The 57,671-nt window shown below is 41.5% G+C and carries 53 protein-coding genes (1 of these 53 running past the window's edge); 17 read left to right on the top strand and 36 right to left on the bottom strand.

Going from position 1 to position 57,671, the window contains the following annotated elements; genetic code table 11:
- A protein-coding gene (gene lgt, locus F957_RS06350) for a prolipoprotein diacylglyceryl transferase (RefSeq protein ID WP_016541531.1) crosses the window boundary here: on the bottom strand, window positions 1–305 show its beginning. Its footprint begins 508 nt before the window's first position; the window shows 305 of its 813 coding nt (coding positions 1–305); the start codon lies at window positions 303–305; the stop codon falls past the left edge of the window.
- A 110-nt stretch (window positions 306–415) separates the two neighbouring features.
- Between lgt and F957_RS06355 the strand changes: the two genes are divergently transcribed.
- The 4 genes from F957_RS06355 to F957_RS06370 all read left to right on the top strand — a co-directional run bounded on the left by F957_RS06355 (window position 416) and on the right by F957_RS06370 (window position 5,280).
- Window positions 416–1,198: an NRDE family protein gene (locus F957_RS06355; RefSeq protein ID WP_016541530.1), complete on the top strand. Its 783-nt coding sequence runs from the start codon at window positions 416–418 to the stop codon at window positions 1,196–1,198.
- Between the two features lie 142 nt (window positions 1,199–1,340).
- Entirely contained in the window at window positions 1,341–2,933 is a 1,593-nt protein-coding gene (locus F957_RS06360; RefSeq protein ID WP_016541529.1) for an alkaline phosphatase, read from the top strand.
- Between the two features lie 20 nt (window positions 2,934–2,953).
- Entirely contained in the window at window positions 2,954–4,489 is a 1,536-nt protein-coding gene (locus tag F957_RS06365; RefSeq protein WP_016541528.1) for an alkaline phosphatase, read from the top strand.
- A gap of 140 nt (window positions 4,490–4,629) precedes the next feature.
- Window positions 4,630–5,280, top strand: coding sequence for a hypothetical protein (locus F957_RS06370; RefSeq protein ID WP_016541527.1), 651 nt, complete (start codon window positions 4,630–4,632; stop codon window positions 5,278–5,280).
- Between the two features lie 233 nt (window positions 5,281–5,513).
- Here F957_RS06370 and F957_RS06375 read toward each other — a convergent pair whose 3' ends face one another.
- The 4 genes from F957_RS06375 to tatA all read right to left on the bottom strand — a co-directional run bounded on the left by F957_RS06375 (window position 5,514) and on the right by tatA (window position 9,112).
- Window positions 5,514–7,499, bottom strand: coding sequence for a PhoX family protein (locus F957_RS06375; RefSeq protein WP_016541526.1), 1,986 nt, complete (start codon window positions 7,497–7,499; stop codon window positions 5,514–5,516).
- A gap of 183 nt (window positions 7,500–7,682) precedes the next feature.
- Window positions 7,683–8,447 carry a twin-arginine translocase subunit TatC gene (tatC, locus tag F957_RS06380; protein WP_016541525.1) on the bottom strand — a complete coding sequence of 255 codons (765 nt, stop codon included), beginning with the start codon at window positions 8,445–8,447 and terminating at the stop codon, window positions 7,683–7,685.
- Window positions 8,444–8,884 (bottom strand): Sec-independent protein translocase protein TatB, encoded by a 441-nt coding sequence (tatB, locus tag F957_RS06385; protein ID WP_016541524.1) that lies wholly within the window; start codon window positions 8,882–8,884, stop codon window positions 8,444–8,446. The genes tatC and tatB overlap by 4 nt, the downstream gene beginning before the upstream one ends.
- Window positions 8,885–8,896: 12 nt before the next feature.
- A complete protein-coding gene (gene tatA / locus F957_RS06390) occupies window positions 8,897–9,112 on the bottom strand; it encodes a Sec-independent protein translocase subunit TatA (RefSeq protein WP_004678519.1) in 216 nt (71 codons plus the stop codon).
- A 152-nt stretch (window positions 9,113–9,264) separates the two neighbouring features.
- Here tatA and F957_RS06395 point away from each other — a divergent pair, with 152 nt between their 5' ends.
- Window positions 9,265–10,152, top strand: coding sequence for an AEC family transporter (locus F957_RS06395; RefSeq protein ID WP_016541523.1), 888 nt, complete (start codon window positions 9,265–9,267; stop codon window positions 10,150–10,152).
- 17 nt (window positions 10,153–10,169) lie between these two features.
- Here F957_RS06395 and rdgB read toward each other — a convergent pair whose 3' ends face one another.
- From rdgB to F957_RS06440, 9 genes are all read right to left on the bottom strand, one after another.
- Entirely contained in the window at window positions 10,170–10,793 is a 624-nt protein-coding gene (gene rdgB / locus F957_RS06400; protein ID WP_016541522.1) for an RdgB/HAM1 family non-canonical purine NTP pyrophosphatase, read from the bottom strand.
- 113 nt (window positions 10,794–10,906) lie between these two features.
- Window positions 10,907–11,374 (bottom strand): hypothetical protein, encoded by a 468-nt coding sequence (locus F957_RS06405; RefSeq protein ID WP_016660474.1) that lies wholly within the window; start codon window positions 11,372–11,374, stop codon window positions 10,907–10,909.
- A gap of 95 nt (window positions 11,375–11,469) precedes the next feature.
- Window positions 11,470–12,057, bottom strand: coding sequence for a tetratricopeptide repeat protein (locus F957_RS06410; RefSeq protein WP_004657807.1), 588 nt, complete (start codon window positions 12,055–12,057; stop codon window positions 11,470–11,472).
- Window positions 12,054–12,647 carry a methionine biosynthesis protein MetW gene (gene metW / locus F957_RS06415; RefSeq protein ID WP_004657809.1) on the bottom strand — a complete coding sequence of 198 codons (594 nt, stop codon included), beginning with the start codon at window positions 12,645–12,647 and terminating at the stop codon, window positions 12,054–12,056. Before metW ends, F957_RS06410 begins: the two co-directional genes overlap by 4 nt.
- Window positions 12,647–13,807: a homoserine O-succinyltransferase MetX gene (metX, locus tag F957_RS06420; RefSeq protein ID WP_016541521.1), complete on the bottom strand. Its 1,161-nt coding sequence runs from the start codon at window positions 13,805–13,807 to the stop codon at window positions 12,647–12,649. The genes metW and metX overlap by 1 nt, the downstream gene beginning before the upstream one ends.
- A 126-nt stretch (window positions 13,808–13,933) precedes the next feature.
- Window positions 13,934–15,631 (bottom strand): 2-isopropylmalate synthase, encoded by a 1,698-nt coding sequence (gene leuA / locus F957_RS06425; RefSeq protein ID WP_016541520.1) that lies wholly within the window; start codon window positions 15,629–15,631, stop codon window positions 13,934–13,936.
- A 459-nt stretch (window positions 15,632–16,090) separates the two neighbouring features.
- Window positions 16,091–16,774, bottom strand: a complete 684-nt coding sequence (locus tag F957_RS06430; RefSeq protein ID WP_016541519.1) for a Fe2+-dependent dioxygenase — start codon at window positions 16,772–16,774, stop codon at window positions 16,091–16,093.
- A 105-nt stretch (window positions 16,775–16,879) separates the two neighbouring features.
- Window positions 16,880–19,174 carry a TonB-dependent receptor gene (locus F957_RS06435; RefSeq protein WP_016541518.1) on the bottom strand — a complete coding sequence of 765 codons (2,295 nt, stop codon included), beginning with the start codon at window positions 19,172–19,174 and terminating at the stop codon, window positions 16,880–16,882.
- 488 nt (window positions 19,175–19,662) lie between these two features.
- Window positions 19,663–21,843 carry a TonB-dependent receptor domain-containing protein gene (locus F957_RS06440; protein ID WP_016541516.1) on the bottom strand — a complete coding sequence of 727 codons (2,181 nt, stop codon included), beginning with the start codon at window positions 21,841–21,843 and terminating at the stop codon, window positions 19,663–19,665.
- A gap of 247 nt (window positions 21,844–22,090) precedes the next feature.
- On the opposite strand from F957_RS06440, the gene tig reads away from it, so the two are divergent.
- From tig to F957_RS06460, 4 genes are all read left to right on the top strand, one after another.
- A complete protein-coding gene (gene tig, locus F957_RS06445) occupies window positions 22,091–23,422 on the top strand; it encodes a trigger factor (RefSeq protein ID WP_004657817.1) in 1,332 nt (443 codons plus the stop codon).
- Window positions 23,423–23,693: 271 nt separating this feature from the next.
- A complete protein-coding gene (gene clpP, locus F957_RS06450; protein ID WP_004775790.1) occupies window positions 23,694–24,299 on the top strand; it encodes an ATP-dependent Clp endopeptidase proteolytic subunit ClpP in 606 nt (201 codons plus the stop codon).
- Between the two features lie 42 nt (window positions 24,300–24,341).
- Complete coding sequence (clpX, locus tag F957_RS06455; protein WP_016541515.1) at window positions 24,342–25,652, top strand: ATP-dependent Clp protease ATP-binding subunit ClpX; 1,311 nt, start codon at window positions 24,342–24,344, stop codon at window positions 25,650–25,652.
- Between the two features lie 153 nt (window positions 25,653–25,805).
- Entirely contained in the window at window positions 25,806–26,519 is a 714-nt protein-coding gene (locus F957_RS06460; RefSeq protein ID WP_016541513.1) for a DUF2846 domain-containing protein, read from the top strand.
- An 18-nt stretch (window positions 26,520–26,537) separates the two neighbouring features.
- Here F957_RS06460 and F957_RS06465 read toward each other — a convergent pair whose 3' ends face one another.
- The 6 genes from F957_RS06465 to F957_RS06490 form a co-directional block, all read right to left on the bottom strand.
- Window positions 26,538–27,080 carry a DUF2059 domain-containing protein gene (locus F957_RS06465; protein WP_016541512.1) on the bottom strand — a complete coding sequence of 181 codons (543 nt, stop codon included), beginning with the start codon at window positions 27,078–27,080 and terminating at the stop codon, window positions 26,538–26,540.
- Window positions 27,081–27,259: 179 nt separating this feature from the next.
- Window positions 27,260–27,829 (bottom strand): DUF2059 domain-containing protein, encoded by a 570-nt coding sequence (locus tag F957_RS06470; RefSeq protein ID WP_016660473.1) that lies wholly within the window; start codon window positions 27,827–27,829, stop codon window positions 27,260–27,262.
- 210 nt (window positions 27,830–28,039) lie between these two features.
- A complete protein-coding gene (locus F957_RS06475; RefSeq protein WP_016541510.1) occupies window positions 28,040–28,558 on the bottom strand; it encodes a hypothetical protein in 519 nt (172 codons plus the stop codon).
- Window positions 28,558–29,115: a hypothetical protein gene (locus F957_RS06480; RefSeq protein WP_016541509.1), complete on the bottom strand. Its 558-nt coding sequence runs from the start codon at window positions 29,113–29,115 to the stop codon at window positions 28,558–28,560. Before F957_RS06480 ends, F957_RS06475 begins: the two co-directional genes overlap by 1 nt.
- 81 nt (window positions 29,116–29,196) lie before the next feature.
- Window positions 29,197–30,723 carry a fumarate hydratase gene (locus F957_RS06485; RefSeq protein ID WP_016541508.1) on the bottom strand — a complete coding sequence of 509 codons (1,527 nt, stop codon included), beginning with the start codon at window positions 30,721–30,723 and terminating at the stop codon, window positions 29,197–29,199.
- Window positions 30,724–30,871: 148 nt separating this feature from the next.
- Complete coding sequence (locus F957_RS06490) at window positions 30,872–31,732, bottom strand: AraC family transcriptional regulator (protein ID WP_016541507.1); 861 nt, start codon at window positions 31,730–31,732, stop codon at window positions 30,872–30,874.
- A gap of 183 nt (window positions 31,733–31,915) precedes the next feature.
- Between F957_RS06490 and F957_RS06495 the strand changes: the two genes are divergently transcribed.
- A complete protein-coding gene (locus F957_RS06495) occupies window positions 31,916–32,830 on the top strand; it encodes a DMT family transporter (protein WP_016541506.1) in 915 nt (304 codons plus the stop codon).
- A 50-nt stretch (window positions 32,831–32,880) separates the two neighbouring features.
- The gene (locus F957_RS06500; protein WP_016541505.1) at window positions 32,881–33,492 is read left to right on the top strand and encodes a class I SAM-dependent methyltransferase; all 612 of its coding nucleotides are present in this window, start codon (window positions 32,881–32,883) and stop codon (window positions 33,490–33,492) included.
- A 50-nt stretch (window positions 33,493–33,542) separates the two neighbouring features.
- Here the strand turns inward: F957_RS06500 and pta are convergent, their stop codons facing one another.
- The 3 genes from pta to F957_RS06515 form a co-directional block, all read right to left on the bottom strand.
- On the bottom strand, window positions 33,543–35,678 hold the full coding sequence (gene pta, locus F957_RS06505; RefSeq protein ID WP_016541504.1) for a phosphate acetyltransferase: 2,136 nt from the start codon (window positions 35,676–35,678) through the stop codon (window positions 33,543–33,545).
- A 29-nt stretch (window positions 35,679–35,707) separates the two neighbouring features.
- The gene (locus tag F957_RS06510) at window positions 35,708–36,883 is read right to left on the bottom strand and encodes an acetate/propionate family kinase (RefSeq protein ID WP_016541503.1); all 1,176 of its coding nucleotides are present in this window, start codon (window positions 36,881–36,883) and stop codon (window positions 35,708–35,710) included.
- A 296-nt stretch (window positions 36,884–37,179) separates the two neighbouring features.
- Window positions 37,180–38,445, bottom strand: a complete 1,266-nt coding sequence (locus F957_RS06515; protein WP_016541501.1) for a glutamate-5-semialdehyde dehydrogenase — start codon at window positions 38,443–38,445, stop codon at window positions 37,180–37,182.
- 354 nt (window positions 38,446–38,799) lie between these two features.
- On the opposite strand from F957_RS06515, the gene F957_RS06520 reads away from it, so the two are divergent.
- Window positions 38,800–40,113 carry an alpha/beta fold hydrolase gene (locus F957_RS06520; protein ID WP_016541500.1) on the top strand — a complete coding sequence of 438 codons (1,314 nt, stop codon included), beginning with the start codon at window positions 38,800–38,802 and terminating at the stop codon, window positions 40,111–40,113.
- Between the two features lie 51 nt (window positions 40,114–40,164).
- Here F957_RS06520 and F957_RS06525 read toward each other — a convergent pair whose 3' ends face one another.
- Together F957_RS06525 and nagZ are read right to left on the bottom strand one after the other, a co-directional pair.
- Window positions 40,165–41,007 carry a class I SAM-dependent methyltransferase gene (locus tag F957_RS06525; RefSeq protein ID WP_016541499.1) on the bottom strand — a complete coding sequence of 281 codons (843 nt, stop codon included), beginning with the start codon at window positions 41,005–41,007 and terminating at the stop codon, window positions 40,165–40,167.
- Between the two features lie 291 nt (window positions 41,008–41,298).
- A complete protein-coding gene (gene nagZ / locus F957_RS06530; RefSeq protein WP_016541498.1) occupies window positions 41,299–42,321 on the bottom strand; it encodes a beta-N-acetylhexosaminidase in 1,023 nt (340 codons plus the stop codon).
- Between the two features lie 249 nt (window positions 42,322–42,570).
- Between nagZ and F957_RS06535 the strand changes: the two genes are divergently transcribed.
- Window positions 42,571–44,754 carry a carboxy terminal-processing peptidase gene (locus tag F957_RS06535; protein WP_016660472.1) on the top strand — a complete coding sequence of 728 codons (2,184 nt, stop codon included), beginning with the start codon at window positions 42,571–42,573 and terminating at the stop codon, window positions 44,752–44,754.
- Window positions 44,755–44,825: 71 nt separating this feature from the next.
- Here F957_RS06535 and F957_RS06540 read toward each other — a convergent pair whose 3' ends face one another.
- Together F957_RS06540 and F957_RS06545 are read right to left on the bottom strand one after the other, a co-directional pair.
- Window positions 44,826–45,275 carry a DUF2147 domain-containing protein gene (locus F957_RS06540; RefSeq protein WP_016541496.1) on the bottom strand — a complete coding sequence of 150 codons (450 nt, stop codon included), beginning with the start codon at window positions 45,273–45,275 and terminating at the stop codon, window positions 44,826–44,828.
- A 262-nt stretch (window positions 45,276–45,537) separates the two neighbouring features.
- Window positions 45,538–46,440 carry a LysR family transcriptional regulator gene (locus tag F957_RS06545; protein WP_016541495.1) on the bottom strand — a complete coding sequence of 301 codons (903 nt, stop codon included), beginning with the start codon at window positions 46,438–46,440 and terminating at the stop codon, window positions 45,538–45,540.
- A 134-nt stretch (window positions 46,441–46,574) separates the two neighbouring features.
- On the opposite strand from F957_RS06545, the gene F957_RS06550 reads away from it, so the two are divergent.
- Window positions 46,575–47,399: an MBL fold metallo-hydrolase gene (locus F957_RS06550; protein WP_016541494.1), complete on the top strand. Its 825-nt coding sequence runs from the start codon at window positions 46,575–46,577 to the stop codon at window positions 47,397–47,399.
- Window positions 47,390–48,085, top strand: a complete 696-nt coding sequence (locus F957_RS06555; protein WP_016541493.1) for a DsbA family protein — start codon at window positions 47,390–47,392, stop codon at window positions 48,083–48,085. The genes F957_RS06550 and F957_RS06555 overlap by 10 nt, the downstream gene beginning before the upstream one ends.
- Window positions 48,086–48,219: 134 nt before the next feature.
- Here the strand turns inward: F957_RS06555 and F957_RS06560 are convergent, their stop codons facing one another.
- From F957_RS06560 to F957_RS21665, 5 genes are all read right to left on the bottom strand, one after another.
- On the bottom strand, window positions 48,220–48,663 hold the full coding sequence (locus tag F957_RS06560) for a DUF2147 domain-containing protein (protein WP_016541492.1): 444 nt from the start codon (window positions 48,661–48,663) through the stop codon (window positions 48,220–48,222).
- 87 nt (window positions 48,664–48,750) lie between these two features.
- Window positions 48,751–49,419, bottom strand: coding sequence for an LrgB family protein (locus F957_RS06565; protein WP_016541491.1), 669 nt, complete (start codon window positions 49,417–49,419; stop codon window positions 48,751–48,753).
- An 11-nt stretch (window positions 49,420–49,430) separates the two neighbouring features.
- A complete protein-coding gene (locus F957_RS06570; RefSeq protein ID WP_171068310.1) occupies window positions 49,431–49,802 on the bottom strand; it encodes a hypothetical protein in 372 nt (123 codons plus the stop codon).
- Window positions 49,803–49,836: 34 nt separating this feature from the next.
- Window positions 49,837–51,180 carry a ribosome rescue GTPase HflX gene (gene hflX, locus F957_RS06575; RefSeq protein ID WP_016541489.1) on the bottom strand — a complete coding sequence of 448 codons (1,344 nt, stop codon included), beginning with the start codon at window positions 51,178–51,180 and terminating at the stop codon, window positions 49,837–49,839.
- 74 nt (window positions 51,181–51,254) lie between these two features.
- Complete coding sequence (locus F957_RS21665; RefSeq protein WP_016660471.1) at window positions 51,255–51,395, bottom strand: hypothetical protein; 141 nt, start codon at window positions 51,393–51,395, stop codon at window positions 51,255–51,257.
- A 190-nt stretch (window positions 51,396–51,585) separates the two neighbouring features.
- Here F957_RS21665 and F957_RS06580 point away from each other — a divergent pair, with 190 nt between their 5' ends.
- Complete coding sequence (locus F957_RS06580) at window positions 51,586–52,416, top strand: lysophospholipid acyltransferase family protein (protein WP_016541488.1); 831 nt, start codon at window positions 51,586–51,588, stop codon at window positions 52,414–52,416.
- On the opposite strand, the gene F957_RS06585 is transcribed toward F957_RS06580, so the two are convergent.
- Window positions 52,409–53,971: a phospholipase D family protein gene (locus tag F957_RS06585; protein WP_016541487.1), complete on the bottom strand. Its 1,563-nt coding sequence runs from the start codon at window positions 53,969–53,971 to the stop codon at window positions 52,409–52,411. The genes F957_RS06580 and F957_RS06585 overlap by 8 nt on opposite strands.
- Before the next feature lie 169 nt (window positions 53,972–54,140).
- On the opposite strand from F957_RS06585, the gene F957_RS06590 reads away from it, so the two are divergent.
- Entirely contained in the window at window positions 54,141–55,151 is a 1,011-nt protein-coding gene (locus tag F957_RS06590; RefSeq protein WP_016541486.1) for a metallophosphoesterase, read from the top strand.
- A gap of 49 nt (window positions 55,152–55,200) precedes the next feature.
- Here the strand turns inward: F957_RS06590 and F957_RS06595 are convergent, their stop codons facing one another.
- The 3 genes from F957_RS06595 to F957_RS06605 are packed head-to-tail and all read right to left on the bottom strand — an operon-like array spanning window position 55,201 to window position 57,390.
- A complete protein-coding gene (locus F957_RS06595) occupies window positions 55,201–55,680 on the bottom strand; it encodes an OmpA family protein (RefSeq protein WP_016541485.1) in 480 nt (159 codons plus the stop codon).
- An 8-nt stretch (window positions 55,681–55,688) separates the two neighbouring features.
- The gene (locus F957_RS06600) at window positions 55,689–56,912 is read right to left on the bottom strand and encodes a diguanylate cyclase domain-containing protein (RefSeq protein ID WP_016541484.1); all 1,224 of its coding nucleotides are present in this window, start codon (window positions 56,910–56,912) and stop codon (window positions 55,689–55,691) included.
- Window positions 56,913–56,916: 4 nt separating this feature from the next.
- Complete coding sequence (locus tag F957_RS06605; protein WP_016541483.1) at window positions 56,917–57,390, bottom strand: YfiR family protein; 474 nt, start codon at window positions 57,388–57,390, stop codon at window positions 56,917–56,919.
- Window positions 57,391–57,671 lie beyond the last annotated feature (281 nt).

The following is a 57,671-nucleotide window of genomic DNA, read 5'->3' as shown; positions in this document are numbered from 1 at the left end:
AGGAAGCCGCCATGGAAGCTCATGCCGCCAGTCCAGACTTGGAACAGCCATAATGGATTTTCTAAAAATTTACCAAATTCATAGAACAACACATAGCCGACGCGGCCACCGAGTACCACACCCAATGCGCCGTAGAAGACCAGATCTGACACCATGTCGCCTGTCCAGCCATCACGTTGTTTAGCGCGATACGATGCTAAACCCCATGCACATAGAAAAGCCAGAAGATACATCAGCCCGTACCAGTGCACTTTGACTGGTCCTAAGCTCAGCGCAACTGGATCAATATTTGGATAGGTCAGCATCGCTGCTCCTCAATTTTATATTTTGAGCAGATTGTAGCGGAATGATGTGAAAAATGTTGTACATTCAATGTGAAAGATCAATGTCCCAAAACGTGGGAGAAAAAGGACTTATGTGTATTGTCGCTTTTGCATGGCAGGTGTTGGATAAAATGCCGCTATGTTTAATTTCAAATCGGGATGAGTTTTATCATCGACCCACTGCTGCCTTGCATATATGGCAAAACAGCAGCATTGTGGCAGGGCAGGACTTACAGTCTGGCGGGACGTGGATGGGAGTAACGGCATCAGGCCGTTGGGCGATTGTCACCAATTTTCGCAATGGTCGAGATCAAAAAAATTATACGACTTCTCGCGGGCACTTGATTCAATCTTTCTTGGAAAGTGACTTAGCACCCATCCGTTTTGCCCAGCAACTGGAACAACAGCAACAGGATTATGCAGGCTTTAATTTATTTATCGGAGATCAAACACAAGCAGTATATATGAGTAACCGTGGCGAAGCTCCCCAAGTGCTCGCCAATGGGGTCTACGTGGTGTCCAATGGTCTGATGTCGGAAGATTGGGAGAAAACCAAACATTTGCGTCAGCGCTTTACCCAAGAGTTGTTACCGATGTTGCAGCAAGTACAAATGACTGAATCAGTAATTGATGCTGCCGCTTGGGATATTTTGGAAGATGAGCGTAAAGTCATTGCTAATCTGTTACCTGATACGGGAATTAATCCTGAGATGGAAGCCCTATTGTCATCCACCTTTATTCAAAGCCCAGTTTATGGAACACGATGCTCTAATTTTTTAAGATTAACTGATACCAAATGGCAATGGCTAGAAAAATCTCAACAGGGTGAACAGCAGGGACAAGTGGTTGATTTGCACGTTGATCTGAAGCGTTAGGTTGATATGTTATAACATAATTATGTATATAAAACAACAAGATGAAATAATACTGTCATCACGATGACATAAAAGGGTCACCCAGCATTGTTATGGTGTAGCCAATCAAGTTACGTCCAAACAATACATCTGGGGATATTCTATGTTCTTATCAAAGACGGGCTTTTCCAAAAAGCTATTGGCGGTCAGTTTAATGGCAGTTTTGTCAGCGGGACTGACTGCTTGTAACGATAGTGATAACAATGAAAAAACAGAAGTACCAAAAACACCCACCGCAAAAAATGTAATTTTCTTCTTGGGCGATGGTATGGGGATTACCACCTTAACCGCATCGCGTATTTATTCTGTTGGGGAAGATGGCGATTTGACCATTGATACGCTGCCAGAAACTGCATTTGTTCGTACCTTTTCAGAAGATGGTCAAGTGACAGACAGTGCACCGTCTATGGCTGCCTATATGACGGGCGTGAAAATGAACAATGAAGTCATTTCCATGCAGACAGGCACCATCGCATCTCCACCGAAAGCAGACGGCACCAGTACCTGTGACGATGTTGCATCCAATAAAGGCAAGAAACCAGCAGAAACATTGCTTGAACTTGCTAAAGCGCAAGGCATGGGCACTGGGCTAGTTACCACAACCCGTATTACCCATGCAACACCTGCCACGACCTATGCGCATGTGTGCCATCGTGATGCCGAGAACGATATTGCGGCACAGCTTGTTCCTGCAGGTAAAGGTACAGGATGGGGCGCGTATAATACTAAATTAAACGATGGTGTAGATGTGGTCTTGGGTGGTGGCTTACGCCAGTTTAAACCAACGACGGTATCGGGCGGTAAACGGGCTGATGGTCGTGATCTGGTCAAAGAAATGCAAGATCAAGGCTATAACTTTGTTTCAAGCGGAAGTGATTTAGCCAAAATTGATCCAAGCAAGACCAAAAAATTATTGGGCTTATTTAATGCCAGCCATATGAACTATGACTTGGATCGTACCAATAAGAAAATTGATGAGCCAAGCCTTGCCGATATGACCACCAAGGCGATTGATGTCCTCCAAGCGAAAAATAAAAGTTTCTTCTTGATGGTTGAGGGTGGACGTATTGACCATGCACTGCATGACACCAATGCCAAGCGCGCCTTACAAGACACCGTTGCCTTTGATAATGCAATTAAAGCTGCGATTGATAAAGTCAAACAAACCGATCCTGAGCTCAAGAATACTTTGATCGTGGTCACGGCTGACCATGACCACACCATGGTCTTGAATGGCTATGCAAAACGTACCGGTAAATATGTAAAAGGTGGTGAGACCAGTGTCCTCGGTTTAGTCAAAAACTATAATAAGGCAGGTTTCTCAACCGATGTGAATGGCAACCCATATCCAATTATCGGCTTTGGTACAGGTAAAAAGCGTTTAGACAATGATCGTATCGAAGCACGTGGTGGCTTAGTTGATAACGATAGCTGTAATCCAGTCACGGGCCCAGCGGGTAAATTTACCGATAGTCGTGGTACGGATATTGATAAAGAAGGGTGGTGTACGGGTACCGCTGCAGATGACTTCCAGCAAGAAGCTGTGGTGCAAACTGGTTTTGCTGATAGTGAAACGCATGGCGGTACTGATGTGTTCCTTGGTGCAATTGGTGTAGGGTCAGACAACTTCCATGGCAGCCTCGAAAATATCGAAGTCTTTAACCTAGTTCGCAAAGCCATTGGCCTAGATAAATAACAACAGACTGGAGAACGATGATGTTAAAACAATTTAAATTAGGTCAGTTCGGTATGAAAGCATCTGTTTTAACGGTTGCATTAGTTGCTGCAAGCACTGGTGCACAAGCTGCGGGCGAAGCCAAGAATATCATTTTCTTCTTGGGTGATGGTATGGGGCCAACCACAGTCACGGCAAGCCGTATTTATGGCTACGGTGAATCTGGCAAATTAACCATGGACACCTTGCGCCGTACGGCAAGAATTAAGACATATTCAGAAGATGGTCAAACCACCGACAGTGCTCCTTCAATGGCGGCTTATATGACGGGCAAGAAAACCCGTAATGAAGTGATTGGAATGACGCCTGGGACGATCGCGGTTGAACCAAGTGCGGGTACAGCACCAGATGGTACCAAAGTATCTAATGCCATCAATAATTGTCCAACCCCAGGTTCAAGTGTGGCTGCGGGCAGCCCTGCGGAAACGATTCTTGAACTTGCTAAAGCCAATGGCAAAAAAGTCGGCGCGATTACCACCACAGAATTGACCCATGCAACGCCAGCTGCAACATTTGCTCATGTGTGTAATCGTAATGCACAGTTTGAGATTGCACGTCAGGTGATTCCAGGTGGAGCAGGTTACAATACTAAATTGCTAGATGGTGTGGATGTACTCATGGGAGGCGGGCGCAATCATTTCACCCCTTATAATGCGGCGGATAACAAGAAGGGGCGTATTGATGGACGTAACCTACTCAATGAATTAAAAGCTAAAAACTACACGGTTGGTGCGACCAAAGCAGAGATGGATGCAGCACCATTGAATAAAAAGTATATTGGTCTTTATTCTGCAACTTCACATCTAGAATATGATTTGGATCGTGCGAAAACTGCACCAAACCAGCCAACTCTAGCTGAAATGACTGCGAAATCGATTGATTTACTACAGGCACAAGATACTGCGGGCAAAGGCTTTTTCTTGATGGTGGAAGGCGGACGTATTGACCATGCTTTACATGGCACCAATGCCAAACGTGCATTGCAAGACACCATTGCTTTTGATAATGCGATTAAGACGGCATTGGATAAAATCAAGAAAACCGACCCTGAGTTAAAGAATACTTTAATCGTTGTTACGGCCGACCATGACCATACCATGACCTTTAATGGCTATACCGCGCGTACGGGAAAAACTACAACTACTAACCCAGGTATTTTGGGTTTGAGCTATAGCTATCAAGAAGCCAAAGCGACAGATACTCGCACACGGGTGCTGGCGGATGGTAAAAAGCATGCGCCGAATCTGGATGTGAATGGTAAAACCTCAACCACTTTGGTATTTGGTAATGGTGGTGGGCCACGTCCAACCTCACGCATCGACATTACCGACAATGACGCAGCTGCCGATGATTATTTACAAGAGGTTGGGATAAAGTTGGGCAATCCTGGTTCTGAAACACATGGTGGTGGTGATGTGCTGTTATTTGCTGAAGGTGCGGGTTCACAAGTATTTAAAGGTACACGTGAAAATGCATGGGTATTCAGTAAATTAAAAGAAGCGTTTGGTTTTAAATAGGGGCTGCTAACATTTCACAGATACTTGCGACAGAGCATGGTTGAAATGTTAACAGACCCTCAACACTTTATTGAAGATTTTCATCATATTGCAAACAACCTCAGTCACTATGACTGAGGTTTTTTTATGTAGGAAATAACATGCGTCTAGTGATGAGTGCAGTATTACTGAGCGTGGGAATGACGTCATTGCATGCAGCGCCGTTATTAAGTGCCAGCATTACCCGTGAGACCCAAAGTATTGGCAATGATGGTGTGACCCGTACCAGTGTGTTTCAGGAGCGTATGTATCGTAATACTCAGAATATTTGGATTGAACGTGTACTACCTAAACATCACCAACATGGACATGAAAAGGGCGGGCATAAACATTTGGATTTAGCAGAAGCGGCCCAGCATTATTTTATTGATCAGAAAAAACAGCCCAAACTCAATTTGGTGCTGATGGAAGATAAAACCGTTGTACATTTGCAAGATGCCGATGTCGATATGTTAGGGCTTAGTAGCTGTTGGAGCTGTGTGTATTCATTGATTGATCCTAAAAGCTTAAAGGGAATGACCGTCAAGAAAAAAGACAGCAACAGCACTTGGTATGAAAGCCAGAATAAGAAAAATAAAATGAATATTGAATGGGATAATCGCAATAACATTGCCAAACGGGTTGAAGTGCGCAGTCTAGATGGTTTGCGCTATGACATTCTGAAAGCCAATATCCAACTGGTCAATATTGCAGAACCTTGGAAAAGCTACAGTAAATTTACCAGCAAAGATTATTCAGACTTTGGTGATTAATTGCATAAAGTTGGATTGGCTGAATTGAGCTCCTTTTTTTAAAGGGGCTTTTTTTATCATAGAAATTGATCTGTTCGGTGACCGCTATCATTTCAATCTTTAAATGAAATGAACTTACTGTTCGATTCGTTTCATATAAGCATGAGTACGAGCTGAATGATTGGATTGTGATGGATTGAGATAAGCAAATGCCGACATGATGTCGGCATTTCTTTTTGAGTGGATTGCTTAAATTAAGCTTTTTTCTCAATTGATGGCGCAACTGGATCAGCGGTGATATAGCCAACACTTGCACTATAACCACCATTGTAGTTAGCCAAAACTTTTGCTTTTAAATCAGCAGGAAGACTTGAGCTATCACCTGCATGTTGGAAGTTGCTCATGATATAGGTCCAGCCATTGACTGAGTCAACCGCATGTAGACCTGTTGACTCTGCACCTGCTGGTGTTGAAAGAATTCGATCTAAAGATTTAGTCTCAACGTTATAAGCCCAAAGGAAGTTATTGGTATGGTTACCACTATCTTCACCAATGAACAAAGTACGTAATGTTTCAGAGAATTTTAAGTTGTCTGGGCTGGCAATGTTATTTGGATCAGCGGTATTGCCCAAGCTGTCTGCTGGAATATCTTTGCCCATGAGAATCATATGGCTTTGATAAGGTGTCCATTCACTATTGATCACATTATTTAGGTGGTCAACTTGGCTGCCTTTCAGGTCATGGGCAAGTACACCACCAGCTTTTAATGTGCTCTTGAATTTAACATTGTGTGCAGCAACCCAGCTCGATTTACCTTCGATCATCGAGTCTTGAATATTGGCAAGTGCAGAATAAGCCACTTTATCTTTGATATTCACGGTGGTTCCTTCCATCTTGGTGAAGGCCATACTACCGCCTTTGAGGGCTGCATAACGGTGCGTTTCGAGGAAGGCAGCCGCTAATTCGATTTCTGCTTTGCTGAAACCGTTATTGGCTTCTTTTAACTTGATCCAGAGTGTTTTCTTATCCAATACAATCTGCGTATAACCGCTTAAGTCAGCAGGTGCAGTGGTTAAGCTCTCCATAATATTGTCAGCTTTAATGCCGCGAACATTGACCAAATCTTCAATAGTTTTACTGTCGGTATGACCCAGTTTGATCCATTTGATCGGTGCTGTAGAGGTTTCATTCAGCTCAGCCGTGTACTTGGCAACGTAGAGCGTCCCAGCAGATAAATCTTTTTCTTTATCTGCAATAAACATAAAGAAACCGCCGTTGGTATAGTCATCGCCCATGATCACGGTACGGTTGTCTGGCATCACTTGAATCAGCTCATGTGAAATACGGCCTAAGCAGTAGTGCTTAACTGCAGTACCACGACCTTTACCATCCAGAATGATTTCTGGTAAATGACCATAGTTATAGGCATTGGCTGTATTTTCATTGCCATACAGATTTTTACTATAGGCTCTTAATGTGGCTAAGGTACTACCAATTTGATCAAAAGCATCTGGCTCATATTCTTCACTTGAAAGGTGTGTATTCCAAGGTGAAAGGCTAGCTCCACAAGTAATCCATAGACCATGCACTTTAGACATATCGACATTGAAGTATTTTTTCAATGCAAGATGTCCTGTTTTTTGATCTTGGTCTAAGGTCAATACGGCAATTGGAGACGGTAACTGACCATACATACTTTGTTTGGCCAAGTTTTGTGTGGTGTATTCGAACTGAACCACATGGAACACAGGGTTGTTGACGCCGTCAACTTTTGCATCTTTGAGATGGATCATTGAAGAGCCATCTGGACAGTCAGAGAAGAATTGACGTTCTTGACCTGGAACCGATGTATCTTTGATCGCTTTGTTGTTAATGTCGTAATAGCTACCTGCGATAATTTTGCCGCCATTGATATTATCAACTTCCATACCCGTGCGGAAAAATTCTTGATAACCTAATTTATATTCGGTTGTAGTATTGTCTTCCCAAGTCACTGTTAAACTTGATTTAACAGAAGTTGTTGCCATTTCTGCAGTGGTGGTTGGAGCCGCCATTGGCGTAAATTTGGCATTTTTAAATTTAACCAGTTTTGCTGGTGGTGTAACAACGTTATTATCGTTGTCATCATTGCAACCTGTTAAAGCTGCTGCTGTGCCCATTGCCCCTAGTGGTAAAAACGGAACACCCGCGAACCATTTTAAAATATCACGACGACTTGGCTGATTAGTATTGGCTGTCATAGTAAATCCGTATCTGTAATATATGGTAAATAAATCCTGATCGATTCTATGAAGCGGAGATGACAGTTTTCTGACAGTTTTAAGGCAGTTTGAAGACAATTTTTATTTTATAAATAATTAATAAATATTAAATTATAAAAAATAATCCCCGAAATGTTTTCGAGGATTTTTCACATATTTGAATTAAGCTGATGCTTTTCTTTTTTCCAGTATTTTCCCGAGGAATAACCCGAGTTCGAATAACATCCACATTGGCACGGCCAGCATGATCATGGATAAGGCATCGGGTGGCGTCACAAACATTGCGACAAAAAAACACCCGACTACGATGAAGCGACGCTTTTCAATGAGCGTTTGGGTACTGACCACGCCAATTAAAATCAGTACTAAAGTAATAATTGGGATTTCAAAGGTAAAACCAAACACCAAGAATAATTTTAGACAGAAGCTGAGATAGCTGTTGATGTCTGTCATTGGTGCAACGGTTTCTGGGGAAACACTAATAAAGAAATGTAAAATCGCTGGTAAGGTAATGAAATAAGCAAATGCCACACCTAAATAGAACAGCACAATACTGCCTAATAAGAGGGGAATAGCCAAATGACGTTCTTTTTCATACAGTGCTGGTTTGATGAATGACCAGATCTGATAAATGATATACGGCATGGCCAACATGAAGGCGACAAATAGATTCAGCTTAAACGGTGCCATAAATGTTGCAGTGACATCGGTTGCAATCATGGTGGAAGTTGCAGGCAGTTGTTGTCTTAATGGCTCAGACAACCATTGATAGGTGGTATTTCTAAAGGGCAATAAGCAGAAGAAAAGAAAAATCGTTACCCCAACAATCTTAAATAGATATTGTCGCAGCACAATCAAATGCTGCATCACCGGCATTTGTTGTAAGGATTCCTCAGGAGTGACTGAAGTCGATGGTAATTGGCTCATACGGCAATCTTTAATTCTGTATCAAACGGTTGAATCGGTCGCTTCGACTCGAGTTTGAAAGGTAACTGCTTTTGATATTCAAGACTGAAAGGGATGATCGCTTGCTGAGAAAAAAGCGTATAGATGATCGGGGCTTTCGTCTCAGTTTTTACTTCTTCAGCTTCAGAAGGCGTTTGTGTATTTTTAAGCGCGTCTAGCTGTTGTTGCATCCGGCGTTCAAGTTCAGTGATTTTATCAATTTCTTTTTGCATTTCTTCGCGGAACTCAGAAAGGCGTAATTCTCGATCAATTTCGTTCTGAATGTTGTTGATAAACTTTTTAATTTTTCCATACCATTTCGCTACGAACCGTGCAGCTTCTGGCAATTTATCAGGACCGAGCACCAGCAATGCAATCACGGCAAAGCAAAAGATTTCGGTCATTCCCAAATTCAGCATAATCGTGCTCGCTTAGCTTTTTACTGAGCTTTCAGTATTTTTTACTTGAGCATCAATGGTGCGAGGTTCATTTAAAGGTGTAGCCGCTTCTTCTTCTTTCATTGATTTTTTGAAGTCTTTGACTGCACCGCCAACGTCTTTACCGAGGTTTTTTAGCTTTGATGTACCGAACAGTAGAATCACTACAATTGCAAAAATCAGTACATGCCAAATTGATAAACCAGCCATCATTCTATTCCTATAAAACTTTGGATATATCTCAACAGCTTGGCATGACAAAGATGTGACACTTATATTGCAGTTTTAAGACAACGCATTTACCCAATGCTAAATAGTGCTAGCATAAGCAGCATATCAAGACATGATAAAAACAGATCGACATGACCTTTATTCTCCCCATTAGTGCCTTTATTTTCGGGCTGTTGCTTGCTCAATTCAAAGTTGCGGAACAGGCGAAGAAAATTTTATCTTCTTTATTGGCACGCTTATTTATTCCTGTGGTGATCATCTACAACATGGTGTTTTATCAGGCGGGTAGCTTTGCACTGATGGGATTTAGTTTTATTACATCGATTCTTTTATTTTATGGTTTTTTCCATTTTTCAAAGAATCGCTTACAAGCGCTCTGTATGAGTTATAGCAATATTGGTTGGTTAGGTTTTCCATTTGCCATCGCCTTATTTGGAGAGCAGGTCAGTGGTGCCATGATCGCGCTGTATATTGGGGGTTCATTGTTTGGCAATATTTGGGCAGTTGCTGCGGTTTCAGAAGGGCCCACTGATTACCTTGCAACACTACAAAAAGTTCTTAAGTCACCACCGGTATTGGCCTTGTTTGCAGCCTTAATTCTATGGCTCTTGGGGATTCATCGTTTACAGGGTAATTTTGTTCTAGAGGGACTGTATGATATTGCCAAATTTGGGATGAGCTTTTCGGGCATGTGTATTTTAGGCATGTGGCTGAGACATACCCGCGTACATATGGCTGATTTGTGGCTGAGTACTCGAACCTTAATGTTTAAGCTATTGTCTGGCGTCGTGATCTGTACGTTGACCTATTATTTTATTGCGATTCCGCAGATTGAATCATTGCTCCCTGTGTTGTTTTTCTTATTTTGTTTGCCGCCTGCTGCCAATATCGTTGCTTTGGAAACCCATTATCAAGGTACGGGCATCTCAGCCCGCTATATTGCTGCGGGAACCATCGTAAGCTGTGTGGTGATTGTGATCTATGGTCTATTGTTGCATATAAAAAGTGCCCTCATATAGGAGAGCACTTTAGGGTTTTAAACCAAACTGGCTTTAAACAGCTGCATGGCTTGGCCACGATGGCTGATCTTATTTTTCTCAGCTTTGCTCAGTTCAGCACTCGAAACATTGAGCTCTGGCACCCAAAATAGAGGGTCATAACCAAAACCGTTTTCACCACGCGCTGCTGCTAAAATCTCACCTTTCCAGATACCTTGGAAAATTTGTGGCAATGGGTCTTCTGCATGAGTGACCAGTGCCAATACGCAGACAAACATCCCTTCAATGGCTTCGCCGTCTTTACGCAAAGGCGCAAGATCCGCCAGTAATTTTTGGTTATTGGCTGCATCATTACCATGTTCGCCCGCATAGCGTGCCGAGTAAATCCCAGGCGCACCGCCTAAAATAGGCACACAAAGTCCTGAGTCATCTGCAAGCGCAGGTTTACCTGAAAGCTTAGACGCATGACGTGCTTTGATAATGGCATTTTCAACAAAGCTGAGACCGTCTTCTATCGCATCTTCTATATCGAGTTTGCCTTGAGGAATAATCTCGACAGGAAGATTCAGTTGTTGAAAGAGATGTTCAAATTCGACTACTTTGCCTTTGTTATTACTTGCAAGGACAAGGCTGCCTTGGTTGAGCCATGGTTGGGTAGACATATCAGTTTCAGATTAGTTTAGATTGAGTGGAATTTTAGGAGGTTTTTATTGAATTAGGTAGTGCTGAATTATCGTATTCTAAAAGTTAAGAGGAATTGCTTTTTTCCATATCTTTAACTCTGTGTAGATAAGAAATCTTTTAAATCGTTTATGAAATCTTTAAATACAGTATCTGGTTCAGAAGGCGCATATCCTTCAAAACTTAAGTAGAACTGGTCATCATAGTAATTTAATAACTCAAAAAGATCTTCATTCTCTACAGCCTTAGATAAAGCCAGGATCTTCTGAAGAAAAGGAAATAGAAGCTCTTGACTTTTGACTAACTCTAGATGTTTTTCAATATAATCTTTTAAGAGGTTATTGACTGATTCCTTTGTTAAATCTGTATTAAATAGACTTCGGGATAATTGATTAAAATAGGTTCTAACTTGTTCTGGTGTTGATAGAAAGCATATTTCTAAAGCTAAATCATTCGATGAATCTTTTTCTAATGTCTCAATTGCCCACCTTTGGATTTCTTCTAGTGTTATTGTTTCCAATTCTAGTTTTGCTTTGAATATCGCCTTTTCTATATCGCTCATTGAATAAACTTAATTAAATATGAATGCTATCAATATAATAAAAAACCGACTCTTACAAGTCGGTTTTTAAAATCACTCAATAGCTCTAAGCAAGATTATTGCGCTTGAATCCATTTATCAGCACGGTCACGTGCAGTACGAATCTGATCTTGAGTCAAGTTTGCAGCCAACGCGGTTTTCTTACCTTCAGAAAGACTGATTACTTTAGTGTCCAACATACCATCGCGGGTTGAAAGCTCATACCATTGATAAGCACCGACAAAGTTCTTTTTCTGCTCTTCCATCATAGCAAGATTGAAGCTGGCACGGTTGTCACCATTGCTTGCTGCTTTCTCGAAATATTTACGTGCTAAAGCTTCGTCTTTCTTTACACCAATGCCATCTGCATACATGCGGCCAACATTCAATTGTGCTGCAGATAAACCTTGATCTGCTGCTGCCTTGAATAAAGTGAAAGCTTGTTTTTCATCTTTAGCTACTTCTTTACCAAACTGGTAACGGGTTGCTAAGTAAAACTGTGCCCCAGCTTGACCAGATTTTGCTGCGCTTTGCAATTCATTGATACCCATCACTGAATATCGCGCTGCCTGTGTTGCAACCGATTGAGGTTGAGCAACATAGTCAGCGTGCGCTTGTATACTGATCAGACCAAATAAAAATGTGCTGATTAATGTCTTTTTCATAGAGCGCTCACTCGATAAATTGCGACTTCACCAAATAGGTTCGGCATATGCTTACTGAGCATACTACCTTGTTGGTCACCATTAACGGCAAGTCGATTAATAATTTTAATCCGATTCTCAGCACATAAGGCTTCAAAGTCACGGAAAGTACATAAATGAATATTCGGGGTGTTATACCACATATAGGGTAAAGCTTCCGAAACAGGCATTTTCCCTTTCAAGGCAAGAAAAGAACGTGTCTTCCAATGCGCAAAGTTTGGAAAAGTAATAATGGCCTGTTTGCCGACACGCACCATATCACGAAGTAATACATCGGGTGCATCTACAGCTTGCAAAGCTTGTGCCATGACCACAGAGTCAAAAGACTGGTCGGCAAAACGGCTTAAACCAAGGTTTAAGTCCTGTTGGATAATATTTAACCCCCGACTGATGGCAATTGCAATCTTTTCTTGATCAATTTCTAGCCCATAGGCACGAATATTGTGCTGTTTGCTCATATGAGCCAGCAATTCACCATCACCACAACCTAAGTCTAACACGCTAGAGTTCGGGTTAATCCATCTTTCGGCGAGTTGTTGATCTATACGCATTAGTACTGCTCCTGCGATGTCGATTGCAACTGTTGTTCTCCACCTAAAAATGCGCGTAGCGTTTTCACATACAGTGGAATAGGGAATAAGAACGAGTCATGGCCTTGTTCAGCATCAATATCTAAGTAGCTGACAGGCTTATGATTATCAATCAAAGCATCCACGAGTTCCTGAGAACGACTTGGACTAAAACGCCAGTCTGTGGTAAATGAAATCACCAAAAATTGGCACTTCGGTTGACTCATTGCCTTCGTCAAAGAATGTTCATATTCACGCGAAGGGTCAAAATAATCCAAGGCCTTGGTCATAATCAAGTAAGTATTTGCATCGAAATTGCGACTAAATTGTTCACCTTGATAACGTAAATAGCTTTCCACTTGGAATTCGACATCAAAACCATACATAAATTTGCCTGATTTTAAATCGCGACCAAATTTCTGTTTCATGGCTTCTTCAGACAAGTAGGTGATATGGCCGACCATGCGTGCCAAAATCAAGCCGCGTTTTGGATAACTGTCATTTTCCAGATAGCGACCATGATGGAAATCAGGATCAGATAGAATCGATTGGCGTGCAACTTCGTTGAAGGCAATATTCTGTGCCGATAATTTTGGTGCACTGGCGATAATGGCACATTTTTTTAAGCGGTCGGGATAATCCAGTGACCATTGCAGGGCTTGCATACCGCCCAGTGAGCCGCCTATCACCGAGTACCAGACCTTGACTCCAAGACGATCAGATAGCATGGCTTGGGTTTTGACCCAGTCACGCACTGTGACTAATGGAAAGTCAGGACCATAGGGGCGATTTTCATTTTCTGGATTCGGTGAAGTAGGGCCAGTTGAACCACTGCATCCACCGATATTATTTAAGGAAACGACAAAGAAGTGATTGGTATCAATGGCTTTCCCAGGGCCAATACAGCTGTCCCACCAGCCTGCTTTTTTGTCATCTTCATGATGGTAGCCTGCCGCATGGTGATGTCCTGACAGCGCATGGCAAATCAGAATGGCATTGGATTGATCTGCATTGAGGGTTCCATAGGTTTCAACCATTAAATCGAAACGCGGCAATACTCGGCCACATTCAAGTTCTAAAGGTTGTTCAAACTGAAACTTTTGTGGTGTGACTACGCCCACTGAATCCGATGGAAAAGACACTGGAATGATTCGCCCTATAATAAATCATTAATAATAAAAGGATACCAATTCAGGTATCCTTTCAAAAGTCATTTTTTCTGATATTACAACTCAGCTTTACTGACGATTATGTGATATTTCACCTATCTAAACGGCTGCAGCAGCCACTTGATCGGTGGTTAATACCCCTTGTTCAATTAAACGATTGGTACAGGCAATAATGGCTTCGATTGATGAAGTCACGATGTTGTCATGTACACCCGCACCAAATGCACTCTTACCTGTGCCTTTCACTTGAAGCTCAATCAAAGCAAGTGCTTTGGCATTGGCACCTGAACTGATACTGCGCTCTTCATAGTTCACTACATCAATTGGTAACTGTAAGGCATTCAACATGGCAGAGATCGGGCCATTACCTTCACCACGGAGACGTTGAATTTCACCGTCAATTTCAATATCTAATTCAATGATTTGTGTACCATTGATATCCGACAATTGATAATGTTTGGTTTGATAATGGCTATTCTTCACATCCACATAGGTATTTTCAAATAATGTCCAGATTTCATGCGCACTGATTTCCGTACCATTTTCATCGGTATGTTGCTGTACGATCTGACTGAATTCGATTTGAACACGACGTGGTAAGGCAACGTTGTAGTTCGATTCTAATAAGTATGCGATACCGCCTTTACCTGATTGGCTATTGACACGAATCACTGCATCATAGTCACGGCCCAAGTCTTTTGGATCAATTGGCAAGTATGGCATATCCCAGATTTCTTCGTTTTTCTGGAATTCGAAGCCTTTTTTAATCGCATCTTGGTGTGAACCAGAGAACGCGGTAAAGACCAAATCGCCTGCATATGGATGACGAGGGTGAACTGGTAAACCTGTACATTCTTCAACTGTTGCAATGATTTCATTGATATTTGAGAAGTCTAAGTTTGGTGCAACACCTTGGGTATACATGTTTAAAGCAATTGCGGCAACGTCCACATTACCAGTACGTTCACCATTACCAAATACACAACCTTCAACACGGTCAGCACCCGCCATAATCGCCAATTCAGAGGCAGCGATACCACAACCACGGTCATTATGACAGTGAACAGAGATAATCACGCCATCACGACGCGCCAAGTTACGGTGCATCCATTCGATTTGATCGGCATAGACATTTGGTGTAGACACTTCAACTGTTGCAGGCAAATTCAAAATGACTTTATTGGTTGGTGACGCTTCCCAGATTTCAGTCACCGCATCACAGACCTCTTTGGCAACTTCTAATTCAGTTGCAGAGAAGCATTCGGGGCTGTACTGGAAAATCCAGTCTGTAGAAGGGTATTGCGCTGCATATTCTTTGACTTTCGTCGCCGCATTAATGGCAAGTTGTTTTGAGCCATTGGCATCCACATTTAATACTTTCTGGCGGAAAGTCGGCGAGTTTGAATTATAGATATGCACAATGGCACGTTCTGCACCGACTAAGGCTTCAAAAGTACGTTCAATCAAGTGATCACGTGCTTGAACCAACACCTCGATGTAAACATCTTCAGGAATCAAATCTTCTTCGATCAATTTACGGGTAAAGTCGAAGTCAATTTGAGATGCTGAAGGGAAACCAATTTCAATATGTTTGAAGCCGATTTTAACCAACATGTGGAACATTTTTAATTTTTGATCCATATCCATCGGTTCAAAAATCGCTTGGTTACCGTCACGAAGGTCGGTACTCATCCAAATCGGCGCTTGATTGATTTCATTATTTGGCCATTGGCGATCGGGTAAATCCACTCGCTGGTACATACGGCGGTATTTTTTGCTTGGGTCAGCCAACATCATGAGATAACTCCTTGTCGTAGCATGGTTGCTGAGTCAAATTAAAAGCAACGTGCTACAGATATATATGGTGTCTATAAGAATTAATTTAAAGCGAATTCGGGGATCGAGTGCCTAAAAAAGTAGGCGAAAAAATTTATACGCGCGCGAGGCGCAGCATCAGGAGAAGAGCAGCGAGATGTGTTGTATGAGACGGATGGGTAAAGCCGCGATTTGTTTTCATCATCTACCATTCATATGGGGTATTTAATTTTGCAGTTATATTAATCATCTAACGATATTCAGTCTAGGCGAAAATACAGACGACTGCAAAGGTCTATAAAACATTTTAATTTGAATGAATGGAAAATATTTTCCTAATTTTTGCGCTATTTTGTGTTTGGTGAGAAAAAATTCCCATAATCTTGTCAATTAGAGATAAAAAAAATTAATTTTATCTCTTTGATATGAAAAGTGTGTGATTTAGAGTTCAGACCACATGCGAATCAAGTTATGGTAAATGTTGGTGAGTTTCATCACTTCTGGATAAGCATCGCCATGAGCTGTACGTAATGCACGGATACTTTCATCTAAAGTGAACAGCAGATGACGTTTACTATCATCCCGAATCAGACTTTGTACCCAAAAAAATGAGGCAAAACGGCTTCCCATACTAATACTGCTGACTTCATGCAAACTGGTTGATGGGTAAAGCACCACATCTCCAGCGGGAAGTTTAATCTCATGGTAACCATAAGTGTCTTCAATGACCAGTTCACCGCCCTCATATTCTTCGGGTTCGCTTAAGAACAAGGTACAGGAGAGATCGGTACGAATTTGCTCAGAAGTTCCCCGAATCAGGCGAATTGAATTATCTACATGGAAGCCAAAGCTTTCAGATTCATCATAACGATTAAATAGGGGCGGGATGATTTTATGAGGAAGCGCAGCGGCTTGGAATAATGGATTTTGCCAAATCGCTTTGATCACGATATCACTGAGTGCATGAGTGAGTGGGTCTTGCTCTGAGAGTTGCTGATTTTTTTTCACGGAAGCAGAAAGTGTACCTGCGGTGACTTTCCCACCCACCCAATCTGCATCTGTCATCAAGCGACGGAATTCTGCAACTTGTTCTTTCGTTAATACATTGGGAATATGATGAATCACTGTGAACACCTTTTGAGTATTTGCTTCATATGTAAAAATAGCCTCATGTCGAGGCTATTTTATACGAACTGAGTTTAATTCCATAAATATTTTATGGATTTTGGCTTAGTATTTAAAGTTAATCGCTAAGACTGCATTACGTCCATTACCTTCAAAGGCATAATGTGCTGCATGTGCGCTGGTGAAGTAACGTTTATCACCAATGTTATTTACATTCAGCTGAACATTCACGTTCTTATTTACATCATATTTTGCCATCGCATTATAGATGGTATAAGTTGGTAAATATTTTGGTGCAGTGGTGTTTACAAAAACTTGATCACGATATTCTGCGCCAGCACCTAGAGTCAAGTTCGGTAATACGCGATAAGTTGACCATAATGTTGCGCTGTTTTTGGCGACAAATGGTAATGGTTTACCTTCTTGAGCAACTGCATTATAAGCCGCTTTGGTAATTTCACTGTCTAAGTAGCTATAACCTGCAGAGATATCCCATTTGTTGGTAACTTTGCCGTTTAAGCTGACTTCAAAGCCATCCACTTTACTTTCACCAGCATTGGTTGTAGTCGTAGGATCAATTTGAATACGTGTATTTTGCTTTTCAGTACGGAAAATTGCAGCCGTTAAATTTGCACGGTCATTAAACAAATCCCATTTGGTTCCGATTTCAAAAGTACGTGCTTCTTCAGGTTTAAGGTTATTTACAATTTCTGTAGTACCTAGAGCGTTATCGCTGCTATCGCCTTCAGCTAAAACACCCACTGGGTTTGCTGAGGTTGCATAACTTGCATAGATGCTACCTGATTCAGTTGGCTTAAATACTAAACCAGCTTGGTAAGTGAAGAAGTCTGAATCACTTTCGTATTTCGTTCCTTTCGGAATGGTAATGGTTGAGTTATAAGCTCCACCAGTTGCACCGTAGACGTCTTTATTGTATTTCTTCTCGGTTTCAAATTTATCCCAACGCACACCTACATTAAGTAACCACTGTGGATTAAATTCAATACTATCCAAGGCGTAAACAGAAGCTGTACGGCTACGCGTAGTTGATTGTCCTTTAATACTGCCCATTGTGTCGGTAAACACACCATTACCTGGGTTATTTAAACTGGTACACCAACCGTTTGCCATTGCAGCAGTTGAATTACAACCACTGATATTGGATGCTAAAATAGTTGATGTGGTTTGCCCCGCGGCATTGGTAAACGTGTGCATACCTTGATCAGTATTTTGATAGCTCCACTCAGTGCCCACATTAAATGAATGTTTGAATGCACCAGTGTTGAACTTACCTCTTAAAGAAAGCTGGTCGCTATAAGCATCGGTATCTAAGATACGGCTTAAAGCACGGCGAGCAACCGTACCACGGTAAATATTCCCATTCGAGTCATCCGCATTGGTATATACATAGTCAGATTTCGACTTGTTGTAAGTTGCCACGTTTGACACAGTTAGATTTTCATTAAAATCATGTTCTAACTTAAATGTACCAATATGATTTTCACGTTTATCAAAATCACGATCTTTCCAACCATAGTAAGTCCCAGCTTTAACACTCACTGGACGGCCATCACCAGGGGTAAGTGTCACGCCAGCGGGGGCGCGAGTTGGATTGTTGAATGGAATTCCAGCATCTGGTTCGTCATTGCTACGTAGGTAGTAATAACTGAAAGTACCACGTGTTGCTGTATCTAAACCAAAAGCAAGGCTTGATGCGAGACCTGCACGGGCAAACTCTGCACCATTGTGTTGGCCTGGTTTTTCATTTTCATGTCCCATTACCACGACACGGCCTGCAACACCATTACCAAAATCTTTATTGGCATCAAGTTGGATATGGCGATAGTTATCGGTACCGCCTTGGATACTGCCCTGATAGACATCACCTTGATGTGCCACTTTAGGCACGAGGTTGATACTACCACCCACACTACCGCCACCACCAAGGGTAGAAGAAGAACCTTTAATGACTTCAACTTGTTCAATTGCAAACATATCGCGGCTTTGAGAGGTGGTATTCCGCACGCCGTCTACATAAATAGAAGATTGGCCACTATAACCGCGAATATAAGGCATATCTGTAAATGGTGTACCACCTTCACCAGCACCTAAAGTAATACCTGGTTCATAACGAAGTGCTTCAAGTAAGGTATTTGAGTTTGTATCTTTAATTAATTTTTGCGACAGAATTGAAACTGACTTCGGCGTGTCTTTCAGTGGTGCTACAAATTTTGCATTTGCAGACTGATCTACTTTTAAAGATTCTTCTTGAGCAGCATGCGCATGAATGGTTGGGAGTTGAACTGTCTGATCCTGAGCAATCGCGGGTACTGCAATTACTGAAAGTGATGACGCAATTGCAGAAGAAACGAGCTTCTTCCTTGATTTAATAAAAGACATTTGGCACGCCTAACAGTGTAAAAATTTATGCAAAGGATAATCATTGTCATTTCTATATTCATTTGTTTTGGGTTGTTTTTTTCAATTGTTTCTAATTATTACAATGGAAACTTAAATAATTTTTCATCCTTAATTGTTCAATAATGTTGTTAATTTGTTGATTTTTTTATTTAATCTAAAAAAACGATTGTTTTTTAAGATTTGACTTTTAATTTAGATGTTGCAGTTTTTTCATTTAAATGTTGAAAACTTTTGAATATCAGTTCGTTATTTTGAATAGGCAAAGAGAAAAAAGTACTGCTAGAAAAAAATAGGGGAATATTACCCAAAATTTCTATCCTTGACGCTCGGATGCTTTGGAGACCTAGATTAAATTTTTAAGGTACTAGATAGTTATCAAAGTGTTTACTGCTAAGAATAGCGTGATTGGGGTGAATAAAAAACCTGCATTAAGGCAGGTTTTTTATACTTGTTAGGTTGGTTAACACTTAGAAGTCATATGACACAGATAACCAGAAGTTACGACCAGCAAGGTAAGTGCCTGACATTCCAGAGCCAATCACCATATAGTCATAATAAGAAGCTGGGTTTCCATTGGCATCAATATAAGAACCATTGCTGGTGAAATCTTTGTCAAGCAGGTTATTTACTGCACCATTGAAGCGCAATTGATCATTGACACTATAGCTTGCACCTAGGTTGAATAAGTTATAACCCTTTAATTTGTTGTTGGTCGCATTATAAATCAGCGCGGCATCACCTGTGGTTTGTTCTGTATCGTAGCGTTTACGCTCTGATTTATATTCATGTTGCAACCATAGATCAAAGGCATCATTGATATGCCAAGTTGAGGTCATATTAAAGGCATTTTTAGGGACATTACTTAGATATGAACCTTTATTCTTACCTTTGGTAATTTCGGTTTCCATATAAGTATATGCAGCTTTGATATCCCATTCAGGAAGAATGCTATATTTCAAACTGAGTTCAACACCTTTGGTTTCAGCTTCATCTGCATTGATACTTTGTGAAAAAGTATCTTGAGTAATATGTGAACCATAACTCACACAACCTGGCTGATTTGGATTAGTTGCTGAAGAACAGTTGGGTAATTCTGGTCCATCACTGATAATTAGGTTCTTAATTTTATTAAAAAATGCTGTGGTGGTCAGGTCTAAATTGCCATTGTTATAATTGAAGCCAAGTTCATAGTTGGTTGATTCTTCAGGTTTTAAGTCAGGAGAGCCAATACCAAAGGTGGTACCTTGTCCACTAATACTAACAATACCATTATGCAGTGCTTTGGCTGAAGGCGCTTTATAACCTGTGCTCACGCCACCTTTAAATGTAAGTTCGTCATTTGCATTCCAAACGAGGTATGCACGTGGGCTAAACTGACTACCGAAACCCGAGTGATCTTCATAGCGACCACCAAGGGTAAAGCCGAGGTTGTCGAGAATGCGCCATTCATCTTCTGCATAGATAGAAAAAGAATCTTTTTTGAATGTCGCGCCAATGCCTGCAATATCATCTGCAATTTTTGCTTCTTTATATTCAGCACCAACTGTGAGTTTATGATCTGCAATTGGCATCACCACATGTGAGTCGGCGACGAAATCCGTATTTTTTAAAGTACGATCCTGACCAGCTGAAGCATTACCTGGGAATGTATTACGCGGAATAGTACGCCCAACAGTCTCTGTTTTAGTTTGGCTGACATAAGAGTTCCATTGACCAAAGCTATAATCACCATTATGACCGACGGCGATTTGATCGCGTTTAAACTCTAATTCATCTTTATAGCCATTGGCACGTGCAGGCGTATCCAATGTTCCTAAGCGGTTATCATCATTTTTATAAGTTTGGCTTGAATGAAAACCATCCACCCAGAAATTATTTTGCTCATTTAATTTAAAGGATAGTTTCCCACCGACATCGTAGAGGTCCGCTTCACTTGGGCGTGGATCACGACCAGAGGTACCTGGAATTCGTTCAGATTTTTGACGATCTAAGTAAGAACCTCGTAGCTGTACGCCTAACTTATCTTGAATAATCGGACCATTGACCACGACGCTGGTTTTCCATGAATCCGCTTCACCGCCATGTTCCATGACATTGCCACTGACGGTGACATTGCCATTCCATTCGTTGCTGATTTTCTTGGTAATAATGTTAATTACACCCCCCATCGCTTCTGAACCATAGCGTGTTGCCATTGGTCCACGAATCACTTCAATTCTTTCGATTGACGCGAGTGGAGGTAAGAAACCATTTGCAGACTCCCCAAAACCATTTGGGGTGACATCTGAAGAGGTGGTTTGACGACGGCCATCAATCAGAATCAGGCTATATTCACTGCCTAAGCCACGCATTTTAATATTCAAACCAGAGGTTTTCCCAATACCGTCTCGGATATCAATGCCCGGAACATCTGCAAGTAGATCAGCAATGCTGGTTGCATTTTTCTTTTCAATATCTTCTTTTGTCACCACGCTAATCGAAGCGGGTGCATTTTTAATGTCTTGCTCAAAGCCAGCAGCAGATACCACAATGGTAGCAAGTTGGTGGGTATTGGTATTTTCAGATGCTGCCGTTGTATCTGCGAAAGCGGATGTGGTCATTGCCCCAAGGAGTGCAAATGAGAGGGGATGCAAATTAAATTTACTCATAACTAGAGTTCCAAAGCTGGACGAGAAAAAACAATAAATGCGCAAAAACAGCGTAAAGTATAGTGATAATACTTATCATTAACAACAAAAGATAACATTTGGTTTAAGGTTATTTTAAGAAATCTATGTTTTTGGCTAAAATGAGAAATATATTTGCTTTTTTAGCATCCGATTTTGTATATCCAGAAAGTTGTCATATAATGTGGCACTTTAAAAATTGTTATTACTAACTAATATCGAGGAAGCCATGCAAGTAACGACTGAAGCGGTTTCGGGCGTTGCCCGTCGTTTAAATGTTTCTGTACCGACGAGCCGTGTTAACGAGCAGTTTGAAGCTCGCTTACAACGCACTGCCAAAACTGTGAAGATCAACGGCTTCCGTCCAGGTAAAGTGCCTTTGAATGTTGTTCGCCGTGAATATGGTGCGGGCATTTATCAAGAAGTTGTGAATGACATCATTCGTGACAGCGTATTTGAAGCAATTCAACAAGAAAAAATCAATGCGGTCGGTATGCCGAACATTGAGAAAGTTGAAAACAAAGATGATGCTTTAGTTTTTGAAGCAACTGTAGAAGTTTATCCAGAAGTAGAAGTGAAAGCTTTTGCTGACTTGGAAGTTGAGCGTAAATCATCAGAAATCAACGACAAAGACGTTGATGTTATGATCGAAAACTTGCAAAAACAACGTCAAACTTGGGCTGTGACCAAAGGCATGGCGAAGAAAGACATGCAAGTGACTTTCGACTTCGAAGGGACTGTTGATGGTGAGAAGTTTGAAGGCGGCGCTGCTGAAGACTTTAAACTCGTACTTGGTTCAGGTCGTATGATTCCAGGTTTTGAAGATGGTATCGTTGGTATGAAAGCTGGCGAAGAGAAAGTGATTGATGTGACTTTCCCTGAAGATTACCAAGCTGAAAACTTAGCGGGTAAAGCGGCTCAATTCAAAATCACTGTGAAGCAAGTTGAAAAAGCAAAACTTCCAGAAATCGATGCTGAATTCTTAAAAATCTTTGGTTTAACTGAAGAAGAAGGCTTAGACAAGTTAAAAGCTGACGTTCGTAAAAATATGGAACGTGAAGTTCGTAACGGTCTTCGTAACCAAGTTAAACAAGCTGCATTTGATGCACTTGTTGCTGCAAACGAAATCGAAGTTCCTGCTTCAATGGTTGCTCAAGAAATTGACCGTCAACGTCAACAAATGATCCAACAGTTCACTCAACAGTTTGGTGCTCAAGGTGCAGGTGCATTTGACAGCAGCATGCTTCCAGATGAATTGTTCAAAGAACAAGCTGAAAAATCAGTGAAGCTTGGCGTATTGGTAAGTAAAGTATTGGCTGATGCTAAACTTGAAGTTGACCAAGCACGTGTTGATGCTTACATCGATGACATGGCTTCTTCTTATGAAGATCCAACAGAAGTGGTTGAATACTTCAAAAATGACAAGCAGCAACGTGCTCAAATCGAAGCAGTTGTGTTGGAAGACCAAGTGGTTGATCACATCTTAGCTGCGGCTAAAGTAAGTGATGTAGCGATCAGCTATGAAGACTTATTAAAAGAACAACAAGCTCGTCGTGGCTAATCTTTTGAAAAGTTGATTCAAGAAAAAGGCGCTTAATGCGCCTTTTTCTTTTAGGCTTTGCTTTACTTTTATTGATGCATTTTGTGATAAGCCAAAACATCGCGGAAAGTGCTGCAAAGCCTCTGTTATGAAAGTGTTAATTTAATTCGAAATTGCCAGATTTTAGTCTAAATAATCGAATATTTCAGATTGAACCTTTTGCAATTTCATTGATTATCCCTCATATTGTTGGCATAGATCGAGTCACAATAATTTAGGAATAAGTAAACGTATGTATGTTCCAACAATTGAAAATGCTTTAGTTCCTGTTGTCGTTGAACAATCATCTCGTGGTGAGCGTTCATTCGATATTTTTTCACGTCTGTTACGTGAGCGTGTTATTTTCTTAACGGGTGAAGTTGAAGATAATATGGCGAACTTAATCGTTGCGCAGATGTTATTTCTTGAAGCAGAAAATCCAGAGAAAGATATTCACCTTTATATCAATTCACCAGGTGGCTCAGTCACTGCAGGTATGGCAATTTACGACACCATGCAGTTTATCAAACCCGATGTTGTGACTTACTGTATGGGGCAAGCGGCATCAATGGGCGCGTTCCTATTGAATGCAGGTGCAAAAGGCAAACGTTACTGTCTTGAAAATGCACGTGTCATGATCCACCAACCTTTAGGCGGCTTCCGTGGTCAGGCCTCTGATATTGAAATTCACGCACGTGAAATTCTGTTCATTAAAGAGCGTTTAAATCGTTTAATGGCTGAACATAGTGGCCAAGATTACGAGACCGTTGCACGTGATACAGATCGTGATAATTTCATGACAGCACAAGCAGCCAAAGAATATGGTTTAGTCGATGAAGTGCTAAGCAAACGTCCCTGATTTTTTAGGACCTAAGTTTAAGATTTAAGTTGTGGAGTAAATATGTCCGAACATCCTCAAGGACAAAAACATTGTTCATTTTGTGGTAAAACGCAATCTGAAGTTGGAAAGCTGATTGCAGGTGAGGACGCATATATTTGTAATGAGTGTGTAGATGTCTGCTTGGACTTGGTTCAAACCAGTCAACAAGTTGAAGCAGGGGATTGGGCAACCAAAGCCTTGCCGAAACCACATGAAATACGTGCTGCCTTAGACCAATATGTGATTGGGCAAGATGTTGCGAAGAAAACCTTATCGGTTGCAGTATATAACCATTATAAACGTTTGAAAGTGGGTCAGTCGACTCATGGGCATCAAGAGATTGAAATTGCGAAAAGTAATATTTTGCTGATCGGACCTACAGGTTCAGGTAAAACATTATTGGCGCAAACACTGGCTCGTTTGCTCGATGTGCCTTTTGCGATGGCAGATGCAACTACCTTAACCGAAGCGGGTTATGTGGGTGAAGATGTTGAAAACATCGTGCAAAAATTATTGCAAAAAGCGGATTACGATGTAGAGAAAGCACAAAAAGGCATTATCTACATTGATGAGATTGATAAGATTACTCGTAAATCTGAAAATCCATCGATTACCCGTGATGTGTCAGGCGAAGGCGTACAACAAGCATTATTGAAAATGATTGAAGGTACGGTTGCGTCTATTCCACCTCAAGGTGGTCGTAAGCATCCACAGCAAGAATTCATCCAAATTGATACAGCCAATATCCTGTTCATTTGTGGTGGTGCATTCTCTGGTTTGGAAAAAATCGTACAGCAACGCCAAGAGAAAGGCGGGATTGGTTTCACTGCAGATGTGAAGAATAAAGATGACAGTAAAAAAGTCTCTGAATTGTTCCGTCAGGTTGAAGCAACCGACTTGGTTAAATTCGGTTTGATTCCTGAATTTATCGGTCGTTTGCCTGTGATTGCAACTTTAGAAGAGCTGGATGAAGAAGCGTTGATGCAGATTCTGACCGAACCTAAAAATGCATTAACACGCCAGTATCAGTACCTGTTCACCATGGAAAATGTAGATCTGGTCTTTGATGAGTCTGCATTACGTGCCGTGGCGAAGAAAGCGCTTGAGCGTAATACTGGTGCGCGTGGTCTGCGTTCTATTCTAGAAAATGTGTTACTGGAAACCATGTATGACTTACCAAGTCGTACGGATGTGGGAACCGTGATTGTGGATGAGGCTGTCATTAATGGCACGGCTAAACCAACATTTAAAGCAGAGCGTTTGCCACAAGTCGGTACGCCAGAGCTGACTGAAAAGAAGGATTTGAAGGTGATTGATTCTAAATCAGCTTAATTCTCATTCATCTAAAAAAGCATGAAAGGCTTGGCTTTTCATGCTTTTTTTATTTGCAATTAGGCGTTGAGGTGTTAATCTTAAAAAATTGAAAAAATGTGCATAGTTTTGCGCGGTTAAAAATAAATCCAAGAAAACGCCTTGAGGGATGTCATGCGTTATTTAATATTGTCATTATGTTGTGCAGGGGTGTTGGCTGGCTGTCAAAGTCATAAGACAGTTGAAAATCCAACCGCACTGACTGCAACACTACCCCCAGTTGATACAGCAAAAGAACCAGGTTTATTGGATCAATATCATGTTGGTGGCTTTAGTGTAGGTGGCTGGGTCAATCAAAAGTTAGGCCAATATTACGCACCAATTAAACCGCAAAATGAACAAGCTGCGGTGGTCTATTTATATCGTCCAGATACGCGTTGGAATCGTCAAGAGATTGCAGCGGCCAATTTATTTATCAATGGGCACCGTATTCCGAGTTTATTGCATAATCACTATTATTGGCTGGAGCTTCCTGCGGGCACCTATCGCCTGAGTGTGAGTCGGCCTTTGGCAGGATTGCATTTCCAGAAGCCTAAATATTTAGACTTTACGGTCGATGCCGCACAAACCTACTTCATTAAATATGATGAAGAAAATAAGATTTCACGTAGTGAGCACACGGGCCCATTTATGATTACACCGGATAAGGTGGCACATCAAGAAATTGCCTTTACCCGATTAAAATCATCGAGCTATAACTTTGTGGCTCAGGATGCTTCAGGCAAAGTTCGTTCCAAACCACAAGAGTTAAAACCAGCCAAGTATGATGAAAAATCAGAAGTACATTTAGTTAAGCCATTTAAACTCTGGAATCCTTTAACTTGGTAGACCAGAAGAGCTATTGGCTTATTCTTCCTGCATCAACGGTTGAATAATAGTGAGGAACTGCTGTTGCAGTTTCGAACTTTGCTCGGGGTCATTTAAGGTTTTTTGACTGAGATTATTCATATACTGAAAAACATTGGTGCTGATCTGCATGGTCTTTTGGTTGATGGATTGGCCTTCAGGTGTTTTTAAAAACTTTAAATAAGCCTGCACCTCTTCTTCACTAAGCGCGTCGGCATAAATTTTCTCAATTGCCTGTAGCGTTTCAGGACGAGCAAATACCTTGGAGCTGGTTTCTTTGAGTAGTTGACTCAGTTCTAAAACGGCGAGGTGCTCTTGAGTGGTGGTTAATTTTTCTTTTCCGAGTACCCGCAATAGAATATTTTCAGCTTCGAGGTCAAGTGTCGGTTGCATTTCATCAAGTGACGTATTTAACACATGTTCAAGGTCACTGAGTTTAATCAGTTCCTTGACTGATTTACTATGAGCTGGGGCAGCAAAAGTACTTTGCATACTACCGAGAAGGCACAGTCCAATGACCAAGCTAAACATTGATTTATTCATCTGTCTATCACCTTATTCTTCTCATCATTTTTTATAATTTAGCAGAAGCTATAGGCAAAAAAATAGCCGAATACGATGATTCGGCTAGGTGAATTGTATGAATATTATGATGCCGTAAAATTGTTGACGAGAAGCTTAATAAGCGGGATATTTAATTGAGCATAAATGAAGCCGCCACTTTAGTCAGCGTGTATATTACCGTTATTTACTTTTTCTTTCTGTTCAAACAGAGGCATAAGAATCTTTTCGATTTTCTGATTAACTTCTTTTTGGATTTTTGGGTCCTGCATCATCTGACTCGACATCTCCATGCTATTTTGCATAATTTTACTCATCAGCAAGCTATTTTTCTTATTGATTGATTGTCCGATAGGCGTTTCAAGAAATTGAATATTTGCTAAAACTTCTTCTTCTGTAAAAGTTTGCATATAGGTATTTTTCAGCATTTGCAGAAACTTTGGATCAGAGATGAGTTTATTGCTAAACGATTCAGTGACATCCGCAATTTGATGCGCGGCTTTTTTTTGTTCAGCATTCAATGTTAATGTGTTGAAGATTTTTTTGAGCATTTCTTCCGCTTGTTTGTCGTAAACGGGGCGCATTTCTTTTTGAGATTGAGCCAATGTTGCTTTTATATCACTGAGTTCCATTGCTCTTTCTACGGAAGTGCTGGTGGCAGGTTGAGCAAAAATAGAAAAACTGCAGACAGATAAGAGGATGCAACTGAGTGTTTGATTGAATTTTTTCATAAGATATTGAGTGATCTTTAATCTAAGAATAAGAGTGTTTTGAGTAAAAAATACTTGATATTGGATTCTAGCATGTTGGAATGGAAAAGAATAAAGGCTCCGTGATTCGCATTTTATAGATGTGCGAAACAGGTCATCAATATGCTTTTCATAGATGATCTTGCCTTCTGGGGAGAGCTGAATTTTTGGATTGAATGAGATGCTATGGTCTTATTTCGGTGTCAAAGGCTCTAATAGTTCGATGATTTGTTGTTCCAACTGTTGATCTTTTTTGATCTGTGCATTGCTATAGCTTTGGTCTTGCTGATCTTGAATGGACTTTAGATTTTGTTTGAAAAAGTCTAGTGCTAGTGGATGCTCGTAAATGTTGAGTAAATGAACCAGTTCTTCTTCCTGATAAAATTTTAAGTAAGGTTGGATGAGTCGTTGTATATAGTACTTGTTAAAATCTTGACTGTGCATGAGAGTGAGTAATTGTTGTTCTATTTTATTTTGATAATAGATTTTATCCTCAACTAAATCGCTAGCGGGAATGTTTTGCAGAAGACTCTGGCTATAGCGTTGCGCTAAACGTTTCGTTTGATAGTGCTGAATGGTTTGATCAAATTGACTTGCTTTTAAAACATCAGTTGCTGTTGCCTGAGTTGCTGGCAATGCAAAGCTTGAAGTGCTAATACTCAATAATAAAATATTAAGAATTAAATACTGAGGGTTTATATTGAACAACATTATAATTCTCTTATCGCTTGTGGATTTTTATAGGTCAGAATATTCCGAAAAATTTGAAGCATGAATTGTTGTTCATCTAAATAATCTGTTAAAAGCTGAGAGAGATGATTTGCAAAATATACTTCTTTTAGAATGTTCTTCTCGACCAATGCTTGTCCTGTCTTTGTTTGATAATGCTCAATAAAGTAGAGCAGACTTTCATTGGAAACATACTGCTGAAGTTGTTTAAATGTGACCTGATCAGGCTGTTCTGGTGAGCGAAAGAGAGGATCATTTTTAAGATAGAGTTCTGCTATTTTTTCAGCAACTTGATATTGTTCTGGGGTAAGTAAACTTGGATCCAGTATAGGTGCCTGAATATGGTAGAGGACGCGCTGAGTGGCAAGATTGAGATAATACGCTTTTCGAATTTGGTATAACTGTTCAAATGTTTCTTTTGAATGTGTGACTTCAAGGTATTTGCGTATAGTTTCTGGCTGGGCAGGTTTGGCCCAAGTGTTAGTTAAACCGAAAAACAAAAATCCAAGCAAGAAAATCCACGTATATTGAGAATGCATGAGCGCCCATTTAAGTATTATTTAAATATGTCATGATTAAATTTAAAAGGAGCATCGATCTGATGCTCCTTTTTTTGATCTTTATGATACAGCAGCGTCAACCACTGGAATCTTACCGATTTTCGCTTGCCAGATTTTTGGTGCTGTTGCATGGATTGATGTTCCATTCACATCAACCGCAACAGAAACAGGCATGTCTTCAACCACGAATTTGTAGATAGCTTCCATACCTAAATCAGCAAAGGCTACCACTTCCGCTTCACGGACTGCTTTAGATACAAGGTAAGCAGCACCACCGACAGCCATCAAGTAAGTTGCTTGATTGTCTTTGATCGCTTCAATTGCAGCAGGACCACGGTCTGCTTTACCAATCATACCGAATAAGCCTGTTGCTTCTAACACTTGACGAGTGAACTTATCCATACGGGTTGCAGTGGTTGGGCCAGCAGGACCAACAACTTCATCGCCCACTGGATCGACTGGACCCACGTAGTAAATGAATTTACCTTTTAAGTCGACTGGAAGTTCTTCACCATTATTTAACATGTCAACCATGCGCTTATGTGCAGCATCACGACCTGTATAAATAGTACCGTTCAATAATAAGGTATCGCCTGGCTTCCAAGCATTCATTTCTTCTTGAGTAATGGTATCTAGGTTGACACGCTTCGATTGAGAAGAATCCCACGTTACGGCAGGGTAGTCTTCAAGTTTTGGTGCTTGAATATGTGCAACGCCAGTACCATCTAATTGGAAGTGGGCGTGACGAGTCGCGGCACAGTTCGGAATCATACCGACTGGCTTACCTGCTGCGTGACATGGATAATCCTTGATTTTAATATCAAGGACTGTGGTTAAACCACCAAGACCTTGTGCACCAATACCCAATGCATTCACTTTCTCGAAGATCTCGATACGGAGTTCTTCCATTTTGCTTTGTGGGCCACGACGAAGTAATTCGTCCATGTTGATTTCTTCCATAAGTGCTTCTTTTGCAAGCATCATGGCTTTTTCAGCAGTACCACCGATACCAATACCGAGCATACCTGGTGGACACCAACCTGCACCCATAGTTGGAACAGTTTTAAGTACCCAATCCACGATTGAATCAGATGGGTTTAACATCGCAAGTTTAGATTTATTTTCTGAACCACCACCCTTTGCTGCAACGGTAATATCAACTTTATTACCAGGAACGAGTTTGTAGTGAATCACGGCAGGGGTGTTATCTTTGGTATTTTTACGACCAAAAGCTGGATCTGCTAAAACCGATGCACGAAGAACGTTTGAGTTCTCTAGATAACCTTGGCGTACACCCTCGTTGACTGCATCATCCAAGCTCATGCTTAAATCAAATTTAACATCTAAGCCGACTTCAAGGAAAACGTTAACAATCCCTGTATCCTGACAGATTGGTCGGTGACCTTCAGCACACATACGTGAGTTGATCAGGATTTGGGCAATAGCATCTTTTGCAGCTTTGTTTTCTTCACGATCGTAAGCACGGCTCATCGCTTGGATGAAGTCTTGTGGGTGATAGTAAGAAATAAACTGCAGGGCATCCTTGATTGATGTAATCAAGTCATCTTGTTTGATGATCGTTGTCATATCAAATTTCTCTTGAGCGGGCGATTAGCTGGCGGGCTAAATTATATGACAAAAAGGAATGAATGTGGGAGTTTTAGCTTAGATTTGGCTAAAGGTCTAAAGCGAAGCTTTGATCTAAATCGCAGCAACAAAAGATGCGCTGTGGATTTTAGTTTTTTCTCAGTTGAGATGGGCTATAGCCAAACTGTTTCTTAAAGCGATGGCTAAAATGGCTGCTTGAGCTAAATCCATATTGTACTGCGATCTCTGTCAGATTCGTTGTGGTCTGTTCAAGTGCTTGATGAGCACGTTCAAGACGGCGTTGCATCACATATTGATGCGGTGGCATCTGCATCGATTGTTTAAACATATGCGCAAAATGATATTCGCTGAGTTGCGCTTGCTGAGCCAGATCAGATAAGGTCAGACTCAAATGGAGATGTTGATCAATCCATTCTAATAGCTGTTTAAGAATATAGGGAGAGAGCCCACCTTTGACTTCGGGGGCTTGCCATTGCGCATGACTATAATTTTTAATTAAATGATTGAGTAATAGCGTCGTCGCCGTACTCATTTGCAAATGGTTTTCACGTTCTTGCCATGCACCATTGAGTAAAAAGTGCCGATAGATCATGGAAATTTGTGGGTCAGCCACAAAAATTTGTGGATTTAAAATGATTTGGCTGGGTTCGCGATCCCAGACTTGTTCGGCCACACGTTGTAAGTGTTGTTCGGTGTAATACAGATGTACGAAGGTGAGTGGATCACGGAGATCCCAAGTCGACTCGAAATCTTGTGGCATCAGGCACATACGGTCAGGGCCGCCGCCATTGTGCCAGCCCTGTTGGGTTTTTTGATAGCTTTCATAACCGCCCTGAATATACATGCTCAAAGTGTGGTGATTGCTACAGACGCTGACACGGTCTTGGTTATTTTGCCACATGGCCAACTGCATACCCGAACCCAGTTCTACCGAGTCGAGCAATTGCGCTTTATATTGCTGTAATTGATCTAGAATCTGATATTTCATCTTCTATACGCAGTGCCAAATATGATCCAGTTTAGTGTAGAACTTTCAGCCAGTTTTGTCATCTGGTCAAAAAAATTCTAGAAAAACGCAAATCCATGACAATCACCGCAAGATGGTGCAAGTAATCATGGCCGCAAAAGCAGCAAAATAGTCGTTGAAGTAATTGAGTTTGGTTCTAATGATATGAATGCGCTGTTATATGCGTTGGTTGTGGTGATTTGGGGAACCACATGGATTGCGATTAGCCTGCAACAACAAAGTGGGATATCAGCCAGTGTGGCGGTGTTCTGGCGCTTTTTTATTTCCGCCATGGTGTTATTTGCTTTCGTTGCTTTGAGCCGAAAGTTGCAGAAACTGGCGGCTAAAGATCATCTGTTTTGTATGTTGCAGGCCTGCTGTATTTTTGGCTTTAACTTTGTCTGTTTTTATTATGCGGTGCAATATATCAGTAGTGGTTTGGAAGCGGTGATCTTCTCTATGGCGGTGATTTTCAATACCATCAACGCCAAACTCTTCTTTGCGCAGCAGGTGTCGACACGCTTTTATCCTGCGGCCTTATTAGGTGTACTCGGGATTATTGCTTTGTTTTGGCATGACGTGGTCGGTACCACTTTAAACAGCAATACATTGATCGGTATTGGACTATGTATTTTAGGGACTTATGGTTTCTCTTTGGGCAATATGATCAGTACACGCCATCAAAAACATGGATTGGATATTTTTACCACCAATGCCTACGGGATGTTGTATGGCTCATTGCTGATGGCCTTGATCTCATGGTTTAGACAGGATGAGTTTTTTCCAAGTATGCAATTCAGTGCAATCAGTGCTTTACTGTATCTCGCGATCTTTGGTTCGGTGATAGGTTTTACCGCCTATTTCTATTTGGTCGGACGGATTGGTGCAGGTAAAGCGGCCTATAGCACCTTATTATTTCCTTTGGTCGCATTGGTGATTTCAACAGTATGGGAAGGCTATCACTGGCAAATGAATGCAGTGGTTGGGGTGATTTTGATCCTATGTGGTAATGCGATTTTCTTTGTGAAAGGGCCGAAAACCAAGAAAATTCAAACATTAAATAAGCCAGAATCTTGTTAAGATTTTGCTCAATCGCTTTAAAAAAAGAATGATTCATAATAGGCAATGACATGGTACAGGAACATCTAGCACAGCATATTATTGAACTCTATCAGACGCATGCTCGTGAATGGATTGAACGACGGGGAACCACTCTTGCTGAGAAAGTCTGGCTCGATCGTTTTCTCAGTCTGCTGCCAAACTCGGCGCATATTTTGGATTTGGGCTGTGGTTCAGCTCAACCTATTGCTACCTATTTTATTGCTCAAGGACATCAGGTAACAGGTGTTGATGCTTCGGAATACATGATTGAAATGGCACGGAAGTCTTTCCCTGAACAGGTCTGGGTGCAGCAAGATTTTCGGGAGTACTTTACTGAACAAAAGTTTCAAGGGATTGTTGCGTGGGATAGTTTCTTCCACTTCACCCAAGATGATCAACGCAACATGTTTAAACGTTTTGCCGAATATGCACAATCAGGTACTGCTTTAATGTTTAGCAGTGGGCCTGCACAGGGCGAGGCAATTGGTGAACTCGGTGGAGAGCCACTGTACCATGCCAGTCTCTCAGCGGAGGAATATCAGACTTTGCTGCAACACAATGGGTTTAAACTGATTAAAATGATTGCTGAAGATGTTGAATGTACGGGACATACCATCTGGTTGGCTCAATACCACTCATGAAAAAGCCCTTTCAATCTAAAGGGCTTTTTCAATTTCAATCGAATAGTGGATTAATCCTGTTGCTTCGCCTGAATCGCCGTCAGGGCAATGGTAAATACAATATCATCCACCAAAGCACCACGAGACAAGTCATTCACAGGTTTATTTAAACCTTGTAGCATCGGGCCGACACTCACCACATTGGCAGCACGTTGCACTGCTTTATAGGTGGTGTTACCTGTATTCAGATCAGGGAAAATAAATACATTGGCACGTCCTGCCACTTGCGAGTCTGGTGCTTTTTGGCGGCCAACACTTTCAACCGAAGCGGCGTCGTATTGCAATGGACCATCAATCAAGAGGTCAGGGCGGCGTTGCTGTGCAATTTTAGTTGCCTCAGCCACTTTCTCAACATCAGCGCCTGTACCCGAAGTACCTGTAGAATAGCTGATCATGGCAATGCGTGGATCTAGACCAAAGGCCTTGGCTGAGTCTGCCGATTGAATCGCAATCTCAGCAAGCTGTTCTGCATTCGGATCTGGGTTAATCGCACAGTCACCATAGACATAGACTTCATCAGGCAACAACATAAAGAAAATGGATGAGACCAGTGAGTAATTCGGAGCGGTCTTAATCAGCTGGAATGCTGGACGCACGGTATTGGCAGTGGTATGAATTGCCCCAGATACCAAACCATCGACTTGATCGAGTGCCAACATCATGGTGCCGAGTACTACGGTATCTTGCAACTGTGCTTTGGCTTGTAGTGCATCGAGTTTACCTTTACGCAGTTCCACCATCGGTTCGATATATTGATCACGGATGCTATCAGGATCAATGATCTGCAAATCTTCAGGCAACTGGATACCGCGTGCTTTCGCCACTTCGGCAACCGATTCAGGCTTTGCCAATAAAATACACTGTGCAATGCCGCGGGTTTGACAAATCACAGCCGCTTGTACGGTACGTGGCTCATCACCCTCTGGCAGGACGATACGTTTTTTCGCGGAAATGGATTTTTGTACCAACTCGTAACGGAACGCTGAAGGTGATAAGCGTGGATGTAGGTTGTTTTGGGTATGTTGATCGAGCCAATTGCTATCTAAATGACTGGATACGAAACGCGTGACTTGCTCGGCACGCTCAGTATCATCAATGGGAATTTCATTACCAAAGCGATGTAGCAGTTGTGCTGTTTCTAAGGTATCTAAAGGCGTGTGTAAGATCGGGAGCCCTTGCTTGATTGCACTTTGGCAAAATTCCACGACATTGCTTGCAGGTGCAGCTTGCTCAGTCAATACTAAACCCGCGAGTGGTGTACCATTGCTGCTGGCAAGACTGGCTGCCAAGATTGCATCGGTACGTTGTGAGGCGCTAATAATCAATTCACCGGCAACGAATTTATGCAGTTCAGACTCGATATTCGAGGCAATTAAACTGGTATGCAAAATACGCCGTTGTTTCGCTTCACCTTGATGCAACCATGTGCCATTGATGATTGGAGCGATATCTAAACTACGTGGCACGCTGAGGGTATTGCTGAATGGAACAAGTCCGATAATCGGGAGTTCATCAGTTCCCATAAAGCGGTTATAACGTTGTAACTCTAAGGCAAAAGCATCGATGTGCTGGTCTAGGCGTAGACTTGGATCAAGTGTGACCGGAATTTCAGCCGTACCCTCAGGCAAGCCTTTGGTCCGCATAAACAATACACCTGTGGTGCGTGCCGAAGCTGCACCACCAAACTGACGTAAGTGTGCATCGACTCTTTCTGCGGTTTTGCGTGGGTCTGCTAAATCAGCGGTGCTGACCAATACCACTTGTGCATCCAGTGCTTGTGCCAGTGCGGCATTGATTTCGCTGACAAAATGATCTTGTCCATTCGGAACCAAACCTTCAACGATAATCACATCATGATCAGCTGAAATTTGACGGTGTAGTGCAACCGCCTCCTCAAGTAATTCATCGGTTTCACCCAAGGCAATCAGTTGTGTTAGTCGCTCATAGGTGATTGGCTCAGCAGATTTATGCTGAAATAAATGGCGATAGAGTGTCGTGGTACGGTCAACCGTGGTGTCTGCTATTTGAGAATAGGGTTTTAAAAAACCCGCATTGATCCCTTTGCAATCTAAAGCGTAGATCATACCTAAGCAGGCTGAAGTTAAGCCGACACCTTCACCTGTGGGGATGAGTAAAATCGTATTCATAGTGACCTTAAAATTGTCTAATATTTTGATTAAATCGTATGTTCAAGTACTTGGCGTGTTTCTTTGGCAATACGACCTTCTTCATCAGTTGGAATCACCCAAATTTGTGGACCTGCACCATTGTCGATACGACCTTCTGTGCCACGAGCTAAAGCATTATTTTTCTCTTTGCTAAACTGCAAGCCAAAGTGAGCTAAATAGCCTAAAGTTTTTTCACGGACATAAGCCGAGTTTTCGCCAATACCACCTGTAAAGACTAAACCATCTAAACGTGGTAGACCGCAACTCAAAGCCGATAAAGATTTGGCTAAGCGATAGCAGAACACTTCAATGGCTAGGGTTGCACCTTCATGACCATTTTCAGAGGCTTCAACCAAGGTACGCATATCATTGGATAAACCAGATAAGCCGAGTAAGCCACTCTCTTTATTTAACATGCTGTCAATTTTCTGGATGTCCCAACCGAGGTTGCTGGCAAGGAATAAATGTAAACTTGGATCGACATCGCCGCTACGTGTGCCCATCACCACGCCTTCAAGTGGCGTCATCCCCATTGAGGTATCGACGCTATGACCATTCCAGACGGCACAAGTCGAGCTACCATTGCCCAAGTGTGCGCTGAGCCAGCCGCCTTCATTTTTATGGCCTGCCAATTCGCTGGCACGTTCAGTTACATAGGCATGGCTAGTGCCGTGGAAACCATAGCGACGCACTTGATGTTCGGTATACAGATATTGGGGTAGAGCATAGCGATAAGCACGTTCAGGCATGGTTTGGTGGAAGGCAGTATCAAAGACAGCCACCTGAGGCAATTGAGGGAACAGGCGCATGGTGGCCTCAATCCCAATCAAATGTGCAGGATTGTGCAGTGGTGCAAGAGGTGTTGCTGCTTCAATACGCTCAACCAGTTCAGGTGTAAGCAATTCTGCTTTGGTGATGTCGCCGCCGTGAACGACACGGTGTCCAATCGCTTGCGGGTTATAGTTGGCTAAACGCGCCAATAAAGTTTCAAGCGCTTTGGCATGATCTGCATAGGGAATTGAAAGTTCCAGTGGTTCGCCCCCAAGCGTAATGCCTTTGATACGGGCATCTGCTGCGCCCAGGTTTTCTGCCAAACCGTAAATACGATCTTCACGACGTTCAGAAATGAGTGCGTATTTGATTGATGATGAACCACAGTTAATTACTAATACAGATATAGCCACGTTTGAACACCTAACAGATTTTAAATTTTATGATGAACATCTTGATTTTGCTGCAACGCATGAGGCAGTGGAATCAAGCGCAATGTTTTAACATGGGATGTCGTCTTGGCGAAGATAGACTTTAGCCTATACAACCCGTTTATAATTCAACCTATTCAGTATAGATTGGAAATGCTTGATTCTTTTGATTGATCTGTTGGTTTTATCATTATTTTTGTATGTAAATATATAAAAAACACGATAAAGATCAAATGAATGGCCTTTATCGTGTTTCTGTGTTCACATGCTCGGTTTGATTATTGGCGGATTTGACCGTCGCCAAATACAATCCATTTTTGCGAGGTTAAACCTTCAAGGCCAACTGGACCACGGGCATGAATTTTATCGGTTGAAATGCCAATTTCTGCACCTAAACCATATTCAAAGCCATCAGCGAAGCGGGTTGAAGCATTAATCATGACTGAGCTTGAATCCACACGCGCTAAGAACTCACGGGCTAGACTAAAGTTTTCGGTAATAATCGCATCGGTATGGTGTGAACCATATTTATTGATATGCTCAATCGCCTCATCCATCCCTGTGACCACTTTGACTGCAAGAATGGGGCCGAGATATTCGGTATACCAATCTTCCTCTGTCGCCGTTTTTACAGATACGCCTAAAATACGCTGCGTTTCAGCACAACCACGCAGCTCAACTTGCTTTTCAGCATAGAGTTCAGCAATACGTGGTAAGAACTCTTCCGCAATCGCTTCATCGACCAATAAGGTTTCCATGGCATTGCATACGCCATAACGATGCGTTTTGGCATTGAGGGCAATTGGTAAGGATTTTTGCAGGTCTGCTTGTGCTTCAACAAAAACATGGCAGTTGCCATCTAAGTGTTTAATCACAGGAATACGTGCTTCATTACTGATGCGTTCAATTAGACTTTTACCACCGCGTGGCACAATTACATCGACAAATTCAGTCATGGTGATCAGATGACCGACTGCGGCACGGTCAGGGGTATCGATCACTTGTACGGCATGTTCGGGTAGACCCGAGATTTGTAAGCCATGTTGAATCGCCGTTGCAATCGCCTTATTCGATTCAAGTGCTTCTGAGCCACCACGTAAAATAATGGCATTGCCAGATTTTAAAGCCAATGAGGCTGCTTCAAGTGTCACATTCGGTCTTGATTCATAGATCATTCCGATTACACCCAAAGGTACACGCATTTTTCCAAGCTGAATGCCTGAAGGGCGATAGGCTAAATCAGTAATTTCTCCGATGGGATCAATCAAGGCGATCACATCTTTTAAGCCTTGTAACATGCCTTTAAAACGTGCGGGGGTAAGCTCTAAACGATCGAGCAAAGCATTGTCCAATTGACGTTGACGACCATTGTCCATATCAATTTGATTGGCTGCTAAAATTTGGGCTTGATTATTTTCCAAAGCCGTATAGATTGCAGAGAGGGCATGGTTTTTCAAATGCGTCGACGCGCTCGTTAATATACGAGAGGCTTGACGTGCTTGAGCACCGACCTGTTGCATATAATTTTGAATAGAATCTTGCATAGCAGTTTGAGATTTGCATGTATTTATAAAGATAGTAACAGTCAACGGCTGAACAATGAATAGGCTGAACTGACAATTCAAAAAATTATGAAGCGTTAATTGGCACAAAAGTTTTTATTTTAGTATGACGAAGATATTGAATCTAAAGCTGAGATTACATATTTTGCAAAAGATTAATGTTCTAAACAAGATAAGTGGTTAAGGAAATGATTGCGTATAAAACGTGCATATGTATAGAATGAAAAAGTATAGGATAAATGTAATACAAATTTTATAAATTTGTTAACTTGCAAGTATAAATCGCTGAAAATGAGATTTTTGCAACAAAAAAATAAACAAGGATGGAGGAAGGACATGAATTCCATTATCCAAATGGACTCGGATATAAATCATACCTACACAGGCTTTGGTTTTTTCGACATTTACAATAAAAACAGTTTTAAGCAACCAGCGCGTACTACGTGGATCGATGGTTGGAAAATTGAATATATGGCAATTGCAGATCCGAAAACGATCCACAACACGCCGATTGTAATTGTCGGGGGCGCATTTCAAAATTTTAACTCTTATAAGTATTGTGTTGAGCAACTCTTTGAGAGTGGTCCTGTTATTTTAATCGATTTACCTTCAATGGGTGCGAATCAACAAATTCGCAATGTTGATACAGGTGAGTCTGCTGGTATTTTAGAACTGCCTGATTTATCTAAAATGCTTGGCCAATGGTTGGATATTGTTGGCATTGATAAAGTTTCAGTGATGGGCATGTCATTGGGTTCAGTGGTCGCTTCTTCCTTTGCAGACCAACGCCCTGAGCTGATCGACCGTATGGTATTGATGGGGGTGATGCAGAAGACTCGTAAGAGTTGGCGCATGCTGCTTGAAGAATCACTGCATTTAATGCGTGAAGACCGTATGGAGGAGTTCGGTCAAGCCGTGATTCTTTATTTGGTCAATCATGCCAAACTCGATAAAACTCGGATGTCGCCAACAGCAAAGCGTTTGTTCTTCAGACAGATGGCTGAGTTTAGTGCAACAGAACGTGAGCGCTATGAAATCAACTGCAACCGTTTATTGCGTTTAAGTGATGTTCCTGTACCACAATGTAAAACATTGGTTGCGGCAGGGCAGTATGACAGCTTTACTTTACCGCATGAAAATGCAGATTTTGCATTGCAGTGTCAGGATATGCAGTTTGCGTTGATTGCCAATGCAGATCATGTGCCGCAACTACAACGCCGTAAAGAAACCATGAATTTGTTTACCACCTTTTTAAAGGGAGAGTCCATCGAAAATCTGGATGGCATTATCTCGATGAGCCGTGAGCAAATGCAGCAGATTGAACGTCGTGGTGAAGAGCGTATTGCGGTATTACAGCCTGAAAGCAAGCTGTCGCATCGCCATCTTGCGACAGAAGCGGATGTGAAGATCGTTGATATCACTTTCTTTGGTGTGTATTTAAAGCTCCACAATATTGAACAGCTTGATTTTATCAATCAACACCCACGTGATTTAGCCCTGCATTTAGCTGATGAAGAAGGTGAGTTTAAAATTGAATGTTTAATCTTTGATGCAACTGAGCAAGGACTGCGCATCTTATTTAAACACGGTAGTTTTGATATTGCAGAGCGTTTGACTCGTTTTATTCAACGCCAGAAGCCAACTGAATAACGGGTAGTCTAAGATTAAAAAAAGTGGCAATTTGCCACTTTTTTTGTGTGCCTATTTATTGGTGGCTTGAATCATCCAGACCAAGTCGCCTAAATGTTGCTGCGTATTTTCTAAGGTTACCTGTTCAAAAAATTGCTTTGGCTGTAGGACGTTAACTTGATTAAAACCTGCTTCGTGGAAAAACTGTTCGATTTCGGCAGGGGTTTGAAAATGAAAGCTAAAGGCACTGCGAGACATCCATTTTAATAAACGACTACTGTTCCAGATAATCGTGGCTAATTTATTTTGGGTAGGTTCTGGGTAAATGTCAGTTAGATAGTGCAATGCTTTAAAGCCTTGACCATAGTTGGCAATCGCTTGAATCAGTTGTTGTAATAACGGTTTTTCAAAGTAATTGATCAGTCCTTCACTGATAATAACCAGTGGACGTTGTGGATCAAATACTTCAAAGGCAGAGGCAAAGGCATCAGTAAACAAGTCGACAGACAGAACTTCATCATTATTGTTTTCAATTTGTTGTAGTGCTGCTTGTTTGGTGGCAGCCATGTCAGGTAAATCCAATTCACGGTAGCTGATATTTGGATAATGTTGTCTAAACCACCAACCGCGTGGTGATAAGCCACAGGCAATTTCAAGCACTTGTAGATCAGGATGTTGTTCAATCAACTCTTTTAACTGGTTGTCGAGCATGCTGTGACGTTGTTTAAGCGTGGTGCGCATGCTACCACCGACATATTTTTCTGCCCAGCTTTCAATTGGATGAACTAAGGCTGCCAGCGTTTTTCCTTTTGCGGTTGCCAGTGCTGGATGTGAAATCCCCATTTGATACCAGATATAGCCAGTGTAGTGCGCGGTAAATGAAATATGGCGATGTTTCGAAAGTTGTTGTGTCATCTGTCCTAGACTCTATTTTTCCTAATTGGGATATATAAAATTAATCTCTTTTTTTAAAATTGAGATTTTTCTACCAAATCCGATTTTAGGTTTGTTATTTACTATCGTGGGGCGGCATGGATGCCGCCGTTGGGCTGGGGTTACAAGGATGTACCCTCAGCCTAACAAAGGATTTTTGCTTACTTTTCATCCCTGAAAAGTAAGTCGAGCCGAAGGCAAAATCCTTCAATCAGATGAGCACTCGGCAAGATTCCATTATGTTAATAAAACGATGAAGAAATCTAAGTAAAGTTAGAACGAATTTTTAAACTCTTCAATGACTTTTCTGACGCTGTGCCAGTTTTCATCGTCTAAGGTCAATGTTGTACCGACCTGAATATTTGGAATTTTGCCGCGCATACGCTCTAAACGTTGTTGATTTGGTAACGCCAACGTTTGGATTCCATCTAAGGCTGTACAGGCAGCTGCACGGTCATTACAGACCAAGCCCATATCACAACCTGCAGTTAAAGCAGCTTGGATACGTGCATCGGCACCACCTGCGACACAGGCAGCCTGCATGCTCAAGTCATCTGAGAATAAAACGCCGTCGAATTTAAGCTGTTGACGTAAGATTTTTTGTAGCCAGAATGGTGAGAAGCCTGCTGGATTTAGATCAACTTGGTCATAGATCACATGGGCTGGCATTAGCGCATCAAGCTGAGGCATCAACTGGATAAAGCTTTGCATGTCCTTGTCGTAAATTTCCTGGTATGAGCGGCTATCAATTGCAGCGGCAACGTGTGAGTCAGCTTTGACTGAACCATGACCAGGGAAATGCTTGCCTGTGGTGGCCATGCCTGCTTTTTTCATACCACGCATAAAGGCATCCGCTAGTGGCACGATGTCTTGCATATTTTTGGCAAAACCACGATCGCCAATCACATCGCTCACATCATTCAGGTCTAAAACAGGGGCAAAACTAAAATCAATCCCCACTGCGAGGACTTCAATCGCCATTAACCAGCCGCACTGCTCAGCCAGTTCAAGTGCTTGTTGTGGATTGCTGAGGTAGCGTTCGCCTAATCGACCCATGGCAGGAAGTAGAGTAAAACCTTGTCTTAAGCGTTGGACGCGACCACCTTCCTGATCCACCGCAATCAAAATCTCTGGGCGGATTTGACGCATATGATCGGTTAAGGCACGGACTTGTTGAGGGGATTCAATATTTCGTGCAAATAAAATCATGCCACCGACTTGCGGAGCTTGTAATAGTTCAATATCTTCTTGAGTAAGTTCTGTGCCAGCAATATCCAGCATCAACGCGCCGATCATAAGGATTCCGTTAGATTTTTGATAAAAAATTTGATGAAAAAAACGATAGCTAAATTGTGCAATGATTTGCTACATTTTGTCAGTACAGAATATGATAAAACTACATGATATTGATGATAAGTGCTTGTTGGTCATTTATTTAGGATGACTGATAAGTTTTACATGTTGTGAAGTGCTTGGATGAAATATGTTCATCTTCATCACATCCACATGTGATAATTGCCATATCCAAGGAAGTACCAAAATTTTATGAAACTTCAAATGATAGCGTGTGCAGTTGCAATCGCGACTGGTGGTTTATTTTTCTCTCATACCATGAATGAGGCATTTGCGGCGACTGAGGCACCTGTCGTTTCAACGGTAATCAAGCCATCACAAGAACAGGCCTTGGTTGCACGTCAGTTAGCCACATTGGTTGATCGTCAACATTATTTAAATATGCGCCTAGACGCCACCACTTCAAACCGTATTTTGAATATGTATTTGGATAGTTTGGATCCAGATCATTCATTATTTCTGAGCGGTGAAGTGGAAGATTATCAAAAAAAATATGGGTCAACTTTTGGCAGTTCGTTAAAAGCAGGTAACTTAACGGGACCGTTTCTGATTCATGCACAATATCGTGATCGTTTGAAACAATTCTATGAGTTTATGTTGGCTGAGTTGAAAAAGCCGCAGAACCTGAATCAAAAAGATGTCTATCTCGATACGGATCGTGAAAAAGCGCCGTACTTTAAAACGACGACTGAGCAACAACAACATTGGCAAAAAATGTTGGTTTCACAGCTCATCAATTTAACCATTAGTAAAGAAGAAGAGCAGGCCAAACAAAAGGCGCTGAAAGCAGATCCATCGCTGGCGAATGGTCAAGATTTAACAGGGCCTGAGGATTTAACACCTGTTCAAACCTTAACAAAACGTTATACCCGTCAATTAGAGCGTATTGGTCGTGTGAAAAGCGATGACGTGCTGGATAAGACTTTAAATGCGATGTTGGCGACTTATGATCCGCATAGTAACTACTATCCACCGATTGATGCGATGGAGTTGAATCGTCAAACCACCTTGCAACTGGAAGGGATCGGGGTTTCGATTCGTCCAGAACGTGGTAATGAGGATTACACCAAGATCGAAACCATCGTTGAAGGTGGGCCAGCCAGTAAATCAGGTCAGGTAAAATCTGGTGATCGCATCATTGGCGTGGCCCAAGATGGCGAGAAAATGGTGGATGTGATTGGCTGGCCGAGTTCAGAAATCGTAGGATTGATTCGTGGTAAGCGCGGAACCAAAGTGGTGGTACGTTTACTGGGTGCCGGCGCATCGATGAGTCAAGCACGGAATGTGACCTTAACTCGTGACATTATTCAAGAAGAAGATGCGGGAGTGCGTTCACGTACCGTTGAAATCACCCGTGATGGTAAAAAACATCTCTTCGGTGTGATTGAAATCCCATCGTTCTATTTCGACTATCGTTCACGCCGTGCAGGGACTGAATATCGCTCAGTCTCTGAAGATACTGCGAAGGCTCTAGAGTCACTGAAAGCACAAAAAGTTGAAGGGATTCTGGTCGATTTACGTAATGACCCAGGCGGTTCTTTGGAAGAAGTGGCACGTATGCTTGGTCAGGTGATCAAGTCTGGTCCTGTGGTGCAAATCCGTGACGGCAACGGTAACGTAAATGTATTTGAAGATACTGATGGTGGTGAGCAAATCTATGCAGGCCCGATGGCTGTTTTAGTGAACTTGGCATCGGCATCTGCAAGTGAGATTTACTCTGCTGCCATTCAGGATTATGAGCGCGGGATTATCATTGGCAGTACCACTACAGGTAAGGGAACAGCACAGGTTCAGTTAGACTCTTTGGCTTATGGTCAGGCAACGTTAACTCAACGTAAGTTCTACCGTATTACGGGTGGAAGTACCCAAAACAAAGGTGTAATTCCAGATATCAAGTTGGTGGATATCTACAACGAAGAGTTTGGTGAGCGTAAAGCGAAAAATGCCTTGAAGTGGGATACCATTCCAACCGCACCATTTAAGCGTGAAGGCTCTGTTCAACCTTATGTGGCAAAACTGTCACAGTCGTCTGAGCAACGTGTTGCTGCAGATTCTCAATTTAAATATTTAGAAGCTCGTAAAGCGATTGCCAAGAAAACTTCAGATCAGAAAAAAGTGGTACTCGACATTAATCAACGTCGTGCCGAATTGATTGATCTTGAGAAACAAACCTTGAATGCTGAAAATCAACGCCGTAGTGCAACAGGTTTAGCACCTTATGCCAACTGGGAAAGTTATCAAGCTTCGATTGATGCCTTGGTGGAGTCGCGTGCCAAAATGAAAGCACATTTACGTCCGCCATTGCCTGAAGAAGAAACCTTCATCAATGAAGCAGCAAATGTCTTGTTAGATTACTCGAAGTTACAGTCTCGTTAATTACTACAGTGTTCTCGTCATCAAAAAGCCCTGTGTGATACAGGGCTTTTTGATGAGTGTTTTTATTGTATTTAGTTGACCCGAATCCAGATTTGACTGCGGCCCAATACTGAGACACCGACATAACCACGTAAGTGCAGACGTTGTCCATTAGAACTCAGTTTTGCTGTCAGGCTATAGACACGACCACTATTGGGATCCAGAATTTTCCCGCCCGTATAGGTGAGGTCTTTTTTATGTTTCAACTTGGTGATGGCATTCAAACCCAGAATTGGTTTGTTGGTATAAGGTGCAGGGCAGCTTGTACACAGTTCTTTGGGGGTGTAGCCAGTACGTGGGGTAATCTTGATAATTTTACCTGTATAGGAACCATCGGCTTCTTGTGTGATTTCAACTTGTCCTTTAGGTGCACCGGTCACATCGTCCACACTTTGCCAGATCCCGCTAATATCTTGAGCAAAAGCAAAATGACTTAAGGTAAAAAGAAAGAAAAAAGAAATCAGTTTTTGCAAAATGTTCATGTTCAAGCCCCCTAGTTGCCATGATGTCTTGCTATTATTTCGGATTTCTAATTACAGATTCAATCATTATTTTACAGTTGTAAATTATTAATCATTGAAGTTTCAATCAATTTTTTATGTTTTTAATTGAGAAAAAATTAAATCCGCAGTTCTGAAAAAGAGTCGACTTTTAGTGGTTTTAAGCGTTTCTGAATGTGGGCGATAACAGGCGGAACCAGTCTGTGGAATTTACATGACACGTTTATTTTAGTCAGGATATCGTCTAGGTTGAAGTCCAATAACGCGGATCTGCAAAGCGCTCAACCAAGAGATCGAGTAATGCACGTAATGCTGCTGACATTTGTCGGCGTGTATTGTAGACACCATAAATCCCAAGTGTTTGTGGTTGCCATTCAGCTAAAAGTAGGACAAGACGTCCATCATCAATTCCAGGTCGGGCTGCATAAGCAGGTAACATCGCGATACCAGTGCCTTGTAAGGTGGCACTTAAGAGGACGTTAGATTCGTTGGCACTCAGATTGCCACCGACCAGAACTTCTGTAATGCCTTCAGGCCCATTAAATTGCCATAAGCTTTTGTTGAAATGTGTGTAGGGCATGCAATTGTGCAGGGCTAAATCCTCAGGTGTGCGTGGAATCCCGTGCTTTGCTAAATAAGAGGGGGCAGCGCATACCACTGAGGCGCATTTTCCGAGTGGACGTGCAATGAGGTTGGGATCGAGCTCGTTGGTTACACGAATGGCAAGGTCAATGCGCTCTTGAACCAAATTAACGATGCGGTCATTGATGTGTAGATCTACTGAGGTCTTGGGATAACGCAGTAAAAAGTCTGTAATCGCCGGAGTGAGTACATCTTGTGCCAAAGATTGGGAACAGCTCACCCGTAATAAACCGCTTGGCTGTTCATTCAAATCACCTACTGCTGAAGGGATTTCATTGGCAATGTCTAATAATTGACGGCAGCGTAGCAGAGTTGCTTCGCCAGCAGGGGTAAGACTTAAACGTCTGGTTGTCCGATGGAGCAGACGCGCACCTGCCCATTGTTCCATTACGGAAAGATAACGGGTCACCATGGCGCGTGATAGATCTAATGATTCTGCTGCTGCAGTCATACTGCCACGTTCCACAATAGCTATAAATACGAAACAGGCAGTAACACGATCCATTGAGTGATCCATTAGATGAATTCTATTTGTTCATTTTATGCAACAAATAAGCTCATTTCAAACGGTTTTTAGCACGATTAAATGAGCATATATTGGTTCTATTCCAATTTTACTTTTAAAAGGAGTAATTCATCATGACTCATTCTCTTTCTATAGATGTTTTTAATCCGGGCCCTGCATCAATTTTTCCAGTATCTTCAGTCCTCATTTCTGGTGAGCGTGAGGCTGTTTTGATTGATGCCCAGTTCCAGCGAAATGATGCAGAAGCTTTGGTTGAAAAGATTAAAGCGGGTGGACGTAAATTAACGACGATTTATATTAGTCATAGCGATCCAGACTATTATTTCGGTCTAGATACACTGCATAAAGCCTTTCCAGAAGCTAAAATTATTGCTTCTGCCCCTACAGTTGCTGCGATTGATGCAACCAAAGAAATTAAACTTGCATACTGGGGACCACAACTTAAGGACAATGTACCGAAAGCGATTCTAGTACCTGAGGTACTCGACGGTGATCGTTTTGAGCTAGAAGGTCATACATTACAAATTATCGGTCTAGATGGTGCGACCCCAGCGCGCAGTTTGGTATGGATTGATTCATTGAAAGCGATTGTTGGTGGTATTCCTGTACAAGCGAATCAGCATGTGTGGATGGCAGACACAGCAACATTAAGTTCTCGTCAAAATTGGTTGAAAACGTTAGAACATATTCAATCTTTAAATCCTGAGTTGGTTATACCAGGCCATTACCAACTGAATAGTGATGGTGAGCCACCTTATACGATTCAATCTGTGGCGTTCATGCAAGCGTATTTAGAGCTTTATGAAAAAGAAGTGAATGCATCTAAGACGGCTGATGCGCTGATTGCTGCCATGTTGAAGCATTATCCAGATTTAGCAGATCGTTCTTATTTGGAGTTGGGAGCTAAAGTGGTGAAAGGGGAATTACAATGGCCTTAATCAATACCCAAACCAAAGCAGATGATGCTGTTGCGACATTACATTATATTTTCGACCCTTTATGTGGTTGGTGCTATGCCGTAGCCCCTTTGGTCGAAGCGGCACGTCAAGTAGCAGGTTTAAAAATTGAGTTACATGGTGGTGGTATGATGACCGCTGCAAATGGTCGTCGTAAAATGATCACACCCGAGTGGCGTGAATATGTTAAACCTAATGATCTACGTATTGCACAACTCAGTGGGCAAACTTTTGGTGATGCCTACCATGACATTCTGTTAAATGACATGACTGCAGTACTGGATTCAGAACCACCGACGATTGCGATACTTGCTGCTGAGTCGATTGCCGAGCGTGGTTTAGACATGTTACATCGTTTGCAACAAGCACATTATCTGGAAGGTCGTCGTATTGCCGATTTCTCTGTGTTGGATGGCATCGCCATAGAAATGGGCTTAGATGTTCATTTGTTCAAGGCAGCAATGCAAGTGCAAACTGGACTGGCAATCCAACAACATTTTGGCAAGAGTCATGCATTACTTAACCGTATAGGTGGCGGTGGTTTCCCGACATTTATATTGGGTCACGCTAATCGCCAAATTCAGCGTTTAGATAGTACGATTTGGTTGGGTCGACCTGAAGCTTGGCAAGCGCATCTAGAGCAAATGATCAAGCACGGCTCAGATTAATTTGAATTGGTTTATCGTGTTAAATAAAAAGCTTCTTCATCGCAATATAAGATGAAGAAGCTTTTTTTTGACTGGAACCGAGATCAAGAGGATCAGAGAAAAGCGCGTAATATGGCTTTTAGCGGAATTGGTTTTTACTCAGCACGAATCCAGATTTGATTACGACCTAAAGCAGAAACACCTAAATAGCCACGTAAATGCAAACGTTTGCCATTGGCACTGAGTTTGGCCTTCATGCTATAAATTTTGCCTGTATTCGGATCTAAAATACGTCCATTGGTATAGTTTAGGCCTTCACTATATTTTAAACCCGTCACCACATCTAAACCCACGATTGGTTTGTTGGTATAAGGCGCAGGACAATCCACACAGGTTTCTTTCGGTGTGTAACCCGTACGTGGTGTAATTTTAACTACTTTGCCTGCATAGGTGCCATTCGCTTCTTTACGAATTTCAACCAATGCTTTAGGCGCCCCCGTTTTGTCATCAATACTTTGCCAGAGCCCCGTAATATCCTCTGCAAAAGTAAAACTGCTCACCGCAGATAAAAGTAACGCACTTAATAATTGTTTGCCCATCATTAAAAATCCTTTTAACGTTTAAGCTTACATTATGGAGGATATCTGACAACTAGTTCAATCTTTATGTGATATTTGTGGCAAATCTTAGGATAAAGAGAGAATGAAAGTCGGAAGCCAAATGGCTGTAAATACGCCATTTACGGCCATGCCAAAGGCAGCATAACGGCCTGTGACAGGTCCGCGTTGCCATGCTTGAGCTGTACCAATTGCATGTGCAGCTAAACCTAGTGCCAGACCCGAAGCACGTTCGTCATGAATATGCTTTAAAATCCAAGGCGAGAACGCAGCCCCAATCACCCCTGATAGAATTACAATCAGGGTGACCATCATTAAAGGAGCATGGAGGAGTGTTGCGATGTTCAATGCAATGGGCGTGGTCACAGCACGAGTAGCAAAAGCCATAATGGTGGGTTCAGACATGTGCAGTAAATAGGCCAAGCCCATCGGTAACGCAACTGCACTAATGCTGGCGAAACATAAGATACCAATCATTGATTTAAGCGGCAAATCGTCATAACGCATGGCCGCCAATGGAATGGCCAAAGCAACTGTAACATAGCCAAGCAGGTGGCTAAAAACGTTGTTCACATTATCCATATACTGTTGATATGGAATACCAAAAATGGCTAAGAAAGCGATGACAATAAACATGCCAAAAACAATCAAAGGAATCTGCGGAAATTTTTGATTCAGTGGCTTGGCAAGAAGATAACTAATGAAGGTAATGATGAAGCCATAAATAACCATCGACATAGATCAGCTCCTTATAACCAACGCTTCGCCATTTTGGCATAAATCCATAATGGCAATAATGTACTGAAAGTTAAAATAAATAAAAATGCGGGAATTTCTTTGCCCATATGCACCAACATGATTAATGAGCCTGCGCAAATGGGCAAAAAGGCAAAGCCACTTTCTTTCAATATTTTGTTGTTGGTATCAATCAAACGATTGGAGATTTTTTTAAACCGTCTCCAAATCAATAAGGTCATTAATAGGCTAATCAGTCCAACCAAATTACCCAGTTCCGGATGACCCAAAGCCTTGGTGATCGCAACAGCCCCTTCACGATAGACAATAATTAAGAAAATCGTGCCAAACCAAGCTGTCCAATCAATATTCTTCATTTTCTTTATTACTCTCGTTTATTTGAACGACGGCTGATCGCAATTATGCTGATGGATGATCGATCTCAAATTCTTCCAAAGGCCGCTGAAATAGGGAAGCTTTTTTTCCAAGAATTTCGTCTAATGGTAAATGTGCTTGTTTGATGAGTTGTTCCAGTTTATGAGGGGCAATACACACCGACAAATGCAGGTCACCTTGCTCATCATAGTGTTCAGATTGAATTACATTCAAGGTATAGAGTTGCGTGCGTAATTTACCGTAAGCGGGTTTTAACACTAAATCAAACTGTTGTAATTGACCCATCAGACACTGTTGTACAGCTTGACTGAGTAATTCGAGTCCTTGAGCTGAATGGGCAGAGACATAGACCCGATCAGGGACGTCTGCTGTTTTATAAATGATTTTGGCAGCATCACCACTGAGATCAATTTTATTGTAAACATGCAAAATCGGAGCATCCGCACCAATTTCTTTGAGGACCGACTCTACCGCCTCAATTTGTTCGGGCATGTTCGGGCTACTGCTATCAATCACATGTAATAGCAAAGTTGCTTCTAGTGTTTCTTCGAGTGTAGCTTTGAATGACTCGACCAAATCATGTTGTAGATTACGAACAAAGCCGACCGTATCTGCCAGCACAACAGTACCAATACCATCCCAGTCTAAACGACGTAAGGTTGGGTCAAGGGTGGCAAACAGTTGATCCGCAGCGTAGACATCACTTTTGGCGAGAATATTAAACAGCGTGGATTTTCCAGCATTGGTATAGCCCACGAGCGAAATGGTCGGAATGGCGGCTTTTTGACGCGCAGCCCGACCTTGTAAGCGGGTTTGCTGTACTTTGACCAGTTTGTCCTTGAGTTGCGTAATCCGGACGCGGATTAAACGACGATCCGTTTCGAGTTGCGATTCACCGGGCCCTCGTAGGCCAATACCACCTTTTTGTTGTTCGAGATTACCCGTGAAACCACGAATTAAACGGGTGGATAAATGTTTAAGTTGGGCCAATTCAACCTGCAATTTACCTTCATGGGTGCGTGCCCGTAAGGCAAAAATATCCAGAATTAAGCCTGTACGGTCAATCACACGGCATTTCAAAATGCGTTCAAGATTACGCTCTTGGGCAGGCGAGAGTGAATGGTCGAAAATGACCAATTCAGCTTCAAGACTTTGGACCAGTTCAGCAATTTCGTCGACTTTCCCTGAACCGATAAAAAATTTCGGGTCAGGCTTATTGCGTTGCACAATGAGATGTTCAAGAATTTCAGCGCCAGCAGATTGAGCGAGCAATCGAAACTCTTCAGCATCAAGATCATCGAGGAGTTGGACAGATACACTGACTAAAATTGCCCGTTCACCGCTTTGACGCTGCTCAAAATTTTCCACGTGCTTATGAAATCCTTATTTTTAAAGTCTTATTCTAGAATAAACTTCAAGTAAAGGGCAAAGCCTTCGCGGATTTATATGATATTACGGCGGATAAGCTCAATGAATCCGACTAAGCTTCCCATGTATAGAATCGACCATCCCAAAAACATCCTTAAAGCATAGCCAAAAGGAATGGTGGTTTGTGTTTCAGATGTCGTGCTTTGAGAGTTCATCACATCACCTTTTAATCTGTAAATTCGATTTATTTATAATATTTGATCTGATAAATCTTTTAAAATTGAAAAAATTTATGCTCACATTCGTTTTTTGTTATGAAGGAAACTTCTATAAGACAATATCGACATGATATAACAGAGTTAATTCAATGCACATGTGCATCTATGCGTACGGTTTTAAGAATTTATGACTCAACAAGCAACAGCAGTAAATAACACACCTTTAAGTTTATTTTCGAAATTCAGTTTATATAGTAAAAAATTAGCCGCAGGCTTAGAAACCCTTGGTGAGGGCTTCTATCTTATTTACCGTCATGGTTTATATAAAGATCCAAATAATCCTGTAAATACGCGTTATGTACAGTATTTCTGTCGCCGTTTGTGTGATGTCTTTAATGTCGAAGTTGAAGTGCATGGCACCATTCCACGTGAACCAGCCCTATGGGTTAGCAATCATATTTCTTGGTTGGATGTGGCTGTTTTAGGCTCAGGCGCACGTATCTTTTTTTTGGCCAAGGCAGAAGTGGAAAAGTGGCCTATTTTAGGAAACTTGGCAAAGGGTGGTGGGACTTTATTTATTAAACGAGGTTCAGGAGATTCGATTCGAATCCGTGAGCAAATTACTGAGTTTTTAAAACAAGATATTCCTGTGCTGTTCTTTCCAGAAGCCACCACAACGGATGGCAGTAAAGTAAAAAAGGTACACGGACGTTTATTAGGTGCAGCAATTGAAGCACAGCGACCTGTGCAGATTTGTGTGATTTGCTATGTCAACCAAAAGGGTGAGTTGGATTTGGTTGCACCATTCATTGGCGAGATGTCTTTTGCAGAACATGTACAACGTGTTTTGGAGATGCCTAAAGTCACTGCACATTTACTGACTTTACCTGCGATTCCAGTCGAAGGACATACGGTAGAAACGCTGACCAAGGAGGTTGATCGCCAAATGCGAGCTGGTCTAGAGCGTTTGCAGCAAAAAGTACTCTCCGTGCTACCAGAAAGCGTGGAAACTACATAAACCCTTCAATCGGCAGCCATGAAATCACTTTCATGCCTGCTCTTTGCCACCATTTCATTTTGGGTTCTTTGGTATAAATTAGAGGGCCCTGTGGGGTTTCACGTTGCCAGGTAATTTTTTTGTTGGCATCTAAAACCAAACGATATGCATAGGTTTTTAAGTTTTGATCCATGGTGGCATGTACTGCTTGTGCCAAAGGTGGACTGTTTAATAATACGCCAATTTCGGTGTTCAAATAGGCCGAGCGTGGGTCAAAATTGAAAGAACCAATAAAGACCTGTTTTTCATCGAGTGCCATCAGTTTGGCATGTAGACTGGAGCGGCTTAAACCCTTGATATTGACCTTGGCTTTTTTTGCCAGCTCTTCAGTGTGTTTATCTAAATCACTTTTATCTAAAGCTGGTAGAAACTCATACAGTTGTACGCCATTTTCCAGCAGTTCTTGGCGGTATTTACCATAAAAAGCATGGACCACGGCTACGTCATTGGCCTTAAATGAATTGGTCAACACTCTGACTTCGATACCATCTTGTGCCAAATCACTTAAAATTTTTGTCCCTTTCTTTTCAGGAACAAAATAAGCCGAAATTAAATCGATGTTTTTTTCTGGTTGTTCGAGATGGTTAATTAACTGGAAGTTGAGATGTTCTTCTTTTTTTGCTTTGGATTTAATTTTATCTGGAGAGTCTTTGACTACCTCTGCCTTGACCCAGTCGAGTGAAATATCTCGATCCATGAGGGCATCGACGGCTTGGGAGCGGCTGGTTAAATCGACATAGTTTTGTACAGTAATCCTTTTATAGTGCTCATCAAGTTGCTCTTTAAGACTCTCATAGCTTAAGCGGTGAGCACTTTGTTTTACCACTTCTCGAACATCATAGGCATATTCATGATTCCAGTAATCATCAAATGATTTGGAAATATCATTCACAGCCGTACCAAACAACATCACATCCACATCAGAAAATTGATAAGTATCACTGACGTTATAATATTGGTTAGTCATATTGCGGCCACCAATCAAGGCAACCTGATGGTCAGCAATAAAGCTTTTATTGTGCATGCGACGATTGATGCGTTTTAAATCCAACACCATATCAATTGCGCGATATTTGCGGAAACGGTAGGGATTAAAGAGCTTAACTTCAATATTCGGGTGCTGTGCCAAAGCTAAAAAAATGCCTTCGGTATGCTTGGCATTATTATCATCAATGAGGAGTCGCACTCGAACACCGCGATCTGCTGCACGGATGAGTGCATGCAAGGCCAAAGCCCCAACTTTGTCATTGTCCCAAATATAGTATTGTAAATCTAAGGTCTTTTCGGCTTTATCAATTAAACGCAGTCGAGCTGCAAGTGCTTCTAAAGGTTCATATAAAACATGATAACCGGTGAGGTCCGGATGTTGTTCCTGTAAAGGCTTTATCACCTGCGCTAGAGAAGTTTGTGAGGTATCAATCTGTGCAGTTGTTTGAATAATAGGTTCGATTTTATGTTTGGGTAAGGTGCTACAGCCCGTAACAGTGAGCGCAATTGAGCAATAAATCGCAATCATACTTTTATTGTAAGTACTTGTACTTATCTTTGTATGTTTGCTATTTAAATGAGAAAATTGCGTCATAATCGTTACTGGTTAAAAGTTGGGCTCGAGTATACCACTTCATCGAAAAAGATAAATATAAGATGAGATGTATGTCCCTAAGCTAAAGTTAATGAGGGCTGTAATGTCGAATTCGGATAGTATTATTTTGGGTTTTTATCTTATTTTTGCCGTTCTGGCATTTTGGGCATTGATTCAAGCTTGGGTTCATCAAGCACGTACAGAAACTATCCATCCGTTTAAAGCCTTTGTACATTTATTGGCGTTTTATCTGTCTTATTTATTAGTTCCACTGTGGTTCTTTAGCATTTATGCTGGTTGGGTTGAATATTACAGCCTACATCAAGCAGGATTCGTTTTTTTACTGAGCAGTGTGTTGATCTATGCGCGTTTTATTGAGCCGCACAAAATTCATGTTCAACATCATCAGTATCGACTCAATTCAGAACGTGAATTTACCCGACCAATTAAAGTCGCTTTGGTTGCAGACATGCATGTCGGATTATTTTCAGGGCATGAACGGCAATTAAAAAGCATTGTGAAGAAACTCAATCAAGTACAACCTGATTTAGTGGTGGTGGCGGGTGATTGGACGTATGAACCTGAGAACCGCTTGGTACAGGAGCTTGAGGTACTCAAGCAAATTGAAGCGCCTATGTATTCGGTTCCTGGTAATCATGATGAACAATATCCTGGTCCCCCAATTCAAACTTTGTTAAGCCGAGCACTTGAACAGAATGACGTGATGGATATTGAGGGAAAAATTGTTGATTTTGATGAGTTCCGTTTGATCGGGATTGGAGATTTATGGGCAGGTAAGGCCAATATGCGCTTTATGCCTGATTTACCTCAAGACAAACCTTGGCTGATTTTGTCGCACAATCCAGATACAGTCGATATGGTGCCTGAACTGCCGACACGGCCATTAATGCTTTCAGGACACACGCATGGCGGGCAGATTGAACTGCCTTGGATCACCAGTTATATTATGAAACGCGTTTCTATTTTAGGTCATAAGAAGGGTTTCTATACCCATGAACATGCCGACGTGTTTGTTACGGTGGGGACAGGGATGGTTGGTGTACCGTTTCGTTTCCGGGTACCTCCAACGATTGATATCATCGAACTAATTTAAATAAAAAAACCGACTGCATTGCGTCGGTTTTTTTATTGAATCCATTTACTTATGGAATGATGATGACATTGACGCGGCGATTACTAGCACGGTTTTCATCAGTCGTATTTGGAACAAATGGCTGGTGTGAACCACGACCCACGACAGTCAAGTTATTTTGCTTGAATCCTTGAGCTACAAAGATGCTTGAAACACTTTGAGCCCGTTCTTCAGAAAGTTTTTGGTTATATTCTGGATTACCAATATCATCAGTATGCCCCACGATTTTTAATTTCTGTAGATCATACTTATTCAATTGAGTTGCTAAACGAATAATCTCTTGTTGATGTTCAGGCTTGATTTCTGCCTTATTAAAATCAAATAACAAGCGCTCAGGTAGACCCAACGTCCAGCCTTCATTTGTGAGAACAAAACCTTCTTTCTTGAGCATTTTGACCTGACGATATTTCAACGGGCCAAAGCTCAAGCAGCCAGCCAATGTTAGGCAGAGCAACGCAATAAATGAAATTTTAATAGTGTGAGTGCGCATAACATGTCCTAAATTTCTGGTTTATACAGAAACCAATGTGGGTTTAAATTTTTAGCTTTATACATGGCTTGATCGGCTTGCATAATTAAATCCTCTGGATTCTCTGCAAACTGAGAAAAAGCAACCCCTAAGCTAAAACCGAAATGAATCATTTGTCCGTTAAACGCCAATGGCTGTTCGCAACTTGCGAGCACTCCTTCAGCGATTGTGGTTAAATGATCAGCGTGATGAATTGAATGTAAAATAATGGCAAATTCGTCACCACCTAAACGTGCAATAAAATCTTCATGGCGAACTGATAGTCTTAAACGAGACGCCATTTCTTTTAAAACGGCATCACCTGCTAAATGCCCATATTCATCATTAATCATTTTAAACTTGTTATTGTCGATAAATAATAAGGCGGAGTTGTGACGGTATTGCGGGTTTTCAAAGATATTAAATAGTTCTTGATAAAAATAATGACGATTTGGCAAGCTGGTGAGTTGATCATGATGAGCTTGGAATGACAGTTGACGATTTTCTTTTTGCAAATGAGTATGCCAAATTTGGATTTCTTCTAGCAATTCATTGAATACCGTATTTAAATTTTGAAACTCGTGAATATGGTTGTTTGGAAAACGTAAATTATAAGCTTTTTGATCACTCACCAATTGTGCAATATGGGTCAATGGTTTAATTGCTTGCATAATTTGACGATAAGTAATATTCACCGACCACAACAATGCAATCACAATGAAAAACATTGAAATTGCCAGACCAATAATAATGGTCTTTAAAAAATGCAAAATATTTTCGGAGCTGCCATACAGTACCAGTTCGCCTACTTTTTTCTTATGATGGACCACCATGAGCTTAACCGGATCATGTAAAAACCAACGATCCATTAAATCTTGCATTACTGATGTATGTGCAACTTTTTTGGTACTTTCAGCCAATAACTGTTGCTGTGGGTCATAAACATGAATACTACGGATCGCATGTTCACTGGTGTAATCATCAAGAATCTGATCAATTGCCCCTTTATCTCTAAACACCACGGCTGGTTGAACACGTTCCAGAACCGTTTGGCTTAATAATTGTAAATTCTGTTTTGCATAGGTTTCCATGGTGAACATGGAAATTGTGGCAAAGGTAAAAGAACAGATGACAAAGGTAATGGCAAAGATCGCAAACTGTGATTTACGGAATAACGCATGTAAGGAGGTTGATTGATATAAATTTGAAATCACTGTTTTACCCCGCATTCTTCGCTAAAAGTAAAACACGAGGATCAATATGAACCTTGGAATAAGTTAATGCATCCAAATTCACCTTAAAGGTTGAAAAGGTCTTTTTATTATATAGGCAAAAAATACTCCCCACTTCGCAGGCTGGATTATTGGTGCTTAATGAAAGCAGCGATCGAGATGGGTAAGCTTGAATCAAATTCTGCTGTTGTTGCGGTGAAGTTGTTGTGAAATAGGCAACATGACATTCAGTTTTGGAGAAATCTTTAGCGCTGACCGCCTGAACCTGATATTCATAAGCAAGTTGACGAATGTTGCTTTGAAACTGATTTGCGGCATCTGGATTATCTATGACACAAATCGTTGGGCGATTTGTATTGGACCATTTGCTATAACTTAATATGGATAAAGCCAACTCATAAAAATTATGTGTAGATATGGCATAGCAAAGCGGGCTCGCAGCAAATGATGCAGCAAGCAATAAATATCGAGCCTTTTTACCAGCAAACCGTATTTTCAATCAAAAGTGCCAAAAAATGTGAAGCAAGAGACATATTCTACTGGACTTAATTGTTTAAAAAAAGTTCTTAAACATAAAGAAAAAGCATTAAAAGTAACTGTTCGGTTCAAAAAATAGTCACTTGATTTAATAATTTAAATAAATTTGAAAAAGGGGGTTGCACCTGAACTGAAATACTGTAGAATGCACATCCATCGGCGGTGATGCAGATAAAAACTTGTTGAGAAACAAGGATTTGGCTA

The sequence above is a fragment of the Acinetobacter gyllenbergii CIP 110306 = MTCC 11365 genome (genome assembly GCF_000413855.1).
Taxonomy (GTDB): domain Bacteria; phylum Pseudomonadota; class Gammaproteobacteria; order Pseudomonadales; family Moraxellaceae; genus Acinetobacter; species Acinetobacter gyllenbergii.
This window is presented reverse-complemented; position numbering and strand designations above follow the sequence as displayed.

What these genes read in the sequence shown, in the direction of transcription:
- F957_RS06540 (WP_016541496.1), bottom strand. Translation starts at nt 45,275, where the DNA reads ATGAACATTTTGCAAAAACTGATTTCTTTTTTCTTTCTTTTTACCTTA.
- F957_RS06480 (WP_016541509.1), bottom strand. Translation starts at nt 29,115, where the DNA reads ATGCATTCTCAATATACGTGGATTTTCTTGCTTGGATTTTTGTTTTTC.
- F957_RS06595 (WP_016541485.1), bottom strand. Translation starts at nt 55,680, where the DNA reads ATGCGCACTCACACTATTAAAATTTCATTTATTGCGTTGCTCTGCCTA.
- F957_RS06580 (WP_016541488.1), top strand. Translation starts at nt 51,586, where the DNA reads ATGACTCAACAAGCAACAGCAGTAAATAACACACCTTTAAGTTTATTT.
- nagZ (WP_016541498.1), bottom strand. Translation starts at nt 42,321, where the DNA reads ATGATCGGCGCGTTGATGCTGGATATTGCTGGCACAGAACTTACTCAA.
- F957_RS21665 (WP_016660471.1), bottom strand. Translation starts at nt 51,395, where the DNA reads ATGAACTCTCAAAGCACGACATCTGAAACACAAACCACCATTCCTTTT.
- clpX (WP_016541515.1), top strand. Translation starts at nt 24,342, where the DNA reads ATGTCCGAACATCCTCAAGGACAAAAACATTGTTCATTTTGTGGTAAA.
- F957_RS06490 (WP_016541507.1), bottom strand. Translation starts at nt 31,732, where the DNA reads ATGAAATATCAGATTCTAGATCAATTACAGCAATATAAAGCGCAATTG.
- F957_RS06585 (WP_016541487.1), bottom strand. Translation starts at nt 53,971, where the DNA reads ATGATTGCGATTTATTGCTCAATTGCGCTCACTGTTACGGGCTGTAGC.
- F957_RS06365 (WP_016541528.1), top strand. Translation starts at nt 2,954, where the DNA reads ATGTTAAAACAATTTAAATTAGGTCAGTTCGGTATGAAAGCATCTGTT.
- F957_RS06520 (WP_016541500.1), top strand. Translation starts at nt 38,800, where the DNA reads ATGAATTCCATTATCCAAATGGACTCGGATATAAATCATACCTACACA.
- tatA (WP_004678519.1), bottom strand. Translation starts at nt 9,112, where the DNA reads ATGGCTGGTTTATCAATTTGGCATGTACTGATTTTTGCAATTGTAGTG.
- F957_RS06560 (WP_016541492.1), bottom strand. Translation starts at nt 48,663, where the DNA reads ATGGGCAAACAATTATTAAGTGCGTTACTTTTATCTGCGGTGAGCAGT.
- F957_RS06555 (WP_016541493.1), top strand. Translation starts at nt 47,390, where the DNA reads ATGGCCTTAATCAATACCCAAACCAAAGCAGATGATGCTGTTGCGACA.
- F957_RS06355 (WP_016541530.1), top strand. Translation starts at nt 416, where the DNA reads ATGTGTATTGTCGCTTTTGCATGGCAGGTGTTGGATAAAATGCCGCTA.
- F957_RS06565 (WP_016541491.1), bottom strand. Translation starts at nt 49,419, where the DNA reads ATGTCGATGGTTATTTATGGCTTCATCATTACCTTCATTAGTTATCTT.
- F957_RS06370 (WP_016541527.1), top strand. Translation starts at nt 4,630, where the DNA reads ATGCGTCTAGTGATGAGTGCAGTATTACTGAGCGTGGGAATGACGTCA.
- tatB (WP_016541524.1), bottom strand. Translation starts at nt 8,884, where the DNA reads ATGCTGAATTTGGGAATGACCGAAATCTTTTGCTTTGCCGTGATTGCA.
- F957_RS06440 (WP_016541516.1), bottom strand. Translation starts at nt 21,843, where the DNA reads ATGAGTAAATTTAATTTGCATCCCCTCTCATTTGCACTCCTTGGGGCA.
- F957_RS06395 (WP_016541523.1), top strand. Translation starts at nt 9,265, where the DNA reads ATGACCTTTATTCTCCCCATTAGTGCCTTTATTTTCGGGCTGTTGCTT.
- F957_RS06405 (WP_016660474.1), bottom strand. Translation starts at nt 11,374, where the DNA reads ATGAGCGATATAGAAAAGGCGATATTCAAAGCAAAACTAGAATTGGAA.
- F957_RS06545 (WP_016541495.1), bottom strand. Translation starts at nt 46,440, where the DNA reads ATGGATCGTGTTACTGCCTGTTTCGTATTTATAGCTATTGTGGAACGT.
- F957_RS06435 (WP_016541518.1), bottom strand. Translation starts at nt 19,174, where the DNA reads ATGTCTTTTATTAAATCAAGGAAGAAGCTCGTTTCTTCTGCAATTGCG.
- metW (WP_004657809.1), bottom strand. Translation starts at nt 12,647, where the DNA reads ATGCGTATAGATCAACAACTCGCCGAAAGATGGATTAACCCGAACTCT.
- F957_RS06470 (WP_016660473.1), bottom strand. Translation starts at nt 27,829, where the DNA reads ATGAAAAAATTCAATCAAACACTCAGTTGCATCCTCTTATCTGTCTGC.
- tatC (WP_016541525.1), bottom strand. Translation starts at nt 8,447, where the DNA reads ATGAGCCAATTACCATCGACTTCAGTCACTCCTGAGGAATCCTTACAA.
- F957_RS06475 (WP_016541510.1), bottom strand. Translation starts at nt 28,558, where the DNA reads ATGTTGTTCAATATAAACCCTCAGTATTTAATTCTTAATATTTTATTA.
- F957_RS06535 (WP_016660472.1), top strand. Translation starts at nt 42,571, where the DNA reads ATGAAACTTCAAATGATAGCGTGTGCAGTTGCAATCGCGACTGGTGGT.
- F957_RS06550 (WP_016541494.1), top strand. Translation starts at nt 46,575, where the DNA reads ATGACTCATTCTCTTTCTATAGATGTTTTTAATCCGGGCCCTGCATCA.
- F957_RS06500 (WP_016541505.1), top strand. Translation starts at nt 32,881, where the DNA reads ATGGTACAGGAACATCTAGCACAGCATATTATTGAACTCTATCAGACG.
- F957_RS06485 (WP_016541508.1), bottom strand. Translation starts at nt 30,723, where the DNA reads ATGACAACGATCATCAAACAAGATGACTTGATTACATCAATCAAGGAT.
- F957_RS06375 (WP_016541526.1), bottom strand. Translation starts at nt 7,499, where the DNA reads ATGACAGCCAATACTAATCAGCCAAGTCGTCGTGATATTTTAAAATGG.
- pta (WP_016541504.1), bottom strand. Translation starts at nt 35,678, where the DNA reads ATGAATACGATTTTACTCATCCCCACAGGTGAAGGTGTCGGCTTAACT.
- clpP (WP_004775790.1), top strand. Translation starts at nt 23,694, where the DNA reads ATGTATGTTCCAACAATTGAAAATGCTTTAGTTCCTGTTGTCGTTGAA.
- F957_RS06465 (WP_016541512.1), bottom strand. Translation starts at nt 27,080, where the DNA reads ATGAATAAATCAATGTTTAGCTTGGTCATTGGACTGTGCCTTCTCGGT.
- F957_RS06515 (WP_016541501.1), bottom strand. Translation starts at nt 38,445, where the DNA reads ATGCAAGATTCTATTCAAAATTATATGCAACAGGTCGGTGCTCAAGCA.
- rdgB (WP_016541522.1), bottom strand. Translation starts at nt 10,793, where the DNA reads ATGTCTACCCAACCATGGCTCAACCAAGGCAGCCTTGTCCTTGCAAGT.
- leuA (WP_016541520.1), bottom strand. Translation starts at nt 15,631, where the DNA reads ATGATGTTGGCTGACCCAAGCAAAAAATACCGCCGTATGTACCAGCGA.
- F957_RS06495 (WP_016541506.1), top strand. Translation starts at nt 31,916, where the DNA reads ATGAATGCGCTGTTATATGCGTTGGTTGTGGTGATTTGGGGAACCACA.
- F957_RS06590 (WP_016541486.1), top strand. Translation starts at nt 54,141, where the DNA reads ATGTCGAATTCGGATAGTATTATTTTGGGTTTTTATCTTATTTTTGCC.
- F957_RS06525 (WP_016541499.1), bottom strand. Translation starts at nt 41,007, where the DNA reads ATGACACAACAACTTTCGAAACATCGCCATATTTCATTTACCGCGCAC.
- F957_RS06410 (WP_004657807.1), bottom strand. Translation starts at nt 12,057, where the DNA reads ATGAAAAAGACATTAATCAGCACATTTTTATTTGGTCTGATCAGTATA.
- tig (WP_004657817.1), top strand. Translation starts at nt 22,091, where the DNA reads ATGCAAGTAACGACTGAAGCGGTTTCGGGCGTTGCCCGTCGTTTAAAT.
- F957_RS06460 (WP_016541513.1), top strand. Translation starts at nt 25,806, where the DNA reads ATGCGTTATTTAATATTGTCATTATGTTGTGCAGGGGTGTTGGCTGGC.
- F957_RS06360 (WP_016541529.1), top strand. Translation starts at nt 1,341, where the DNA reads ATGTTCTTATCAAAGACGGGCTTTTCCAAAAAGCTATTGGCGGTCAGT.